The organism is Providencia sp. PROV201 (genome assembly GCF_028479545.1).
GTDB lineage: Bacteria > Pseudomonadota > Gammaproteobacteria > Enterobacterales > Enterobacteriaceae > Providencia > Providencia huaxiensis.
Genome location: NZ_JAMPNW010000008.1, coordinates 57,672 through 115,342, shown reverse-complemented (window position 1 = coordinate 115,342; position 57,671 = coordinate 57,672). Strand labels below are relative to the sequence as shown.

The 57,671-nt window shown below is 41.5% G+C and carries 44 protein-coding genes (2 of these 44 cut by a window edge); 12 read left to right on the top strand and 32 right to left on the bottom strand.

Annotated elements, in window-relative coordinates; all coding sequences use genetic code 11:
* Nucleotides 1-822 carry the 3' portion of a quinone oxidoreductase gene (locus PR809_RS08940; protein ID WP_102139110.1) on the top strand. Its footprint begins 162 nt before the window's first position, so 822 of the gene's 984 nt are visible here — the last part of the coding sequence; its start codon lies off the left edge, out of view; its stop codon occupies nt 820-822.
* Nucleotides 823-876: 54 nt separating this feature from the next.
* Here the strand turns inward: PR809_RS08940 and dusA are convergent, their stop codons facing one another.
* The 3 genes from dusA to PR809_RS08925 form a co-directional block, all read right to left on the bottom strand.
* Nucleotides 877-1,878, bottom strand: a complete 1,002-nt coding sequence (gene dusA / locus PR809_RS08935; protein WP_102139111.1) for a tRNA dihydrouridine(20/20a) synthase DusA — start codon at nt 1,876-1,878, stop codon at nt 877-879.
* A gap of 213 nt (nt 1,879-2,091) precedes the next feature.
* Nucleotides 2,092-2,718: an isochorismate family cysteine hydrolase YcaC gene (gene ycaC / locus PR809_RS08930; RefSeq protein ID WP_004260919.1), complete on the bottom strand. Its 627-nt coding sequence runs from the start codon at nt 2,716-2,718 to the stop codon at nt 2,092-2,094.
* Between the two features lie 137 nt (nt 2,719-2,855).
* Nucleotides 2,856-3,065, bottom strand: a complete 210-nt coding sequence (locus tag PR809_RS08925) for a YdgH/BhsA/McbA-like domain containing protein (protein WP_004260921.1) — start codon at nt 3,063-3,065, stop codon at nt 2,856-2,858.
* Nucleotides 3,066-3,308: 243 nt separating this feature from the next.
* Between PR809_RS08925 and cbrC the strand changes: the two genes are divergently transcribed.
* On the top strand, nt 3,309-3,896 hold the full coding sequence (gene cbrC / locus PR809_RS08920) for a PF03691 family colicin E2 tolerance protein CbrC (RefSeq protein WP_206275888.1): 588 nt from the start codon (nt 3,309-3,311) through the stop codon (nt 3,894-3,896).
* A gap of 201 nt (nt 3,897-4,097) precedes the next feature.
* On the opposite strand, the gene PR809_RS08915 is transcribed toward cbrC, so the two are convergent.
* The 4 genes from PR809_RS08915 to PR809_RS08900 form a co-directional block, all read right to left on the bottom strand.
* Nucleotides 4,098-4,571, bottom strand: a complete 474-nt coding sequence (locus PR809_RS08915) for a DUF6882 domain-containing protein (protein WP_206275887.1) — start codon at nt 4,569-4,571, stop codon at nt 4,098-4,100.
* Between the two features lie 3 nt (nt 4,572-4,574).
* Complete coding sequence (gene uriH / locus PR809_RS08910) at nt 4,575-5,510, bottom strand: uridine-preferring nucleoside hydrolase UriH (RefSeq protein WP_206275886.1); 936 nt, start codon at nt 5,508-5,510, stop codon at nt 4,575-4,577.
* Nucleotides 5,511-5,608: 98 nt separating this feature from the next.
* Nucleotides 5,609-7,768: an ornithine decarboxylase gene (locus PR809_RS08905; RefSeq protein WP_206275885.1), complete on the bottom strand. Its 2,160-nt coding sequence runs from the start codon at nt 7,766-7,768 to the stop codon at nt 5,609-5,611.
* 272 nt (nt 7,769-8,040) lie between these two features.
* The gene (locus PR809_RS08900) at nt 8,041-9,060 is read right to left on the bottom strand and encodes a mechanosensitive ion channel family protein (RefSeq protein ID WP_102139116.1); all 1,020 of its coding nucleotides are present in this window, start codon (nt 9,058-9,060) and stop codon (nt 8,041-8,043) included.
* Nucleotides 9,061-9,203: 143 nt separating this feature from the next.
* Here PR809_RS08900 and PR809_RS08895 point away from each other — a divergent pair, with 143 nt between their 5' ends.
* A complete protein-coding gene (locus tag PR809_RS08895) occupies nt 9,204-9,611 on the top strand; it encodes a DUF2750 domain-containing protein (RefSeq protein WP_166267295.1) in 408 nt (135 codons plus the stop codon).
* Nucleotides 9,612-9,643: 32 nt separating this feature from the next.
* Here PR809_RS08895 and PR809_RS08890 read toward each other — a convergent pair whose 3' ends face one another.
* From PR809_RS08890 to rbsK, 3 genes are all read right to left on the bottom strand, one after another.
* A complete protein-coding gene (locus tag PR809_RS08890; protein WP_166267293.1) occupies nt 9,644-10,660 on the bottom strand; it encodes an aldose 1-epimerase family protein in 1,017 nt (338 codons plus the stop codon).
* Nucleotides 10,661-10,723: 63 nt separating this feature from the next.
* Entirely contained in the window at nt 10,724-12,031 is a 1,308-nt protein-coding gene (gene fucP / locus PR809_RS08885) for an L-fucose:H+ symporter permease (RefSeq protein WP_102139119.1), read from the bottom strand.
* A gap of 108 nt (nt 12,032-12,139) precedes the next feature.
* Nucleotides 12,140-13,069: a ribokinase gene (gene rbsK / locus PR809_RS08880; protein ID WP_102139120.1), complete on the bottom strand. Its 930-nt coding sequence runs from the start codon at nt 13,067-13,069 to the stop codon at nt 12,140-12,142.
* A 168-nt stretch (nt 13,070-13,237) separates the two neighbouring features.
* Between rbsK and deoC the strand changes: the two genes are divergently transcribed.
* A complete protein-coding gene (deoC, locus tag PR809_RS08875) occupies nt 13,238-13,906 on the top strand; it encodes a deoxyribose-phosphate aldolase (protein ID WP_166267291.1) in 669 nt (222 codons plus the stop codon).
* 55 nt (nt 13,907-13,961) lie between these two features.
* Nucleotides 13,962-14,741, top strand: coding sequence for a DNA-binding transcriptional repressor DeoR (gene deoR / locus PR809_RS08870; protein WP_166267289.1), 780 nt, complete (start codon nt 13,962-13,964; stop codon nt 14,739-14,741).
* Nucleotides 14,742-14,783: 42 nt separating this feature from the next.
* On the opposite strand, the gene rnz is transcribed toward deoR, so the two are convergent.
* Complete coding sequence (rnz, locus tag PR809_RS08865) at nt 14,784-15,698, bottom strand: ribonuclease Z (protein WP_166267287.1); 915 nt, start codon at nt 15,696-15,698, stop codon at nt 14,784-14,786.
* 233 nt (nt 15,699-15,931) lie between these two features.
* Here rnz and PR809_RS08860 point away from each other — a divergent pair, with 233 nt between their 5' ends.
* Together PR809_RS08860 and PR809_RS08855 are read left to right on the top strand one after the other, a co-directional pair.
* Nucleotides 15,932-18,112: an inverse autotransporter beta domain-containing protein gene (locus tag PR809_RS08860; RefSeq protein WP_272524511.1), complete on the top strand. Its 2,181-nt coding sequence runs from the start codon at nt 15,932-15,934 to the stop codon at nt 18,110-18,112.
* 380 nt (nt 18,113-18,492) lie between these two features.
* The gene (locus PR809_RS08855) at nt 18,493-32,424 is read left to right on the top strand and encodes an invasin domain 3-containing protein (RefSeq protein ID WP_272524510.1); all 13,932 of its coding nucleotides are present in this window, start codon (nt 18,493-18,495) and stop codon (nt 32,422-32,424) included.
* Between the two features lie 75 nt (nt 32,425-32,499).
* On the opposite strand, the gene rtcR is transcribed toward PR809_RS08855, so the two are convergent.
* Entirely contained in the window at nt 32,500-34,080 is a 1,581-nt protein-coding gene (gene rtcR / locus PR809_RS08850; RefSeq protein WP_206275882.1) for an RNA repair transcriptional activator RtcR, read from the bottom strand.
* Between the two features lie 959 nt (nt 34,081-35,039).
* On the opposite strand from rtcR, the gene PR809_RS08845 reads away from it, so the two are divergent.
* From PR809_RS08845 to PR809_RS08835, 3 genes are read left to right on the top strand one after another with little or no spacing between them, the layout of a single operon-like run.
* Nucleotides 35,040-36,113, top strand: coding sequence for a slipin family protein (locus PR809_RS08845; protein ID WP_439652752.1), 1,074 nt, complete (start codon nt 35,040-35,042; stop codon nt 36,111-36,113).
* Between the two features lie 3 nt (nt 36,114-36,116).
* On the top strand, nt 36,117-37,343 hold the full coding sequence (locus tag PR809_RS08840) for an RtcB family protein (RefSeq protein ID WP_206275881.1): 1,227 nt from the start codon (nt 36,117-36,119) through the stop codon (nt 37,341-37,343).
* Between the two features lie 24 nt (nt 37,344-37,367).
* The gene (locus PR809_RS08835) at nt 37,368-38,162 is read left to right on the top strand and encodes a nucleotidyltransferase domain-containing protein (RefSeq protein ID WP_206275880.1); all 795 of its coding nucleotides are present in this window, start codon (nt 37,368-37,370) and stop codon (nt 38,160-38,162) included.
* 102 nt (nt 38,163-38,264) lie between these two features.
* On the opposite strand, the gene PR809_RS08830 is transcribed toward PR809_RS08835, so the two are convergent.
* The 7 genes from PR809_RS08830 to PR809_RS08800 all read right to left on the bottom strand — a co-directional run bounded on the left by PR809_RS08830 (nt 38,265) and on the right by PR809_RS08800 (nt 44,189).
* Complete coding sequence (locus tag PR809_RS08830) at nt 38,265-38,558, bottom strand: type II toxin-antitoxin system RelE/ParE family toxin (protein ID WP_206275879.1); 294 nt, start codon at nt 38,556-38,558, stop codon at nt 38,265-38,267.
* A 2-nt stretch (nt 38,559-38,560) separates the two neighbouring features.
* Nucleotides 38,561-38,830: a type II toxin-antitoxin system Phd/YefM family antitoxin gene (locus PR809_RS08825; RefSeq protein ID WP_166267275.1), complete on the bottom strand. Its 270-nt coding sequence runs from the start codon at nt 38,828-38,830 to the stop codon at nt 38,561-38,563.
* Nucleotides 38,831-39,011: 181 nt separating this feature from the next.
* A complete protein-coding gene (locus PR809_RS08820) occupies nt 39,012-39,467 on the bottom strand; it encodes a DoxX family protein (protein WP_241098600.1) in 456 nt (151 codons plus the stop codon).
* 173 nt (nt 39,468-39,640) lie between these two features.
* Nucleotides 39,641-40,207: a molecular chaperone TorD family protein gene (locus tag PR809_RS08815; RefSeq protein WP_166267273.1), complete on the bottom strand. Its 567-nt coding sequence runs from the start codon at nt 40,205-40,207 to the stop codon at nt 39,641-39,643.
* Nucleotides 40,208-40,244: 37 nt separating this feature from the next.
* The gene (locus PR809_RS08810; protein WP_241098599.1) at nt 40,245-41,132 is read right to left on the bottom strand and encodes a dimethyl sulfoxide reductase anchor subunit family protein; all 888 of its coding nucleotides are present in this window, start codon (nt 41,130-41,132) and stop codon (nt 40,245-40,247) included.
* A 4-nt stretch (nt 41,133-41,136) separates the two neighbouring features.
* Entirely contained in the window at nt 41,137-41,775 is a 639-nt protein-coding gene (locus PR809_RS08805; protein ID WP_102139131.1) for a DMSO/selenate family reductase complex B subunit, read from the bottom strand.
* Nucleotides 41,772-44,189 carry a DMSO/selenate family reductase complex A subunit gene (locus PR809_RS08800; RefSeq protein WP_206275877.1) on the bottom strand — a complete coding sequence of 806 codons (2,418 nt, stop codon included), beginning with the start codon at nt 44,187-44,189 and terminating at the stop codon, nt 41,772-41,774. Before PR809_RS08800 ends, PR809_RS08805 begins: the two co-directional genes overlap by 4 nt.
* A gap of 191 nt (nt 44,190-44,380) precedes the next feature.
* Here PR809_RS08800 and PR809_RS08795 point away from each other — a divergent pair, with 191 nt between their 5' ends.
* Entirely contained in the window at nt 44,381-45,154 is a 774-nt protein-coding gene (locus tag PR809_RS08795) for an AraC family transcriptional regulator (protein ID WP_136134398.1), read from the top strand.
* Nucleotides 45,155-45,178: 24 nt separating this feature from the next.
* Here the strand turns inward: PR809_RS08795 and PR809_RS08790 are convergent, their stop codons facing one another.
* From PR809_RS08790 to PR809_RS08750, 9 genes are all read right to left on the bottom strand, one after another.
* Nucleotides 45,179-46,333, bottom strand: a complete 1,155-nt coding sequence (locus PR809_RS08790; protein WP_206275876.1) for an adhesin — start codon at nt 46,331-46,333, stop codon at nt 45,179-45,181.
* Nucleotides 46,334-46,349: 16 nt separating this feature from the next.
* Complete coding sequence (locus tag PR809_RS08785; RefSeq protein ID WP_102139135.1) at nt 46,350-46,883, bottom strand: fimbrial protein; 534 nt, start codon at nt 46,881-46,883, stop codon at nt 46,350-46,352.
* Nucleotides 46,883-47,398: a fimbrial protein gene (locus tag PR809_RS08780; protein WP_166267265.1), complete on the bottom strand. Its 516-nt coding sequence runs from the start codon at nt 47,396-47,398 to the stop codon at nt 46,883-46,885. Before PR809_RS08780 ends, PR809_RS08785 begins: the two co-directional genes overlap by 1 nt.
* Entirely contained in the window at nt 47,391-47,801 is a 411-nt protein-coding gene (locus tag PR809_RS08775; RefSeq protein WP_148241609.1) for a hypothetical protein, read from the bottom strand. Before PR809_RS08775 ends, PR809_RS08780 begins: the two co-directional genes overlap by 8 nt.
* A gap of 47 nt (nt 47,802-47,848) precedes the next feature.
* Nucleotides 47,849-48,586 (bottom strand): fimbrial biogenesis chaperone, encoded by a 738-nt coding sequence (locus PR809_RS08770; RefSeq protein WP_229597524.1) that lies wholly within the window; start codon nt 48,584-48,586, stop codon nt 47,849-47,851.
* A 14-nt stretch (nt 48,587-48,600) separates the two neighbouring features.
* On the bottom strand, nt 48,601-51,153 hold the full coding sequence (locus PR809_RS08765) for a fimbria/pilus outer membrane usher protein (protein ID WP_206275875.1): 2,553 nt from the start codon (nt 51,151-51,153) through the stop codon (nt 48,601-48,603).
* 88 nt (nt 51,154-51,241) lie between these two features.
* The gene (locus tag PR809_RS08760) at nt 51,242-51,820 is read right to left on the bottom strand and encodes a fimbrial protein (RefSeq protein ID WP_102139191.1); all 579 of its coding nucleotides are present in this window, start codon (nt 51,818-51,820) and stop codon (nt 51,242-51,244) included.
* Nucleotides 51,821-51,881: 61 nt separating this feature from the next.
* Nucleotides 51,882-52,397 carry a fimbrial protein gene (locus PR809_RS08755; protein WP_102139192.1) on the bottom strand — a complete coding sequence of 172 codons (516 nt, stop codon included), beginning with the start codon at nt 52,395-52,397 and terminating at the stop codon, nt 51,882-51,884.
* 233 nt (nt 52,398-52,630) lie between these two features.
* On the bottom strand, nt 52,631-52,960 hold the full coding sequence (locus PR809_RS08750; protein WP_166267257.1) for a helix-turn-helix domain-containing protein: 330 nt from the start codon (nt 52,958-52,960) through the stop codon (nt 52,631-52,633).
* Nucleotides 52,961-53,596: 636 nt separating this feature from the next.
* Between PR809_RS08750 and PR809_RS08745 the strand changes: the two genes are divergently transcribed.
* Complete coding sequence (locus PR809_RS08745; protein ID WP_195698138.1) at nt 53,597-54,217, top strand: flavin reductase family protein; 621 nt, start codon at nt 53,597-53,599, stop codon at nt 54,215-54,217.
* 56 nt (nt 54,218-54,273) lie between these two features.
* Here PR809_RS08745 and PR809_RS08740 read toward each other — a convergent pair whose 3' ends face one another.
* The 4 genes from PR809_RS08740 to PR809_RS08725 form a co-directional block, all read right to left on the bottom strand.
* Entirely contained in the window at nt 54,274-54,786 is a 513-nt protein-coding gene (locus PR809_RS08740) for an AAA family ATPase (protein WP_206275874.1), read from the bottom strand.
* Nucleotides 54,787-55,039: 253 nt separating this feature from the next.
* Nucleotides 55,040-56,686: a Na+/H+ antiporter gene (locus PR809_RS08735; RefSeq protein WP_195698137.1), complete on the bottom strand. Its 1,647-nt coding sequence runs from the start codon at nt 56,684-56,686 to the stop codon at nt 55,040-55,042.
* A gap of 267 nt (nt 56,687-56,953) precedes the next feature.
* Nucleotides 56,954-57,502 carry a MarR family winged helix-turn-helix transcriptional regulator gene (locus PR809_RS08730; RefSeq protein WP_206275873.1) on the bottom strand — a complete coding sequence of 183 codons (549 nt, stop codon included), beginning with the start codon at nt 57,500-57,502 and terminating at the stop codon, nt 56,954-56,956.
* A 79-nt stretch (nt 57,503-57,581) separates the two neighbouring features.
* Nucleotides 57,582-57,671, bottom strand: the 3' portion of a protein-coding gene (locus PR809_RS08725) for a maleate cis-trans isomerase family protein (protein WP_272524509.1). The gene runs 666 nt beyond the window's last position; only the last 90 of its 756 coding nucleotides appear in the window; its start codon lies beyond the right edge, outside the window; its stop codon occupies nt 57,582-57,584.

Genomic DNA, 57,671 nt, shown 5'->3' with positions numbered 1-57,671 from the left:
GCTAATCTGCCTTGTGGTCTTGGTACAGAAGCAGCGGGTGTTGTTGTAAAAACCGGTGCTCATGTCACAGGTTTCAAGCCCGGTGACCGTGTCGTTTATGCGCAAGGCCCACTAGGTGCTTATAGCGAAGTCCACAATGTTCCTGAAAATGCGGTCGCTCACCTCCCAGATGGTATTACGTTTGAACAAGCCGCAGCCAGCTCATTAAAAGGTATGACGGTTTATTATTTATTCCATCAGACATATCAACTGAAACGTGACGAAGTCTTTCTGTTCCATGCCGCTGCAGGCGGTGTTGGGCTGATAGCTTGCCAGTGGGCAAATGCACTAGGCGCTAAGATGATAGGCACAGTGGGTTCTGCAGATAAAGCGTTAAGAGCCAAAGATGCCGGAGCATGGGAAGTCATCAATTACCAAACAGAAGACATTGCAGCTCGCGTGAAAGAAATCACGAATGGCGAAAAAGTGAATGTAGCGTATGACTCTGTTGGTCAATCCACATGGCTTGCCTCATTAGACTCACTCAAACGCCGTGGCTTGATGGTTAGCTTTGGTAACGCCTCAGGCCCTGTCACTGGCGTGAATTTGGGGATCTTAAACCAAAAAGGCGGGTTATACGTTACTCGCCCATCGTTAGGCGTTTATGTGACTAACCGTGCTGAGCTAGACCAAGCTAGTAATGCCTTATTTGATATGATTTTAAGCGGTAAAGTGAACGTGGATGTACCGCAATCACAAATTTTTGCTTTAAAAGATGCACAAAAAGCGCATGTCACTATCGAATCGAGAAAAACCCAAGGTTCGAGTTTGTTAATTCCATAATTAGCCATATGACAGCCAAAAAGCGCCAATTGGCGCTTTTTTTCCCATATGTAGCTATTCACCGCGAGTGACAAACTCCAGAGCTTGCTCAACAACGGCTAGATCCGCCCCTTTTTTATGCGCATTTTCACTTAAATGCCGACGCCATTGGCGCGCACCAGGAATACCTTGGAAAATCCCTAACATATGCCTCGTCATATGACCTAAATAGGCGCCCTTTGTTAATTCATTTTCTATATAAGGGTACATCGCCCTAACTGCATCAACACCATTGGTGATAGGAAAGTGCTCACCAAACAATTGGTTATCAACCGCTGTTAAAATAGACGGGTTTTGATAAGCTTCACGCCCCACCATCACACCATCTAAATGTTGAAGATGCTGTTTGGCTTCTTCTAATGTTTTAATACCGCCATTAATGGCCATCGTCAGATGTGGGAAATCACGTTTTAATTGATAAACTCGCGGGTAATCTAATGGTGGGATTTCGCGATTTTCTTTTGGGCTAAGGCCGGATAGCCATGCTTTACGCGCATGGATAATAAACATCTCACAACCGCCTTTATCAGAAACGGTTTCAATAAAATCACATAAAAACGCGTAGCTGTCTTGCTCATCAATACCAATACGGGTTTTTACGGTCACCGGGATAGAAACCACGTCTTGCATGGCTTTCACGCAATCAGCAACCAATTGGGCATCCCCCATTAAACAGGCACCAAAACGCCCATTTTGTACGCGATCTGATGGGCATCCGACATTTAAATTAATTTCATCATAACCACGTTCTTGGGCCAGCTTGGCACATTGTGCCAATGCGGCTGGGTCGCTACCACCGAGCTGTAGTGCTACCGGATGTTCTTCCTCACTAAAGGCAAGATAGTCCCCTTTCCCGAAAATAATCGCCCCTGTTGTGACCATTTCAGTATACAGCAAGGTGTTTTTGCTTAATAAACGATGAAAATAACGGCAATGGCGATCTGTCCAATCGAGCATCGGCGCAACGGAAAATCGGTTTAGGTTGGTGTAGCCTTGTTTTGAGGTATTTTGATGCATGGTGGTCTTGTGTATTGAAATCAAATGGATAGCCCCAAAAAGTAAGGAGCCAAGCAAAAACAGCAGGCTATTATAGCATAGAGCGAACTAAGTGCGATGATGACGAAAACGAGCGGCTGAACTCAGCTAATTTAACGAAATAACCCCCGATATGAGCAATGTCATATCGAGGATTTCCAAACCAATTATGTCATTTTAATATTCAGTCACACACTATTTTTTCGCAGAAAGCAGTGCATAGCTGGTCATTAAGTTACGATAATCAGGGATATGGTTTGAGAACAACGTACCTAACCCTTCCACATCATTGCGCCAATCACGGTGTAATTCACAAGCGGCACCAAACCAGCTCATCAATTGGGCCCCTGCTTTTGACATTCTATCCCACGCGGCATCACGTGTGATTGGGTTAAATGTACCTGAAGCATCAGTAATAACAAAAACTTCATAGCCTTCTTCTAAGGCTGATAATGCAGGGAATGCCACACACACTTCTGTCACAACACCGGCAATAATCAACTGTTTTTTACCTGTCGCTTTGACAGCTTTGACGAACTCTTCGTTATCCCATGCATTGATTTGGCCTGGGCGGGCAATGAAAGGGGCATCAGGAAAAGTTTCTTTTAACTCAGGTACTAACGGGCCATTAGGACCATCTTCAAAAGATGTCGTCAAAATAGTCGGCAAGTTAAAATACTTGGCAAGATCCGCTAACGCTAACACGCTATTCTTGAATTTATCGGGGTCTTGGTCGCGAACCAGTGATAATAAACCCGTTTGATGGTCAACAAGTAATACAGCGGCATTATCTTTATCTAGGCGGTTATATTTGAAACTCATATCAACGACTCCTCAATAGTTAGAAAAGTACTCTATGTGGGTTCAGATAAAACAAAAGTGGTATTTAGTCTGCTTATCGCACCTAAAAAACCACTTTTCATCAAAAATATTTCAACAAGATGAATTCACACAATTCGTTATTTAGTTTCTGCGCTCATTGTGACAAAATTTCCCATACGAGCACTGGTAATTGTATAGCTATCCGCACCGGCGGCTTTAGCTTTAGCTGCAATTTTTGCTTCTGTTGAAGCCAGCGTATCACCTGTTGCAGTGATTGTTGCTGCTGATGCACCAAATGCGACGAAAGATAATACAGAAGCTGCCATCAAAGTTTTTAACATGTTCATAATCCAATTCCTTCACTTTTTATTCGATGAGACAACCCTTGTTGTCTGCGATGAAGGTATCATATCGACAATGTTATTTAGGTTAAAGCTAATAATATCGCTCAATTCATTCAAATTAACTGAACAACTTACTTTATCTGAAACTCACCATGGAATAAAACCGAAAGATATAATCAAGCAGCCTTGTGGTATGCTTTCCCAAAGTTGGTTTACTTCTCGCGCAACCTTTAATAGGAACTGTATATGCCACTCAATAACCGAACACTCCCTACATTTAGGTACCACCCGGATCCTATTGAAACTGAAGCTTTTCTGACGGATAAAACAGTAACCTGTGATTGTTGTAAGCAACCTACTGATATTTATTATGAAAGCCCGTTTTATTCTATTGAGGACATTGATGCTTTGTGTCCTTGGTGTATTGCCGATGGTTCTGCCAGTGCAAAATTTGATGGTGAGTTTCAAGACCCTGCCAGTGTTGAAGGTATTGATTGCGAATATGACGAGGACGGCGAGTTTTCACATACCCTAACCCCCTATCCTACTGAAATGTTTGATGAACTAATTAAACGAACACCGGGCTATCAAGGGTGGCAACAAGAAATTTGGCTCGCACACTGCCAAGAGCCTTGTGAATTCATAGGCTATGTTTACTGGGATGACATCAAAGATAAACTCGATGAATTTGTTTCCCTTGAAAATGATATCGCTGATTATGGTTTTTCAATTTCAGAGCTCGCGAATATTCTCCATCAAGATAGCGCTGCTCAAGGTTATTTATTTCGTTGTTTACATTGCAAAAAACTACGTTTGCATTTTGATTTTAGCTAATTTATACCAACTAAATCGCGTGAAGAGGCTTATCTTCACGCTCTCATCTTCAACTATTCATCAGTTCAATAATTTGCTCAGCTAATTCTGGCGTCGCGGCTGATAGCAAACTCCTCATTGAAAAAACTGAGTATAACGGACAGGTTATAGAATAAAGGCACTAAAATGCCTTATCGACCAGAGATAAAGCACCAATACAACCTAAATTTGTTGGAGAGACACCTCACCAAATGTCATAAATATCAAAGTATGCCCCGCAATCCCACGATATACCCCTTGCTGGCTATTGAGTTCGCAAGCCAATGCCGTTAATTGCCATGCGTCATATTCTTCAATGTGACTAATTCGGGCGGTTAATAATGCGTTGTCTTTCCGCTCGCCATAAGCTTTCACCACAATTGCATCTTGGGTTAAAGCGCTGTCGATAGAACTGTTTGCCCAGCTCCACATCCAACTGCCTTGGCTTTGGTCATAAGTACCAACAATTTGAACTGGCGCTGTTGCCATTATATTGTCAGGCGCATGAAAAATAATGGTTCCTTCGTCTTGGTTCACGGACCAATCGGCTTCATCTAATTTCCATGTATCACAATGAAATTGGTTTTTGGCCTGTAACGCATTCATACTGCGTTCAATTAATGCCTCATAAGGCATCTGTTCTATTTCATTATCCATTTATTACCCAATATTTTTTAATGCATTGATAATCAACTGCCAAAATTTATGATGGTCTAACTTAACCGCGACTTGAGTATGGCAATTTTCAGGCGCTGGATGACGGAAATCAGCCACTGTCATGCCTAGCGTGTGCGTTCCTGTCAGCTCAATATTCACAGGCACTTTTTGCGTAGTCATTACTGTCGGATCAATGACATAGGCAACCGCACAAGGGTCGTGCACTGGCGGAGCATCAAAGCCTTGAGCTTGCTTGTACATTTTCCCAAAGAAATCCAATAATTCGATGACAAATTGCGAACAATCACTGCCAATCGCAGCAATTTCTTTCACAACATCAGGGGTTGCTAGCGCTTGATGGGTAAGATCTAACCCCACCATGGTTAGTGGCCACTTTTCATTGAAAACAATATGAGCCGCTTCTGGGTCAATTTTAATATTAAACTCAGCTACCGCACTCCAATTCCCAACATGGTAGCCCCCGCCCATCAGCACCACCTCTTTAACTCGCTCGACAATGCGCGGTTCAAGACGAGCCGCAAGCGCAATATTGGTTAATGCACCAGTAGGAACTAAAGTCACTGTTTTAGGAGGATGAGACATAATCGTTTCGATAATCAGCGAAACCGCATGCCGTTCATCAAGCGTCAATGTGGGCGTTGGTAATACAGGCCCATCGAGACCTGATTCCCCATGAATATCAGGTGCGACTTCAATTTCCCGAACTAAGGGGCGAACCGAACCCGCGGCAAATGGAACACCGGTGATCTTCGCCATTTCAGCGATAGCCAATGCATTATGAGTGACTTTTTCAAGGGTTTGATTGCCGGCAACGGTTGTTACCGCCAATAATTCAATTTCAGGGTTACCATAGGCCAGTAATAACGCGATAGCATCGTCATGGCCGGGATCACAATCGAGGATTATTTTTTTGCTCATACCTTACCTTCTTAAAATTGGAGTCAGAAATGGCACTGACCCCAATTTAACGAGCTAGCAAGGCAAAATCTATGCTTAATATCTGAATACTTGGAAATTTATTTCAAAACATGCGCATAGACACGTTTTTTCTCACCTTCATTTTTCGAAATATAAACACCTTGTAGCTCAGGTGCAAAGCCCGGTAATGCATTAATCCCTGTTTCTAGTGCTTTGAAATAGCGCAATACTGGGCCAGACCACACTTCCCCTGGCACCACACACAGCACACCCGGTGGGTACGGTAGCGCACCTTCAACCGCAATACGCCCTTCTAATTCATCTAACGGCAATAATTCACAATTACCACGAATAAATTCTAAGTGTGCTTGCTGAGGCGCCATTTTTACTTCAGGGAAGTGATTTTTACGGAACATCTCTTTTTGCAGCTGTTTAATGTTGTCATTAACGCTGAGCTGATGCATTTCTTGGCACAGGCGACGCAATGTGTAGCCTTGGTAATGTGCTTGATAACGCTGATAAACCGATGGCAAAACCTCTTCCAATAGTGCGTCTTCATCCAGTAACTGTTCGAAACGGACTAAATGAGAGACTAACAGCTCCAGTTTTTCACGGGTTTCTGCGGGAGTTAACAAAAACAAAATTGAATTTAAGTCACACTTTTCAGGGATCACTCCGTGTTCACGTAAAAAATGCGCCAAAATCGTCGCAGGAACGCCAAAAGTTTCATATTCGCCACTTTCGACATCAATACCCGGGGTCGTTAGCATCAATTTGCAGGGGTCAACGAAGTATTGGTCCTGTGCATAGCCATCAAACGCATGCCAACGTTCTTGCGGTATGAAATTAAAGAAGCGCTGCTGCGCAGCGATTTGTTCCGTTGGGTATTCATGCCATGCCTTGCCATCCACCACTTCAGGAACAAAGGGTTTAAAATAACGGCAGTGCTGAAATATCGATTTTCTTACCTCAATCCCCACTTTCACGCAGTCCATCCACATCATTTTACCTGCATCACCTTGGTGAATACGTGCATTCACATCCAAAGAGGCAAACAAGGGATAAAATGGGCTAGTAGAGGCGTGCATCATAAAAGCATTGTTGAGTTTTTTGTGTGATACAAAACGCTCTTGTCCCTTGATATGATTATCTTTTTTATGAATTTGTGACGCTTGAGAAAACCCGGCCAGCTGTTTATGAACTGACTGAGTGACCATAATACCTGGGTCGTTTTCATTTAATTCAAGTAGCAATGGCGAGCACTGGCGCATCATTGGAATAAATTGTTCATACCCCACCCACGCAGAATCAAATAGAATGTAGTCACATAAATGACCTATTTTATCAACGACTTGCCTTGCGTTATACACCGTACCGTCATAAGTTCCAAGTTGGATCACGGCTAAGCGAAATGGTCGTTTAGCTTGAGCTTTTTCAGGCATCACTTCTTGAATAAGTTCACGTAGATAACTTTCGCCAAAGCAGTGCGCATCAATACCACCAATAAAACCAAAAGGATTACGTGCCGTCTCTAGGTAGACAGGTGTTGCCCCCGCCTGTATTAACGCCCCATGGTGGTTTGATTTATGATTATTGCGATCGAATAAAACTAAATCGCCCGGTGTTAATAGCGCATTTAGCACCACTTTATTAGATGATGAGGTACCATTTAACACAAAATAAGTTTTGTCCGCATTGAACACTTTCGCGGCGAATTTTTGTGCCTCTTTCGCGGCACCTTCGTGGATCAATAAATCGCCCATTGCCACATCGGCATTGCATAAATCGGTACGAAACAGGTTTTCACCATAAAACTGATAAAATTGTTCCCCTGTAGGGTGGCGACGGAAAAATTGGCCGCCCTGGTGCCCCGGACAGGCGAAAGTCACATTATGGCCCGCAGCATAATCCATCATTCGAGCAAAAAATGGCGGTAATAACTGCTCAAGGTACTGATCCGCAGCATCGAGCAATTGACGGCTATTTTCTTCACGGGCAGCTGGAGCTGGCGGTAATAACGCCGTTAAATAAGGTGGTAAATTTCCATCGGTTGGCAGCTGTTTATCACTGATGATAAACAGCGGAATACTCAGCTGGCTCTCAACGACTCTTTCCCACAGCCCTTGGTTGGCATCTTGTTCAGATAGCACGACAGCGGCAATATTGTTTAACTGTGCATCGCGAATATCTACCCACTGAAATTGATTAGTGAAATAGATTGCGACCCCCTGGCTACATGCCACATTGATTTTGTTCATAGCAGTCTGGCTCTTAGTTAGCTGAGGAAAAGAGGCGGACAATATACTTGATAGATCAGGGAATTGAAATGATTAGCATGGTAAGAAAAGAGGGCAAGATTTGGAAAGTCGAATATATTTTATAAGCCACTGGTTAATAGCATAAAAATTCTATCTCATCACAACCTACTTCCCCACACTTCAGGCCATCATAAAGATAATAAAAAGATAAATTAACCAATTAACCCGGTGATCACCACCAATTAATCGGCCAATTTATCTGTAATGGGACGTTAGTTGTTTTTTTCCACATACAACGTTTGTGATGGGAATGCGAAGTCCGCATCGTGGCGTTTAACTATCTCAATGATCTTCAAATACACCGCTTGCTGCGCGGCTAACCATTCAGCCCAAACTGTTGTTTTGGTAAAGCAATACACCATAATATTTAACGAAGAGTCAGCAAAAGCATCGAAATACACTAATAGAGTTTGGCTGGTATCGATATTGGCATCTTGCTGTAACATCGTACGGATATCGTCGACAATCGCTCCAATTTTATCTGAATCTTCGTAACGTAAACCAATTTCAGTTTTGATGCGTCGGTTAGTCATGCGCCCTGGGTTTTCTACACTAATAGAAGAAAAAACCGAGTTAGGAATGTATAGCGGGCGGTGGTCAAACGTAATAATTTTGGTGATCCGCCAACCAATTTCAACCACCGTGCCTTCGATATTTCTATCCGGTGAACTGACCCAATCGCCAATATTAAAGGGGCGGTCAAAATAGAGCATTATCCCTGAGAAAAAGTTACTTAGGATGTCTTTACCTGCCATACCGATAGCAATACCGCCAATTCCACCAAACGCCATCAAACCAGACAGGCTCATCCCAAAATGCTCACCAAACAGCAGTACCATAATGACAAATATTGCGGTTTTAAATACACGGGCGATAATACGAGCCGAAGTGGGGTCACTGCCTTTTTTAATCTGAGCTTTTTCTAGTCGGTTCGCTAATTGAAACAGTTTTCGCATTAAAATCAATGCAATCAATGTAATAGTGATAAAATTAACTAAAGAGGTTGAAATAAAAGTTAAATCAAAATCAGAGGCAGCCATATCGACATACTGAGCAATAACGATAACTACGCCACACAGCACTAGGGTTTGAACCACATGGATCAAAATACTTTTGCGCTTATGTTTATGCTTACGCCGTTTATGTACAATCTCAAAAACTAAATAGATTGCGAGAAAAGTCGCAATTAAGGTCATGCCAATGGCATATTTCTCAAGTAATGCTTCTATCATTTCTAACCGCCCTAAAATTTACCTGATAGATCTTATTTTTATTTGTTTTACTGTGTATTGTTTTTCGTTACTTTGCCATTAAGATAACAATTATAAAGATAATTTTCCTAATAATTATCAGTTACTTTTTAAAATATCCAATAATGAATAACAACCAGTTTTCCCCAAATGACAAAGAAATAAAAAATGTCCATGCGCTTAGGCCATATCAGCAGTATACCTATTTTGTCGGTAAAATCGCTGATTGGGAGCAGGTATGGGGTCTTGGAGATGGGCAAAATATTGTTACCGCATGGAATGATGAAAAATGTCTTTTTCTACCCCTATGGCCTGCCAAAGCGTATGTTGAGTTGTGTTTAACGGATAAATGGGCAAATTTTACGCCAATGCTATTTACCCTTGAACACCTGATGACAGAAATTTTGCCTGATATGCATGAAGCAAATATTAAGGTTGCTTTGATGATGCAATCTGATGGGAAAAAAACACTGATTTATGATGCTGCGGCGCTTCTTGCTGATTTGGAAGAAGAATGTCAGCAATATGAGTAAAAGGCAGCAACGCTGCCTTTTTGAGATAAAAACTACTTTTCAACACCGGTAGTGACAGTAAATTCACGGGTTTGCCCCGCCTCCAACCAAATCAGTGTTTGGCTATTTTTTGCCGCAAGGAAACCTTCTGGACGACACGTTGCGGGGAGAACAAATGCGCCAACTTTTTGGTCACCATTATACAAAATCCAACGGGTCGCATAATTTAGCTCATTAGATTTGAAACGAGTGACAAACGTATCTCCTGTAGACGAAGTCATCCTAAACTCAGGCGTTGCGGTATATTGGCTAAGGTCATCCATAAAAAATACAATTTCAGGGTCACACATTTGTGGCTGATTAAGCTGATTTAATGTGACTTTACCGGATTTCAGCGCTTCATTAAATTCGAGCCATTTTTCAGTTGGCTGAACATGTCCCGGTATTGATTCACGCAATTTAATCGCATTTTCAGGGATATTTTGCGTCAGTGTTGCATTCTCCACGTAAGCATAATTCATATGGCACATATATTGGAGAGGCATAGGAACCGATGCTAAATTGGTGACTGACATATGAATATCAAATAATGCACTGTCTGAGTTTAATTGCACTGACGGTGTCGCACGATAATGATGACCAAAACCCATCACATACTCATATTCGCCAACAACTCTTAAACTTTCGCCAGTCAGTTCAAGCCAAGCGCTATCCATTGCTGCGCAAGGCATTTCCCCATGTAATGGATGTGAATCTTCTGGTGAAGGGCAACCATTGCTGATTAAACCTGAATGGAATGCAAAGCAACCGTAGGTTTCAACGACCGTTGGAACACGTTTTGGCGCTGAAAACATATTTTCCATTTTCAGATTTTGGCCACAAAATTGTGCATCCCAAATCATTTGTCCTAAAAAAGGTAAAATCGTTAAATACCCTTGCTGATTTTCAATTCGTAGCCCTTCCACGCCAGTTTGGTAACGAAATGCAGTGGCCGTAAACTGGTTATTTTTTAGAATAAGCGTCGGGTTTTCCGTAAATAAGCTTTTGTGAAGAGGTATCAATGTATTCATTTTCATACTCACGGTTTAATGAGATAAATGGAAATGGGTAGCTCACACTACCCAATTTGAGCACTATTTTGCAGCTTGTTTGGCTTTAAAGCGGCGTTCACCAACGAAGTAAAAACCGACATACACGAAGCACAGCATAGAAACGAGGAATGAAAGCTGTAATGAGTGCAGCATATCTGCGACATAGCCTTGAACTGCAGGAACAACCGCAGCACCGACAATCGCCATTACAATGACCGCTCCGGCCATTTCGGTATGCTCATTATCAACAGTATCCAAAGTACCTGCGTAGATTGTTGCCCAGCAAGGTCCAAATAGAATACTCACCATGACCGCTGCATACACTGCAGTGAAACTCGGAATAAATGCAACATAAATCAGGAACAGCGCACCAATCACCGAGTAGATAATTAGGACTTTCTCTGCATTAAAGCGAGTCATTAAAATATTGGCGATAAACTTACCAATAAAGAAACAAGCAAAGCTATACACCATAAAGTTTGAGGCATCACGTTCGTTAATATCCCCCATTTCTAGCGCTAGGCGAATAGTAAATGACCACACTGCCACTTGCATTCCGACATATAAGAACTGGGCAATAATTCCTTTTCTAAAGCGGCTATTTTTCGCTAAATATCTTAAGGTTTCTAATGCAGTAGGACGCTTATGATCTTGCGTTTCTGCCACTTTACATTTAGGAAACTTGGTAATAAGGAATAAAATCATTACCACAACCAATACCATAATCATGTAACGGTAAGGTTCGAGGGTATTCTCCAACATGGCTAACCGGAATTCATGGATTTGTTCCGCATTCATTCCCGCCATTTGGTTTTGTAAACTCTCTCCTTCGGAAAATACCAGATATTTACCCAGTAAGATCCCACCAGCTGCGCCAATTGGGTAGAAAGTTTGGCTAATATTTAAACGCAATGTAGCGTATTGTTTAGGTCCTATCATTGAGCTGTATGTATTCGCTGCGGTTTCAAGGAAGCTTAAACCAATCGCAATGGCGAAAATCGCGGCCAAGAACATGGTGTAAGTCGCCATATGAGACGCAGGGAAGAACATGCTGCAGCCCGCGATGTATAGGATCAGCCCTACCATAATGGCATATTTATAACTGGTTTTTTTGATCACTAACGACGCTGGAATAGCGATTAAGAAATAACCACCATAGAATGCGCTTTGTACTAAAGCAGAGGCGAAGTTACTGAGTTCAAAGACACTTTTAAACTGTGTGATTAAAATATCATTTAATGCTGCTGCGCATCCCCACAATGGGAACAGGCACGATAGTAGGATAAATTGGAATAGAGGTGTCTTACTCAGGTAGCCATCCGGTAACTGAGTGATGTTCTTAATGTTCATAGTAACCCTTATATTTTTATAATTTATACCCGATGAGTGGCTATGTGGCTCTGATGACCACTTAATTATTCAAAGGGTATATAGCTACGTTGGACTATTATTATTTAGCTATTCATTAGCTGTGTTGATTTGTACAAATTCATTAAATTGCTCAACACTTGGATAAGAAGATTGAGTTCCTTTCCCTGTCACACTGAAAGCCGAAAACATCACTGCTTTTTTCAGTGCTTCTTCAATATTCCCCGTATGGACATAGTAATGAGAGAAACAGCCGATAAAGGCATCCCCTGCACCACTGGTGTCAATCGCATTCACTTTAATTGCGGGTATATGTAACTCGCTGTCGCGGGTCATCCATAACGCCCCTTTTTCCCCTAATGTCACGATGACGTTTTTTAACCCTTTATCCAGTAGGGACTGCGCAGCACGACGAATGTTATCCATCGTGTCGACTGGCATATTGGTTAAAATTTCGAGTTCAGTTTCATTAGGGACAAAGAAATCACATCGGCAGGCAAAATCCAGATCGAGCGTACGTTGTGCAGGCGCTGGGTTAAGCAACACAGGGATCCCATGTTTATTACCGAATGAAATCGCGTGATAAACTGTTTCAAGTTGGACTTCTAATTGCAGAACGATCAATTTACATTTTTTCAGATCTTCCGCTGCGCGATCGATATCTTCTGGGGATAAAAACTTATTCGCCCCTTTGACGATCAAAATACTATTCGATGAATTTTGATTAACAAAAATTGGCGCAACACCACTGGAGGTACAAGGTACTTTTTCCACATAACGGGTGTTAATGCCATAAGACTCTAGATTGCGGATCGTATTATCTGCAAAAATATCATCACCGACTTTGGTTAGCATGATCACTTTTGAATTTAACTTAGCAGCAGCAACCGCTTGGTTCGCACCTTTACCACCGCAACCAATTTTGAAAGCTGGCGCTTCTAACGTTTCGCCTTCTTTTGGCATTTGATCGATGTAAGTGATCAAATCAACCATGTTTGAACCAATAACTGCTATATCCATAATGTCCCTCGTGTTAAATAAATCACATAATGATATGATAGTAACATTATCATGTTGCAAAAATATCATTTGTGATTAGGATCTCGAATAACGAATGATCAAGTGTTATATCTACCACATTTCCTCATTCTTTGTTGTCTATCCCACATTTATATAGGAAAGTTGAAAATGCAAGACTTAGCAAAATATATTGATCACACTTTACTTGCTGCGAATGCGACTGTCAGCGATATTACTAAACTGTGTACAGAAGCTGCAGAGCACCATTTTGCATCTGTCTGTGTGAACACAGGTTATGTTCCTTTAGCCAGCGAACTTTTAAAAAACAGCGACGTTAAGGTTTGCTGTGTGGTAGGCTTTCCACTCGGTGCAGGCTTAACGGAAGCCAAAGCATTTGAAGCCGCAGAAGCTGTGCGCCGTGGTGCTGATGAAGTCGATATGGTTATCAACATTGGCATGCTCAAAAGTGGCGACTTAGACTTTGTTCGTCGTGATATCGAAGCCGTATTTGCCGCCTGCGGTAAAGCAACATTAAAAGTTATTTTAGAAAATTGCCTGTTAACTGATGAAGAAATTACCCAAGTTTGTGAAATTTGCCGCACAATTAAAGTCGGTTTTGTGAAAACTTCAACAGGTTTCAGTACAATGGGTGCAACAGAACACCATGTCGCTCTGATGCGTAAAGTCGTTGGCGATGAAGTCGGTGTCAAAGCCTCCGGTGGTGTGCGTGACCGTGAAACTGCAATTAAAATGATTGAAGCCGGCGCAAACCGTGTAGGTGCAAGTGCGAGTGTTGCAATTGTCACAGGAACGGCAACCAAGCCGAGTGACTACTAAGTGATGGGGCGCGGTTTAACCGCGCCAATTTTGTATATCATAAAAGGATTGTAGGGTGATAGAAACTAAACAAAAAGAACGCCTTCGCCGTTTAAGTGAATGTTTAAAACGCTCAGGGCGCATTCATTTAAAAGAAGCCGCTAGAATACTCGAAGTCTCAGAAATGACTATTCGACGAGACCTCAGCGCTGATACCGAAGGCCCTATCCCTATGTCGCTCCTCGGCGGCTATATTGTTTCTGTTACCCAACCTGCCAATTTAGTGTCAAATGAGCCACAAGCGGATGTTTTTACCCCAGATCAAACTGAAGAATTATATATTCCTAACCTTGCAGCGAGCATGGTGACTGAAGATGACGTGATCTTCTTTGATAATGGCATTGAAATGGCAACCTTAATTTCACTCATCCCCGAAGAGATTAATTTCACTGGTATTTGTTACTCACATAACGTTTTTCTCGCCCTTAGTCAGAAAAAAAATGCCACCGCGCTACTGTGTGGTGGGGAATATCGTCCTAAAAGTGACTCTTTTTACAACCCATCTCTCCCTTCATTACTGGATTCAATCAACCCCAAAAAAGCCTTTATTTCAGCGGCCGGTGTACATGGGAATTTTGGTGTAACTTGCTATAATCTCGATGATTTACCCATGAAGAAAAAAGCTATGGAGAAATCCATCCGTAAGATTTTATTAGCGCCCTATAACCTGTTTGATGAAGTCGCTACCGCCAATATGGGGGAATTATCACAATTTGATGTGATTGTCACAAACCGGCAACTTTCTGATGAATATGAAACATATTGCCGTAATGGCTTTGTGAAAGTGATTTATTAAAACCATCAATAGATTTAGCGGGCAACCTATTGCCCGCCAACATTAGATCTTCACCGTCAAATAATCTTCTGCGATTTCCGTTTGAGGGAATACTGACTGGCACTGTGCCAATAACCTTGGAATATCCTCACTCGTATAGCGGCCACTCAAATGAGTGGCAATAAAACGTTTTACTCCCGCTTCACGTGCTAGCTCCGCCGCTTGTACTGTCGTCGAGTGCCCACGCTCATTGGCTTTTTCGGCGAATTCAGCCTCTAGTGTCGTTTCATGGATCATTACATCGGCATTTTTCGCGAGCGCCAGCGCTTGCTCTGTCGGTTGAGTGTCTCCAAAAATCGCAACGACTTTACCGGGTACGGGCTCACCGAGGTAATCAGCGCCATTAACGACTCGCCCGTCATCAAGAATTATCGTTTCTCCCGCTTTAAGCGCTTGCATCCAAGGGCCTCGAGGAATATTGTCATTGGCTAATTTGACTGCATCTAATGCACCACTCTTCGGGTACTCCTCAATACGATAGCCATAGCACTCAACACGGTGGTCAAGGGCATAAGCCGTTACAATTAACTCCCCATCATCAAATAACTGCCCAGCTTCAATTTCAACGATTTCCAACGGGTATGTCATATAAGACATACTCACCGCTAATACCGTTTCAATATATTGCTTTAACCCTTTTGGACCATAAACCGTCAGCGGGTCTGTCGCTCCCCCCATTGAACGGCTACATAACAAGCCGGGTAGACCAAAAATATGATCGCCATGTAAATGGGTAATAAATATTTTCTCAATTTTTGGCGTTTTAAATGGGCTATTTAAAATGCGATGCTGTGTCCCTTCGCCACAATCAAATAACCAATAGCTTTTACGAATACCGACCAAATTTAATATCATACTGGTGACATTGCGCTCTTTTGTCGGCACCCCAGCACTGGTTCCTAAAAATGTTAACTCCATAACGTCCTCATCTAATTTGTTGTTTTTATTATGGTAAGATTTTTTCCAATAAAAAATCATTTATTTTAATCTGTATAATATTCTGTATTTTTTGATTATCAACCAAAGCCAGTTATTCCAAATATTTCCAATATACAAATCGTGTTTCCGTATTCATCCAATCAATTCACAAGCACTGAGCACTGTCTACCCTGAAAATAGCCATGTTAATATTGATATCAGGAATATGCTCGATGAATCCCCCTTCGTCAAAATTGAAACCTAAATTACCGAACTGCTTGCTATTCTCAACGGCAATTTGGTCTACGGCTATTGTGCCAATGGTGCCAAGCTATGCCCAAATCGCCCATTTAGACGATTTACCTACACTCGGTAGTAATGCTATTCAATTTGAAGGACCCCAACCCGAAGCCCAACTTGAAGATAGTACTGAACGTTTTTTAGCGGAATATGGGCAAAATGCCGCAAACTTTGCTTCTGAAGAAAAAAACACCCAAAATCTTGCCGATATGGCACAAGATTACGCTCGCCATAAAGCGGCTAATATCGCTACAGATGAAATAACACATTGGTTATCCAAAGCCGGTAATGCCAGGCTCAATATTAATCTCGATAAAAAATTGTCAATTAAGGCTTCTCAATTAGATTGGCTAGTACCTTGGTATGATCAACACGATTTGTTGTTATTTTCTCAGCACAGTATTCACCGTACTGATGGCCGGTTACAGACCAATAACGGTATTGGTTTACGTCATTTCCAACAAAATAGCATGATCGGGGTGAATGCTTTCTTTGATCATGATTTATCCCATTACCATTCGCGCTTAGGGCTTGGAGTCGAGTATGCTCAAGATTACGTTCGAATGAGTGCGAATAGCTATTTAGGGCTATCGGCTTGGCGTAGTGCGTCCGAATTAGCCTATGATTATAACGCACGACCTGCTAACGGTTGGGATATTCAAGTTGAAGGTTGGCTCCCTACGTATGCCAATTTAGGTGCGAACCTAAAACTGGAACAATATTATGGTGATGACGTGGCTTTATTTGGTAAAGATGAGCGTCAGAAAAACCCAATAGCGGCTACTGTAGGCATCAATTGGTCCCCATTCCCTCTCCTTGCGCTAAATACAGAACATAAAATAGGTAATAGAGGAACAAATGAAACAAGTGCAAAAATTGCCTTCAATTGGTTGTTAGGAAGAAGCTTAGCACAACATCTTGATGCTTCCGCGATAGAAGCTACTCGTCATATTTCCAGTAACCGCTATGATTTTGTTAACCGTAATAACAATATTGTGTTGGAGTACCGAAAGAAAACGTTAATTTCACTCTCATTACCGAAAGTTATTCAGGGTATGACAGGAGAAGAACTCTCTATTATCCGCAATTTAACCACGAAATACCCGCTAGAAAAAATAGTGATAGAAGCCCCTGAATTGATAGCCGCTGGGGGAGAAATTCACCTTAATGGCATAGAAAGCTCAGTAAAACTGCCATCTTATAAAATTGCCAGCAATGCTTTTAAAAACCAACAACTCAACCTTTATCGTTTAACCGTAACGGCTTATGACACCAATGGAAATGTTTCTCCACAAGCGGAAACGTTAATTGAAGTTACCAATACCGGTGCTCTCACCATCACCCATAAAAATACCGTAAAAAGAAATAATGCCGTCGCTAACGGTAAAGACGCAAATACATTCGCCGTAGTAATTAAAGATGCTCTTGGTCACCCAGTCCCCAATGCAAAAGTCAGCTTCACACTGCCTGCAAGCCTTAAATCTATTGATCAAAAAAATATGGGGTATTATTCATTACTTAATCATTTTATGTGGAAAGCCCAAGCGACAAAATCAGTTTCTGAACAACCCTATAGCATCGTTGCCAATAGTAAAGGTGAAGCCTCTATTCAATTCACCTCTTTTATATCAGGAAGTTATGCCATAAAAGCAAATACGGAACATGGCATAGAAATAAATGAAATGTTTAACTTTAAACCCGATATTAGCCAGTCATTCATTGGTAGCATTGATATCATCCAAGACAATGCAGTCGCTGATGGGATCAGTAAAAACAAAATTAAACTGCATATTGTGAATAATAGCCGACAAAGCATCGCTGGGGCACAGGTTCATTTTGAAGCACCAAATGGCGTTATCTCACCAATTAAATTGACTGATGAATATGGAAATACAGAATTAGAAATCAGCAGTTTAGCCGAAGGCTCCATGGATATCATTGCTACCTTAAATGGCGATAGCCGAACAATACAAGTTAATTTTCTAAGGAATGCATCTGCGATAAATATTCAGCCAAGCACAGGAACTCTTTTCAAATCGCCAGTAAATGAACAAAACAGCCATCCACGCACACCGTTAGGTTTGCTAAAGCAGCTATTTCAAAAAATGGGATAATGCTGTTCGCTGTAAAATAGACTTAATTTAGTTGTTTTTTCAGTATCAAAATTGCCCCTGATGGGGCTTTTTAAATTCAACTAACCTAGCTTATGACTTTATTGAATCGCGACTAAATTTACTCTCCTTACCAATCCAATATCGCATGTTTTATAAGCTAGTGGCTTGTTTTCATTCAAGTAAGGTTTATTCCCAATCGATAAAAATACTTTAATATAGGCGAAGAGACTATTTTTTAGCATTATTAATAAAAGCTGGCCATTCCGTGTTATTCCACCTTGTAAATTCCGCTTCTGTTTAAGTCAAACTAATTCACAAGCTCTTACCTATATAAGCATTCAACAATAACCCAGTTAATATTGACACTAGGAATAAATTGAATGAACCCCGCTACGTCAACCACAAAGCCAACCATGAGACATAAAATCTCAAATGGTTTTGTGCTCTTTACTGCAATATGGTCTTCGGCCATCATGCCGGTTATACCAAGCTATGCAAAAATGCTCACACCTGATGACCTACCTACTCTGGGAAGTGACCCCGTTCTAACCGATGATGATAAAACAGAGAAGCTGGTTGCTGAATATAGCCAAAGTGCTGCACGTTTTATCTCTGGTAAGAAAAAAGCGGCAGATCTTGCTGATATGGCACAAGACTTCGCTCGCAGTAAAGCCACAAATGCGGCAACAGATGAGATAAATCGTTGGTTATCCAAAACCGGTAATGCCAAATTCAGTGTTGACGTAGATAAAAAATTAACCATTAAAAATACCCAATTAGATTGGTTAATTCCTTGGTATGACAGTACAGATTTATTATTGTTTACCCAACATAACATTCACCGTACTGATGGCCGATTACAAACCAATAATGGTATTGGGGTTCGTCGCTTTACCCCAGAGAGTATGATGGGCGTCAATGCCTTTTTTGATCATGACTTATCTCGCTACCACTCTCGCCTAGGTTTCGGGGCAGAGTACGCTCAAGATTTCTTAAAACTGAGTGCCAATACCTATTTACGTACATCAGCATGGCGTAGCGCTCCTGAATTAAAGAATGACTACAATGCCCGCCCGGCTAATGGATGGGATTTACACGCTGAGGGCTGGTTGCCTTCTTACCCAAATATTGGCGGAAGCCTTAAATTTGAGCAGTATTTTGGCGACGATGTCGCCCTATTTGGCAAAGATAAGCGCCAGAAAGACCCTCTTGCCACAACGGTTGGTATAAACTGGACTCCATTCTCACTGGTAACTTTAAGCGCAGAACAAAAAATCAGTGGTGGATTAAGTGAAACTAATGCCAAAGTCCAGTTCACTTGGGCACTGGGTAAGAGCCTCGCAGAACAGCTTGACCCAAGTAAAGTGGGTGATGCTCGTCGTTTAATGGGCAGTCGCTATGATTTTGTGAATCGTAATAACAATATCGTACTAGAATACCAAAAGAACACCCTGATAACCCTATCATTACCCTCAATAATCCAAGGGAAGACAGGGGAATTATTACCTTTAATTAATACCCTCAATACCAAATATCCGTTAGATCAATTAGCCGTACAAGCACCTGAATTTTTAGCCGCTGGGGGCGAAATAATCCTCGACGGAGCGTCTACAAGAGTCAAATTGCCGTCTTATAAAGTGGCAATGACCGAACAAGAAAGGAAGAAAATCAACCTTTACCGATTCACGGTAACAGCCTCTGACAGCAAAGGAAATATTTCACCACAGGCCACAACTTTGGTTGAAGTTACAAACTCCGGCGTATTATCAATTAACCCAAATGAGGTTATCAAACAAGGAAATGCGGTTGCTAACGGCCAAGATATTAATAAATTAACGATTACGGCCAGAGATAGTTTAAATAATATCGCGCCAGACTCAACAGTGACATTTATTCTCCCGGCAGGACTTAAATTCGTCACACAAAAAGCCACCTCTTCAAGAATGGCGTTTAGCAATTTATTCAAAAAAATGCAGGCGGCAAAATCAACTGATAAACAAAAATATAAAATTGCCACCAATATCAAAGGGGAAGCTTCGATTCAATTCACCACTTTGACTACGGGTGAACACCGAATTCAGGTAGTGCCAAATGGCGGCGTTCCCATTGAAACCACCTTTTTCTTTATTGCCGATACGCATCAAGCGCATATTAAGCATTTTAATATCCTCAATGATAATGCGATAGCCGATGGGACATCCAATAACAAAATTCAATTCCATGTTACTGATGATAATGCACACCCCATTAAAGACGCTGTACTGCAACTTGAGGCAAGAAATGCCACAGCCAAGCAGCTAAGCCCAACCGATGAACAGGGTAACACTGAAGTCGAGGTAAAAAGCCAAGTCGCAGGGCCTGCCAAAATAACGGCAACACTGAATGAACAAAGCGTCACGGTAGAAACCCATTTTGTATTTGGCCAATTAGCCCATGTCACGATTGTCGACCTTGCGCAAGCCGCTGCTGGCACAGACAGCACGATTACCATTTCACTGACTGATACAAACAACAACCCTATTTCTGGCGCTGATGGTTCTGTCATCGTGAACATCGATGGCAAACCAACACCAATTACTATCACGGAAAACCGTCCTGGTAGTGGTATCTACACCGGAAAATTACCGGGACAACATACTGGTACGCCAAGTATCACCGTCACCATTGATGGGCAAACCTCCTCTCCAGAAACGTTAATTGTTGAGCAGCCAAAACCAATCTCCCCAAACAACTCAAGCGGCACAGGCCAAAAAGGGGAAAAAGGCGTTATTGAAAATATCGCCGTCACTCCAAACCGAACCCACGGTTTACAATCGGGAGATACTCTTGACGTCACTGTAACCATTACTGATGGATTTAATAATGGACTTACGGGTTTAAACACCAATGACATCGATATAGGTCAACATAAAGGCGATACGCTGATATGGACGGATAATGGCGACGGGTCTTACACCACCACTTTGCCATTAACGGAGATCGGAACCAATGATTTAACCGCTTCTATTAATGGCACCACTAGCTTGAAAACTGATATTCAGGTCGCTAATGCCACTGGGACTATTCATGTTGATAAAGTCAAAATCATTAAAGTAGAAAAACCAGCAGCAGGTGTAGATAGCACTATAACCCTCGAGTTAACCGATAAACATAGCAACCCCGTTGTTGGTGAAACAGAAGTGACTGTCAATATTGATGGCCAAGCACATACTTTGCCAGTGACAGAAACATCTCCAGGTATTTATGACGTCATTATTCAGGGTCAACTCGCAGGCAACCACATTGTTTCTGTTATCGTTAATGGGGAAGGATCACCAAAAGAGCCACTTATTGTTGATAAATCACGGCCTGTTAAACCTAAAGACCCAAGCGGTGCAGGGCAAAAAGGCGAACTAGGTGTTATCGATAATATCGTTATCACGACAGGCGATACTAGCCATCTGCAATCTGGCGATAAACTTGAGGTCGTCGTTTCCATTACTGATGCCTTTAACAACGGCTTGTCAGGCTTAGACACCAATAATATCAATGTTGGTAAACACAAAGGCGATACATTGGTATGGGTTGACAACGGTGATGGCTCTTACACCACCACCTTGCCACTAACCGACATCGGCAATAATGACCTTACCGTTTCCATCAATGGTACTAAGAGTCCGCAAAAACAAGTCCAAGTTAGCAATGCCAAAGGAAAAGACAAAGTCAGTAAAGTTGAAATTATTCAAACAGAAAAACCCGCCGCAGGTTCAACCAGCACACTAACCGTTCAATTAACCGATAACAACGGTAACTCAGTAGTCGGTGAAACTGAAATGACCGTGAATATTGATGGCAAACCACATACTCTCCCCGCGAAAGAAGGGAAACCCGGTATCTATGAGGTCACGCTGCCAGCACTGCAAGCAGGTAATCATCAAATTACTGCCGTGATAAATGGCCAAAGCTCCCCTAAAGATACTTTAGAAGTACAAAAACCGACCCCAATTAGCCCGAATAATTCGAATGGTACAGGCCAACAAGGTGAGAAAGGCGTTATCGACAAAGTCGCAATCACACTTGATCACACTCACCGTTTTGAATCCGGTAATCCTCTTGAAATCACGGTTGCGGTAACTGATGCCTTTGGTAACGGCTTAGCTGGCTTAAATACTGATAACATCGATATCGGTAAACACAAAGGAAATACCTTAAGCTGGGTAGATAATGGTGATGGCTCTTATACCACTACCTTGACCTTAACCGACGTTGGTAGCAATAATTTAACTGCCTCCGTCAATGGTGCCCATAGCCCACATACAGAAGTTCAGGTCAATCATGCCGTAGGCGCTTCCCATGTCGATAAGGTAAAAATCACCAAAACAGAAAAACCGGCGGCTGGTACAAATAGTATTGTAACTATCGAGTTAACCGATAAATATGGCAACTCGGTTGTCGGTGAAAAAGAAATTACCATTCATATTGATGGACAAGCCTATAAACGTCCCGCAAAAGAAGGTAAACCCGGGATTTATGAGGTTAGCCTACCCGCACTGCAAGCGGGCAATCACAACATTAGCGCGAGTGTGAATGCCCAACACTCAACTGACACAACCTTAGTGGTCGCAAAACCAACTCCAATTAAACCAAATAGCAATGGTAAACCGGGAGAAAAAGGCGTGGTCAATAGTATTGCTATGACGACAGGCAATACCAGTAACTTACAGTCTGGCGATCAACTTGAAATCACCGTGACCATCACCGACGCTTTTAATAACGGTTTAATTGAGCTAAATACAATTACCCTTGACGGATTTAACGGCAAGCCAGTCTGGACGGATAATGGCGATGGCTCTTATACGGCGACTCTCACACTGACTGAAGTTGGCGATAAAAACTTAATTGCTTCTATCAGCAATCATAAAACCGCTGTAACACCGCTCCAAGTTAGTCACGCGTCGGGTCAAAATAACGTCAGTAAAGTTGAAATCACCAAAATAGAAAAAGCAGATGCAGGTTCAAATGGCACTCTAACTGTTCAATTAACCGATAAAAATGGCAATCCAGTGGTCGGTGAACAGGAAATGGTTATTGAGATTGATGGTACCCCACACACCTTGCCAGCAAAGGAAGGGAAACCGGGCATTTATGAGGTCACGCTACCCGCACAGCAAGCAGGTGATCATAACATTATAGCCACGGTAAATGGCCAAAGCTCAGTTAAAGATACTTTAGCAGTGAAAAAACCAACCCCAATTAGCGCGAAAAACTCAAGCGGAACAGGTGCTCATGGTGAACGAGGCGTTATCAATAACCTAACCATGACAACAGGTGATATCTCACGTCTGCAATCAGGTGACAAACTGGATATCACTGTCACCATCTTTGATGCATTTAATAATCCGTTAACGGCTCTCGATACCAGTAATATCATTTTGGATGGATACAAGGCAAGCTCGCTGAAATGGTTAGATAAAGGTAATGGCGCTTACACGACTTCGTTGCTGTTAACACAAACTGGCTCCAATAATATCGCGGCATCTATTAATGGTCATAAATCACAACAATTCCCTATTACAGTGAGTAATACGACGGATATCAATCGAGTTGCTAACGTCGAACTTGAAACAATCATCCCGAGTGATGCAGGTGAAAACCAAATTATCACCGTAAAAGTCACTGATAAATATCAGCACCCCGTCACCATGATTAGCAGCATGATAACGGCAAATATCGACGGCCAGTCAACATCGATTGTTTTAACAGAGTCACTCACTCAAGCAGGTATTTATACAGGAACGTTACCTGTACAAAATACGGGTAAATATACCGTTAAAGTGACGGCGAATAATAAAACTGCATCAAAAATTTGGACAGTTAAAACCCCTGCAACCATAGCCGTGAAAGACAAAAATGGAAGTGGTATAGAAAATCAGCGTGGCGTCATTAAAACCGTTACATTGGCTTCATCAGCGGTTAACGACCTAAAATCAGGGCAGTCATTACAATTAACCGTGACACTTAAAGATGCATTTGGTAACCCCCTTGAAGGGCTCAGTGGCGCGAGTATTCAGTTAAATCATCGACAACCTAGCAATCGCTCTGTGACTTGGATAGACCTCCGCAACGGCGACTACACGGCTCTTTTGCCTCTCACCAAAATTGGCCAAGATACTTTAACCGTGAAAGTGAACAAAATAACCACTTCCCCACTGAATATTAACGTGGGAAGTGCTATTGGAACCTCGCAAATCAAGCAAGTTAAAATCAAAGATATCGCTAAACCCGCTGCAGGTGAAACGAGTTCCATCACACTATCAATCACTGATACCAATGACCAACCCATTACAGGGATAGATAGTAACGCAGTTATCTCTATTGATGGCACTGAAGAATTGTTTAAAATCACGGAAACAACCAATAGCAAAGGAACCTATACTGGCACGCTTTCTGGCCAAAAATCAGGCGTTCATAAAATTATTGCCACTGTTGGTGGTGTTAAATCCACAGAATCAACCTTAACCGTTAGCGCTCCTTCCCCCATTGCTATCAATCATGGTGGTAAACCACATTATCGCGGTGTCGTTAACCGTGCAACACTCGCCATTTCCCCAAATAATAACCTAAAATCTGGCGGTGCGTTAAAGCTAACCGCGATATTAGAAGATGCCTTTGGTAACCCATTAACTGGCGTTGATTTAGCGCAATCACTCACCCATAAACAAGCGGGTAAAGCCACTTGGATAGCACAAAAAGATGGAAGCTATACGGCTAACTTAGTTTTAACGCAATTAGGGCAAGATCACTTATTTATCACCGTAAATAACATACAAAGCCCAACCATTGTTATTGATGTCAAACCACAGTTAGGTAATAACGCGATTCATAAAATCGATATTAATGATATTACCAACGCAGCCGCTGGTGCAGAAAGCACCTTCACGGTGGTATTGGCCGATGCTCAAGGTAACTTAATCGACGGTGTCCAAAGTGTTGAGGTCACCATCGGTAAGCAAAAACCAGAAAGCATTAATGTCACTCAACAAGCAGATGGCCGCTACATAGGGAAATTATCTGGGCAACAAAGTGGCTCTTATGACGTGGTTATTAGCGCCAATCAACAAAATTCGGCTAAAAAAACATTCGCCGTGACAAAACCTGATACAGTCACTGCGACCTCAAATGGAAGTGGCAAAAAAGACCAGCGTGGCGTCGTTAGCCATGTTGAACTGAAAAGCGCATCAGTAAGTTCGGTATCTGGCCATCATTTACAGTTAACTGTCGAGCTAAAAGATAGCTTTAATAACCCATTAAAAGGCGTCTCCAGCAACCACATTGCACTAACGCACAAGCAAGCAAGTCATGTGGTTTGGACCGACCATAACAACGGCCAATACACCGCGACCTTGCCATTAAAGGTACTGGGAAGCGATGTATTAACCGCCACCGTTAACGGTATCAATAGTTCGGTAGCAAATATTACCGTGGAAAATACTGCTGATATTAAACAGGTGAGTAAGCTAATCGTCGCGACGATTGCACCATCTGCAGCGGGAACAGAACAGCAAATCACCGTACAAGCCGTTGATGCCAATAACCATGGTGTGACTCAAATTGAGAATAACATCAACGTTGCCCTCAATGACAAGCCACTTAATTTAACATTTGTTGAATCGAAAACCATTAAGGGCACTTACACTGCAACCCTACCAGCCCAAAAAACCGGTAACTATACCGTCAAGGCCAGTGCCAATAAGAAGGAAACGCAACAAACTTGGCAGGTTACTGCCGCCAAAACGATTCAAGCAACAAAAACTGATGGCTCAGGTGTTCAAGGCCAAGCCGGTGTGGTGAATACCGTTGCGCTCGCTGCGACAAACGCACCAAACTTTAAATCCGGTGATACCGTAAAACTCACGCTAACCTTAAAAGATGCGTTTGATAATGCGCTTAGCGACATTGATGTTAAAAACATCACATTAGCACATAACCAAACCGGTAAAGTGACTTGGGTTGATCACCATAATGGCACCTACACCGCTGATTTACCGTTAAAGACACTGGGTAAAGAGCGCTTAGTGGCGATGGTTAACCAGATAAAAAGTACGCCAGTTGACATCAACGTTGAAAATGTAATTGGAAGCAACCGCACCCATCAGGTTGATATTGTTAATATCGCCAGTCCGCAAGCCGGTGCCGAAAGCCACTTTGCAGTATCCTTGACCGATATAAACAGCCTCACAGTCATGGGGATCACTGAGGTCACTGTGAATATTGCGAAACAGCAACCACTAAATATTGCCGTTACTCAACAAACGGATGGCATCTACACAGGGAAATTACCGGGACAACAAAGTGGGGTTTATAGTGTCGTTATCACTGCCAATAATAAACCATCCACGGCAAAAACACTCACAGTGACAGAACCTGATACAGTCACTGCGACCTCAAATGGAAGTGGCAAAAAAGACCAGCGCGGCGTCGTTAGTCATGTTGAACTGAAAACCGCATCAACAAGTTCAGTATCTGGTGATCATTTACAGCTCACTGTCGAGCTAAAAGATGGCTTTAATAACCCATTAAAAGGCGTCTCCAGCAACCACATTGCGCTGAAGCACAAGCAGGCAGGTCATGTCGTTTGGACTGACCATAACAATGGCCAATACACCGCGACCCTGCCATTAAAGGTATTGGGAAATGATGCATTAGTCGCCACCGTTAACGGCATCGATAGTTCACCAGCAAACATCACCGTGACAAATTCCACCGATATCAAGCAAGTTAATCAACTGGCTATTGCCGCTATCGCCCCATCGGCAACCGGCTCAGAGCAAACCATTAGCGTACAAGCGGTTGATGGCAGTCGTCATGGTGTGACACACATTGCGGATGACATTAAAATTACGCTCAATGATAAGCCACTTAACTTAACATTTGTTGAATCGAAAACGGATAAAGGCACTTATATCGCCACATTACCTGCACAAAAAACAGGAAATTATCTGGTTAAAGTGACCGCCAATAAACAGGAAACTCAACAAACTTGGCAAGTTACTGCTGCCAAAACGATTCAAACAACAAAAACCGATGGTTCAGGTGTTCAAGGCCAAGCCGGTGTAGTGAGTAACGTTGCGCTCGCTGCGACAAACGCACCAAACTTTAAATCCGGTGAGACAGTAAAACTCACACTAACCTTAAAAGATGCGTTTGATAATGCGCTTAGCGGTATTGATGTTAAAAACATCATATTAGCACATAACCAAATCGGTAAAGTGACTTGGGTTGATCACCATAATGGCACCTATACCACTGATTTAACCTTAAAAACACTGGGCAAAGACGCATTACGTTCCACCGTTAATGGAATTAGCAGCCAAGCTGTCGATATTGAAGTAATAAAGAGTGACGAGGTCAATACAGTCAAGAATGTTGATATCTTATCTCTTCCTACACAAATCGCAGGAATGGACAGCACATTAATTGTTGCACTGACAGATATAAATAATCACTCCGTCACAGGTATCAAAGAGGTCACCGTTAAAGTCGATAATAAACACTCATCGACGATTGCTGTAGCACCACTCGATAATGGTAACTATATCCTCACGCTACCGGCGAAACAAAGCGGCTCCTATGACATTATTGTTACAGCTAATAATATCAATTCAGCTGCTAAAACACTGACAGTGTCTAATCCAAGCACCATCGTTGCCACAAACCATCAAGGAAATGGAATTAAAGGCCAACGCGGGGTCGTTGCTAAAGTACAATTTAATACCGCACCGTCAGGCAGCCAACAAGCCGGTACCCTGCTCGCATTAACTGTAATGTTAGAAGATAGCTTTGGTAATTCGCTGACGGGTATCAACAGTCTCGCCATTGCTCAGCAGCAATCAGGCTCTGTCATATGGAAAGACAATGCGAATGGTACTTATACCGCTGACTTATTATTAAGCAAGCTAGGCACTGACACCTTAAAAGTCACAGCTAATGGTATTAGCCAATCACAGGTTATCGATGTTGAAGCGCCACAGGGTAAACCTGCCGTGAGCAATGTGGCATTAAAGGCGACCAACCGGACGTTTAAGGTAGGTGATACCGCCGAATTACAACTAACATTGGCTGATAACTATGGCAATGGTGTTGAAAAGGTACAAACCAACGACATTCAATTAGAGCATAATCATACGCTTGTTCCTAAGTTGACCTGGTTAGAGAAAGGCGCAGGTATTTACACAACGACACTCCCTCTGCATAAACAAGGGAAAAACACCTTTGTAAGCCGAGTTAATCACCAAACCAACGCCCCACTGACGATTGATGTCAGCGCACTAACAGACCCAACACAGGTAAAAACGGTTGAGCTCAAGGCCAATACAAACCAACTGACTGTAGGCAGTAAAACAGAGTTGACACTAATATTAGCAGACCAATGGAATAATGGCGTTGAAGGGATCACCGCTAAAGATATCACCATCAATGATGCGCATACGAAGAAAGATCTTATAGGCTTAGTTTGGGCGTCAAAAGGCAATGGTGTTTATACCACCCCCGTTACTCTATCAATGGCAGGAATTCATTCACTGAGAGCCAGAGTTAATCTACAACACAGTAAAAATATATTAATTGAAGCGAAGCCTTCCACTGACTCAAACCGAGTTCGCAATATAACGCTATCAGCGACATCAAATATGATCACTGCGGGTGATGAAGTCTCTTTGTCCTTGAAAGTGACTGATATGGATAACAATCCGGTTATTCATATCAACAATAATACAATCACACTGACTGATAACAAGAAGCCAGTTAACATGATCTGGAATGAAGATAACCATGGATTAGGGATCTACACAACTCGCATCATGCTCAGTGACGTTAAAACGCATACTCTGATAGCTGGTATTGATCAATTTACAGATACAGCAACTATCACGGTCAATTCACCAACAGGTAAAGATGCAGTGAAGACCATCGCCATTTCACCAATAGCCAACAGTGATGCAGGACAATCATCACCGCTATCTATTGATTTAACTGATGCATATGGCAACCCGGTTAAAAATGTCTCCAGTAGCGATATTACTGTGACCATTAATGGGCAAAAACAAGACATCCTCTTTATGGAAAAAAATGTGTTAAATAAATATATCGCCCAACTTCCCGCCGCTAAAGCTAGCCGCTATAAAATAGCAGTGGAAGTCAACGGCCAGTCAGAAACTGCCGAATGGCTCGTCAATCCGCCGATAGAAATCCCAATCACTTCTTATGATAAAGACCGTTTACGAGGCTCGCTAGAGACTATTTCTATCACCAGTAATACCCCCACTAACAGTGCCAACTCAGGCGATAAAGTGACCTTAACTGTCGGACTAAAAGATAAGTTCGATAACAAACTGACTGGTGCGGCAAACTCATTAAAATTATTAACTAACTTACATTCAGCCTCAACATGGAGAGAACTCCGCGGCGGGCTATATACTCAAGAACTCACCATGAATAAGCTACATAAGCAGTCTATTCAAGTCGTAGTAGATAAACTACTCAGCGATAAGCTTGAGCTAACCGTTGCTCCTGCCAAAGGGGTAAATAAGGTGCATAAAACCACTCTTGAAACCGATGAAGGTGCTATTGAGGCAGGTAAAGAAGTGCAATTAACATTAGCCTTAACGGATAGTGTTGATAACGGTGTTATTGATATCGATACAGGGGCTATTCAGCTCACCAATAATGGAAAACTAGCCAACGTTACATGGGCTAATCCACAAGATGGCGTGTATACCACCAAGCAGCAGTTAAGCACTGTTGGTAATTATCAGTTTAAAGCCACCGTAAATAACCGCTCAAGCCGTATCCAAACCGTGGAAGCAACCTATCCAAGTGGAAAAGATGTGGTGAAATCCGCAAAAATGACCACAAACGCAAATACGTTTGATGCAGGTAAAAAGGTTGACTTAACGTTAGAACTAAAAGACCAATATGGCAATTTGGTTACTGGCGTCAATGGCGCTGATATTGCTTTAACCGATAGTCATACAGGAGAAACTATTGATAGCAGCAATATTGCTTGGAAAATGGAATCGGTGGGCGTGTATAAAGCCACTTTACCATTAACCAAAGTGGGTAAACACACATTAACCGCGATGGTGAATAAACAAGATGCCGATACCAAGGAAGTCACGGTGAAAGCGTTGAAAGGGGCTAGCAATGTTAAGGAGATCAAATTAACCACGGTGGCAACTTCAATCAATGCAGGGGAAAGCACCTCATTAACCCTCACCATGCTCGATAACTATGGTAATGAAGTGGCAGATATCACATCGAAAGATATTATGTTCAAAAATACTGATAGCACGATTAACACTAAAGCAGCGTGGGTGAAAGCATCTTCACACGGTAGTGTCTATACGGCTCAGGTCACGCTAGAGAAAGTTAAAAAGCACACATTATCGGTTGAGGTAAATAAACAGGTAAAAAATATCGAAATTGATGTAAAACCGCAAGAAGGTGCCAAAAATGTCGCGAAAATTGAGTTAAATGCACCAAAAACAGTGGCAATTAATGCTGGTGCCGAGCTTCAACTCAGCCTAAAAGATAAATTCGGTAATGGTGTTGTCGCGGTTAATATTTCTGATATCACACTGGAACATTTAAATACATTAATACCAATAACTTGGGTTGAAGGCAATGAAGGTAAGTACACATCCAGCTTAGCGCTAACTAAGGCCAAAGCACATCCACTGACAGCCAAGGTTAATGGACATTCTTCAAATGCCACTATCACGGTTGACAGCCCGGAAGGGGTTAAACATGTGGCCAAGATCAGTATGAAGTCTTCAATAACCGCTGATAGTTCAGGGAAATTAACTACCTTCCCAGGGCAAGAGTTCAAGTTAACATTCACATTAACTGACCAGTATTACAATGGCGTCACTGGGTTAAAAGAAACAGATATCAACTTAACTGATACTCAAAAACCAAGTTCAGTGCTAATAACGGCATGGCAAGAAAATACACTGAAGAAAGGTGAATACAATGCCACTGTATCACTGACTCAAACAGCCCAACACAAGCTGACAGCAAAAGTGAATACTGTTTCGGATACTGCACAGATAATGGTGACCCCATTCAGAGACACCAATTACATTGCAACCGTTGAATTAAAACTTGATAAAACTAATACCAATATGGGTAAAACATATAATGTTGAGTTAAAAATCAAGGATAGATACGGTAATGACGTATTTGTTAATAACAACGATATTGCAATACATAATAAAAATCAAAAATCATCAGCTATTCAAGAGAAGTGGGATATAACAAGTGACACTTTCACTCGCCAATATAAAGGAACGCTCAGTTTTACAAAACCTGGAGAGTATATAATCTCAGTCGGTGTAGGTAGGGTAAATAGTAAACCTGAAGTGGTAACTATTGAAGCTGGCGCACCTGTATTTGCCCCAGGAAAAAGCTCACTCACTGCGAGTGCCTATGAAACAAGCACAACTGATATCAAAACGACCACGATACAGCTAATGCTTAAAGATGATAATGGTCATTTGATTACAGGGAAAAAACCAAAAATAGAAACCATATCAAACGTAACCTCTAAGCGGGTATCGAAGGATATGATAGAAAAATCGGCAGGAATATACACTGCAGAGTACCAAAACAGTCTTGATCCAGAAATTATTCACATCAAATTACTCAATAGCTCCATTGGTTATACGGGTAATTACCAATCTATTCAAATTGTCAATTACGACAAAATATCAATTACACCGTTAGGTACTAAGGAAACCTATGCGGTTGATAAGCAATTCCCTTCTACCGGATTTACTGGAGCACAATTTGCCATCAAACCTTCACTAGGTACCGCATCTAACTATAACTGGGAGGTTGACCAAAAGTGGTTATCTATTGATAGCAAAGGAGTTGTGACACTGAATAAACACCCGGAAGGCCGCAACACTGCAAAAGTCACCATCACAGGAAGACCTAAAACGACTAATAGCAAGAATATGGTATATACCTTTAACATGAATAAGTGGTTTAGCACAGGGGCACAATTGGATTTTCATAATGTAATGAAATATTGTACTAATTCTCAAAGAATAGCCACACCAGAAGATATAAAATACAGTAATATCTCGCTATTCACCCAGTGGACAGAGAAAACCATTAACGACAACATAAAACTAGACCAAATAGCAACACAAGGCTGGATTTGGGTAATGAACCAGAATCATATAACCTTATACAATCTACGAACACATAAGTACCTAACCAATCCTTTTAATGCCGGTGAGCGTGGTCTGGTGTGTGTTAAAGAGTATTAATTGTAATTAGTTTTAAATTATTGATACTTATATCTCATCAGCCCCCTATTGGGGGCTTTTTATTATCAATTCCCTTTACCTACCCTTCATCCCTTCCCAATCCAACCCAAATTTAGCGAGATACTTTCGCAACCTGTCTGCATCATTGGGCTGTTTTTTATGTTGCCGCGAAACGGCAAACAGCTCACGCCCCGCTTCGGAAAGGGTAGATGAACGGCGGCAAACTTCAAGCATCATTGCCAACTGTGGTTGGTCGAATAAATCAATCTCACCAATTTGCTTGGGTAATGTATTGGTTGATTTTGTTTGCCATTGGGCTTGCAAGCGGCCAATTTCCTCTTCGGCCACCGCTTTGGTAATGCGCCCGCGTTCGGCAAAAGTGGCCATCCGGCTAATGGATGCCCCCAACTCACGGAAATTGCCACGCCACAGGGCCTGAGGGGAACAGGCAAACTTCACATACACATTACGAGCTTCACTATCAAAACGAATGTGGCTTTGCTGGTCTTGGCAAAACTTAGCTAATTCATAATCAATATTCGGTTCGATATCTTCACGACGTTCTTTTAACCCCGGTAGCGCAAACGTCCACATATTGATACGGGCAAATAGGTCTTCACGAAATTTGCCCTCCTCCACTTGCTGCGCCAAATTACGGTGAGTCCCCGCAATTAATTGAAAATCACTGTGAATTTCTTCATCTGAACCATAAGGGAAAAAACTTTTCTCTTCGATGGCTTTCAGTAGCATTGCTTGCTCATCAAGGCCTAGCTCCGCAATTTCATCGAGAAATAAAATGCCGCCATCCGCTTCTTTCAGTAACCCACGCCTTGGGTTGATTGCCCCTGTGAATGCCCCTTTCACATGACCAAACAGCGTCGACATGGCGTTATCACCGCGTAAGGTGGCACAGTTTACTTCCACAAAACGCCCTTTAACTTGGTGGCGGCTTTCACGCAGTTGATAAATTCGCCGAGCTAAGAAAGACTTCCCCGCCCCCGTTGGTCCATTGAGTAAAATCGGGGCTTTAGAACGCAGCGCGACACGTTCGATTTGCTCAATCATGGTATTAAATGCCGCGTTGCGGGTGGCAATACCCGATTTTAAAAACGAAACCTGCTGTTGCTGCTCTGTTTGGAAACGGCTGGTGATATGGGTATAACGGCTTAAGTCAAGGTCAATCACGGTATGAATACCGATAGGGTCTTTTTCTCGCCCTTTTTGGCTCGGTGACGTTTGAATTAATTTGGCAGGTAAATAGTGAGCTTCCGTTAATAAAAACCAACAAATTTGTACCACATGGGTACCCGTCGTGATGTGTACCAGATATTCTTCATTATCAGTATCAAATTGATAATGCGAAGAAAAATCCAGTAATGAGGTATACACCTCTTCGAAATCCCACGGGTCAGCAATATCCACCTCATGCAGCACCACTTCTGTATTGGGAGAGGCTTGCTCAATGTCCTCTTTCACCCGGTGTGCCATGCCATAGTCATTCACCTGATGCAGTAATTCAAAACGACCAATATCCAAATCAGGCTGTTGGCAAAGGCCAACCGTTGGCCGCCATTTTGTCCAGCGGTTGGCTTTTTTGCCTCGCCTGTCTAGTACGGTACCCAATACCCCAATAACAACCTTACGTTTTTCACTCATAGTATTTATATAAATTTATAAATTACGATATAAAAAGATAATAAATAGCATAATCCATTTACCACGCCAATGTTACCCACTTTTATCTTAAAATTATTTTTTACTTATATTTCAATTTGATAAAAATTTTTATCCCATTTTTTAAAAAGTTGGCATGCTTCTGGCAATACTCTATTCATCCACTGCCGGAAATTGTCTGAACTTCGCGTTCAACCGGTGCAGACATGGTGACTTAGTCACTGCATGGTCTGTATGCCGCCGTCGGTAAGATACCTTTTGGTAATAGCAAAGCTATCAGGTTCGACTCCTGAAACTAACGTCTCCAAAACGTAAAACAACGAGCTGAAGTTAAGCTTAAAGCCGCTACTCGGGAGCCACGCTGAGTGATGAGCAAAAATTTAGACAGCCAGTTTTGGCGCTCTACTTTTTCCCTCACTACTTCGCTTTTTTCTTCAGTAGCGGATAAATATAAAAAAGGAAAAATAATGAAAAAAATAAATGTAGCTCAAGGACTTATCGCATTAACTGAAAAAAATGGCGATTTTCAGCACCTATTATTAGCTGGTGAGCACAAAGTGAATGATTGGTTTAACAAATTAACAGTCACCATGTATCCATTAAATGACGAACCAATTGAACATAAACTGGCAGAGCATTTGCGCCAATATCATCAGCAGTGGGTTGTCGACTATTGCATTGATATCAATTTATCCGATGATGAAGTCGCATTTTTATATTTGCATGATCGTTTAATTGAGGTCATTGCGCCACAAACGCGCCGTTTATATTGGAAAATGACCAATACATTACGGGTTGAGAAGCAAAGTATCGCTGACTTTAAAATGTCCAACGAATTAACCGCCGCGTTAGTACACAAGAAAGACATTAAAGGCCGTGAACTGTGCCTGATCACGCAAATTCCCGCAGGGAAACTTGGCTTATTTAAAGTTGATGGTGAGATAAAAAGTTTATTAGAAACTGGAACTTATGGATATTGGAATATCAAGCAAAAACCAGAAATACAGGTCATTGATGTTTGCTCGCAATCTATTGATAAACCAGTCGATTACGTATTAGCGGAACAAATTCGCCAATATCACCCAGATTGGATAGCATCCCACGGGGTCGATATTGATTTATCGGATGATGAAGTTGGCTTTTTATATTCACACCATAATTTGGTTGAGATTTTATCCCCAGCGACTCGACGTTTGTACTGGAAAGTCGGTGATAGCTTGAAGGTCGAGAAACAGAAGATCGGTGAAATCGTGTTATCAGAAACCTTGATACAACGTTTAAGTGGCAAAAAGCGTATTAAAGGTCATGAGCTATGTTTAGTCGCTCAAGTACCTGCATGGCATATGGGCGTGCTGAAAATTGACGGTGAAGTCGAAAACTTGCTTGAGCCGGGCACTTATGGCTACTGGCGTATCGAACGCACACCCGAAGTTGAGGTGATTGATACCCGTTTACAGTCATTAGAAGTCAGCGGGCAAGAGATTTTAACCAAAGACAAAGTCACACTGCGGATCAATCTGTGTGCTAACTGGCGTTATCACGATATTTTATTGGCATTCTCAAAATTGAGTCAGCCTGTAGAGCATTTATACCGTGAATTACAGTTTTCATTAAGGGAAATCGTTGGTACTCGAACCTTAGATGAATTGTTAGAAAACAAGCAGTTAGTTGATGAATTGATGCTAACTCAAGTCGTGCAGTGTGTGGCTGAGTTTGGCCTAGAAATCGATAGCATCGGTGTAAAAGACATCATTTTACCAGGGGATATGAGAACAATTTTATCCCAAGTGGTAGAAGCCGAAAAATCGGCACAAGCGAACGTGATCCGCCGCCGCGAAGAAACCGCCGCAACGCGCTCACTGTTAAATACTGCAAAAGTGATGGAAAACAACCCCGTTGCACTGCGTTTAAAAGAGCTTGAGACCTTAGAAAGTATCGCACATCGGATCGACCAAATTTCTGTTTACGGCGGTCTAGACCAAGTATTAAACGGATTAGTAAAAATTAAGGAATAAATAATGATAAATAATAAATTCAACGAATTAATTCAAGAAAATGGCGTGCCTGTAAAAATGTGGACCAACGGTGTACCCGTTGACCCTAAAGCGGTAACACAACTACAAAACACCGCAAAAATGCCGTTTATTTTTAAGCACCTAGCCGTAATGCCTGATGTGCATGTAGGGAAAGGTTCAACTATTGGGAGCGTGATCCCAACCAAAGGAGCGATTATCCCTGCGGCAGTGGGGGTGGATATTGGTTGTGGAATGATTGCCGTGCGAACGTCTTTAACGGCATCTAATTTACCAGATAGCTTGCAAAATATCCGTTTTGCTATCGAAGCTGCAGTACCGCACGGTCGAACCACGCATCGACATGGACGTGATAAGGGGGCTTGGCATCGTACACCAGATATTGTTGATAGCCACTGGGCGCACTTGGATGAAGAGTTCAAACGTATCTGTGATAAATACCCAAAACTGCGTCAGACGAACCATTACAACCACTTAGGAACATTGGGAACGGGAAATCACTTTATTGAGCTGTGTTTGGATGAACAAGACCGTGTATGGGTAATGTTACATAGCGGGTCGCGAGGTGTGGGAAACGCGATTGGTAACTTGTTTATCACGTTGGCGCAAAAAGATATGCAACAGCATATCGCTAATTTGCCTGATAGAGACCTTGCTTACTTTGAAGAAGGAAGCGTGCACTTTAATGACTATATGGAAGCGGTCGGATGGGCGCAAGATTTTGCGCGCCATAACCGTGAAGTGATGATGCACCGCGTATTGGAAGCGCTATCGCGTGAAATTCCAAAACCATTTACGACCCAACAAGAGGCCGTAAATTGTCACCATAATTATGTGCAAAAAGAGCAGCACTTTGGTGAAGAAGTACTGGTAACCCGAAAAGGCGCGGTGTCAGCGCGAAAAGGCCAAATGGGGATCATACCAGGATCTATGGGAGCAAAAAGTTTTATCGTGCGCGGTTTAGGTGATGAAGAAAGCTTTTGTTCCTGTAGCCACGGTGCAGGACGCGTAATGAGCCGAACAGAGGCGAAAAAACGTTTCTCAGTCAGCGACCAAAAAATGGCTACCGCCCATGTGGAATGCCGAAAAGACAGTGACGTGATTGACGAAATACCGATGGCGTACAAAGACATCGACGCAGTTATGGCAGCTCAATCATCATTAGTAGAAATTGTTCATACCCTACGCCAAGTGGTGTGTGTGAAGGGGTAAATATAAGAAGTAACAGGAGAAAGCATGGAAACTGACCATGAAAGTGTATCCGTGCTAATGAGAGAACGGATAGGAAAAACACTCAAAAAAATAGAAGAAACTCATCACGTTAAAATACTGTTTGCGTGTGAATCAGGCAGTCGCGGTTGGGGCTTTGCCTCCCGCGACAGCGACTATGATGTTCGATTTATCTATGTTCACAAACTCGATTGGTACCTAACATTAGATAAAAAACGCGATGTGATAGAAAAGCCAATTGATGATGAGCTGGATGTGTCGGGTTGGGAGCTATCTAAAGCATTGAAATTAATGCGTAACTCTAACCCTGCATTAATCGAGTGGCTACACTCACCTATTGTATATTCTAAAGATGAGGTATTTTTTGCTCAACTGGAGCAACTGGCGGCACAATTTTATTCGCCATTAAAATCACGTTATCACTATTTATCAATAAGTAAGCGTAATTTACATACTGATTTTAAAGGTGAGCGCGTTAAATTAAAAAAATATCTTTATTTATTACGGGCGGTATTAGCTTTACGTTGGATAGAAGCAAGCAAGAGTATGCCACCAATGGCATTTTCTGAATTAGTCGCGGCCACAGTCACGGATACCAAGGTACTCGCAGAGATAGATGAACTACTCGTTATTAAGCACCAAGCGGTTGAAAGCGATTATGGCACGAGGCGAACTGCTATTGATAAGCTCGTTCTGGAAGTTATCGCCAATGCAGAGCGTATGCAATTTCCAGATCCTGCTTGTCGTGACAGCCGATTATTAGATGACTTTTTTCGTAAAACTGCGTTAGAAAATAATTAACTAATATTTTTTCAAAAAAATAGACCATCAGAAAAATTTTGATGGTCTATTTATTTAATAATATTAAATAAATAACAATAAAACTTATTGCCACCCGGCTTTTTATAAATGAGAGTTTGGGTCCTGTGTATGATGCAATACCGCTAGCACTTCAATGCCTTCAAGCGCTTTTCGATAATAAATAATGTGGCTTTCAACAGGGAAGCTAAAAACGCCTAAATATAAATCTTCACTACGATCACGGCCAAAAGATGGCTGGTTCGCGAGTATATCCGTCATTGTCACACGTAATGAATTCGCATAAGCCTCAGCAACATTAACTTCCCATCTACGCAGAGAATACAGCTGAATTGAGCGGATATGTCCTTTCGCTTTATGAGTAAACTTAACGCTCATCCTTAAGCCTTATTTTCAAGTTCGTCCATAGTTAGCGGAGCAAATACATCATCAATGCTATGAAGTTCACCGCGTTCTGCTTGCGCAATAGATTCAGCCAAAACCGCTTTTAAACTCTGTAATTTTAACTGCATTAGCTGGTCATATTCATCTGGAGAGATAACAACAGCAACGCGCTTCCCATGCTTACTTATTTCAACAGGTGCACGCTGAACTTTCATCAACAAATCACCAAATTGATTTTTAGCGACTTGTGCGGGGATCGTTTCCATACATCACCTACAATATAAAATGGCTTGATTAGCTATTATAGCTAAAATAGCTTAAATAACCAGCAATCCAAAAAAATCACGTGTCTTGAACTTCCCGTAGTTTGGGCAAAAAAATAGACCATCAGAAAAATTTTGATGGTCTTTTTTCAAAGGCAATGTCAAACACGAAAGAAAAACTAATTTATCGCCAGTTCGGGTTTTTGATAATGGAATATTTACCCGCACCTAAAAATGCCAACGCAATACCACTCAAGAAGAAATACACAATACTTTCAATCGCCCATGCACCTGTTTTATCGAGCAAGAATGTTTTATCTAGCCCAATCATCAGCCATGCAACCACCATAGTGAAGGCGACTAATAATGCAGATGGCCGAGTTAAAACCCCTAAAATAATGAAAATAGGGGCAACAACTTCACCTAAAATGGTTCCATAAGCGATAAATTCAGGTAACCCATAAGAAGCCAGCAGCGCTTTAATACCACTCGCTCCTGTCATTAATTTGCTCATGCCATGAAACAACATGAGCCCACCCACAGCAAGGCGTAATAACAACCTGCCAGCATCTTCATGGGACAACAAACGATTTAATAAATTGACCACTTTATACCCCCTATGGATATCCAAAAACATCATTAAGTAGTATGGCTTAAAAATGTATTATGGCTTAGAAAGCTAAAGTAAGAATCATTTTAATTTGCATTTCTTATAACTAAATCAATTTTCATTTGATTAAATTTTGTTAACTTTTCACCCATTCAAATATTACGTTTAATTAACCATTAAACAGTCAAATATACTGAATAATATTATAAACATGACCTTACAGTAACCAGTGTTAATTCCGTTAATGCGTTATAAAATGGGCTACATGTTGTTCGATTTAATTGCTGGTAAAATTGTGGTAACCAATTAGCCAAATGGTCATTTAGCAATTCTTTTAATGCGGCTTCCCTGACTTGTGAAGCCAACACTGCCGCTTGAAATAACATTAAACCAACATGATCCGAAGGTTCTGGATAATGAGTTTGTATTTTCAAGCGTTCGCGTTTTAAAAATTCACTTAATGCCACCGTGGAGGATCCTTGCAATACCCCTTCAGGGTCGAGATATACCGAGCCCCATGGTGGGGCCGGTAATGCTTCGGGACCAATAAATAAATCTGTCCATTGAGTGTGGAGTACCGCAGCTTCGATGTTTAGTGATGCCGAGATACGTTCACTAAGCTGAGCACTGATCTTACAAGGCCATTGAGATGCAAAGTCATTTAACTTGAAAAAGCTTATCGCATAACGGCTTGCATCGTCATTTGGTGAAAATAAATAGCACGTGCCTAAGATATTAAACGCGGCTGCGTAGTGTGAAAAATGGATCATGAAAAAGATAATTTCCTAAGCAATATGCCGTTATTTATCAATGAATAGTGTAAAAACAGTAGCGCAGCATAAATTCAGCAATCATGGCAGCCGCACAACCCACCACTAAATACCCTTTGCTGCTCGAAGACATAACCCCACTCGCAGTCTGTCGCATATGGCGAAATAACCCATACCCCAATACAATCACCGACAATATTCCAACAACCCAGCTTGTAATACGCAGCGACCAAATCCCTTGGTAGGCGTGAATAGAGTCGATAGGAAATGTAATAGATTCATTATTATAGCTCGTGCTAACTAAGTAACTTTCATAGGTAGGTTGATAAGCTAAACGGACTAACAAGCTAATGCCAATCACTGCCCACAGTATCCATAACCCGCGAGTTGAAACTTGCGCCGCTGGCGATCCTGCATGAAAACGCAATAACAAATTGATTAATAAATAATACCCAGCAGCTCCCGCAGTTAACATCGTGCCGTAGAACATCAAATAGGTATTATCATTCATCCACGTTAACATTGATGTATAACGATAAATTGAAGCCATGGCATATACATCACACAGCCCAGCGATAATCGCTAAACCAAGTAACAGATACGACAGCTCCTTTTTGAACCAGAGCCATAGAAAGGTCATCCCAAGAAAAGCAAAATAGGTGGCAGTAAACACCACTTCACGGCTTAACCATGATGAAAAAATATTCAACAATGAATTAGGCGCATTCAAAGGAACCCCTAAGTGGGTAATTGAAGACAACAAACCAATACCCGCGAAGACACAGGCGACAAACATATACCACAACAAAAATTGTGCATTAACTTTACGGCCCAACGCCGCTGATAATTTTTTGCGAAAAGCGCTAACATCACACTCAACCCAATGGATGTTTGCATCAAAAATGTGAATAACAATAGTGGCCATTCATTCATTTGGCTTCTCCTTGAGAGTTTTGAGTACGGCCAGCCCCTTGGTGCGGGTGGATCACTAAATTCGGATGCGTAATCGATGAGTCCGGTAGCCCACGAACATCCGCCAGCTCGCCATAACGCTGTCTTAATTCATCTATCGGGCCAAACTGAATTGCCCCTAATGGACACGTGGCGACGCAGACGGGTTGCTCCCCTTTTAGTTGTAAGTCGATACAAAAATCACATTTCGACATTTGCTTGGTTTCCGGGTTCATTTGCGGTGCGCCATAGGGGCAAGACCACGCGCAAGTTCCACAACCCACACATTTATCTGTGTTGACCATCACGATACCGTCCCCTTCACGTTTGTGCATTGCCGTTGTCGGGCAGTTTTTCACACACATTGGGTCGGCGCAGTGGTTGCATGAAATGGATAACGTATAAGCAAAGACGTTATTCACCAATCCCCCAGAGCCATTTTCAATAAACTCACCGCCAGCGATTTCATATACGCGACGATATTTGCGCCCGACATCAAGGTTATTTTTATCTTTGCACGCGACTTGGCAGGCTTTACAACCTGAGCAGCGTGCAGAGTCGATATAAAAACCAAGCTGTTTGCTGCTTATCGCGGGATAAACGTGAAATTTACTCATGCTTTGCTTACCTCCACCAATAAGGTTTGATGGGCATTTCCATGTGCCATTGCTGTGCTACGGGCTGATGTTAAAACGTTAGCGCAACCGCCTTGGTCAACCCCATTTTCGTCAGGCTGCCACCATGCCCCTGCTTGTAAAGCTACCACTCCGGGCATAATCCGCTGGGTGATTTTGACGGGCACCATAGTGATACCGCGGTCGTTATTCACTTTGACGCGCTCTCCATCCGTAATATTTCGTTTTTTGGCATCAATGGGGTTGATCCACAACTCTTGGCGCTGCACTTCTTGTAGCCACGGGTTCGCAAATTGCGTTGAATTGGCACGATTACGGCCTTTCCAAGTAATTAATTGCAATGGATAACGTGAAATTAGCTCGTCTTCTGGCCCTTCAATGGCGGGTACATAATGAGATAATGCAGGGATCTCCACATCATGACGTTCATAAAGACGCTGAGAAAAAATTTCAATTTTTCCAGATGGCGTTTCAAACGGGTTATTATCGATATCGTTAATATTTTTCTCAAAGGCGACATGGCCAACATGGGGTCTATGTTTTAACAAATGGCGACGTTTAACCAGCAACTCATCAAACGTTGGAATGCCGTCTTCTGGGCGCTTCTGATGAGCGTCATTGACTAAATGTTCGATCCACTCCTTTTCTGTGCGCCCTTCACTGAATTTCTCACCAACCCCAAGTTTTTCAGCTACGTCACGTAACCATTCATAATCACTACGGCGTTCGAACTCAGGCTCAATCACTTTTTCAGATAAAATAATGTAGTTACCCGTTCCCCATGTCCCCCCCACATTCCAACGTTCTAAGAAGCTGGTTTCAGGCAATAAAATATCGGCATACTTGGCGCTAGGCGTCATGTATAAGTCGCTGTAAACAATAAACTCAACTTTACTTTCATCTTCCAGAACGTTGGCAGCATGCAAAATATCGGGGTTCTGGTTAGTCATATAGTTACCCGCCAACGAAAAAATCATTTTGATTTCCGTATCGAGTTTTTCTGCGTTTTTTAAACCATTATTTGGCGTCACAAGGTCTTTGTTCTCACAAGCTTGTACCCAATTAGTAATATTGATTTTCGCTTTAACTGGGTTTTCAAATAAGCTCGGTCCCGCTAAGGTTTTACGTAAATCAGGCGTTACCGCCATACCATAACCCGCAGCCCATCCCCCTTTCACCCCCACATTTCCGGTGATGGTGGCTAATAGCGTGGCACCTCTTGCAGAGCGTTCACCACAGATATGGCGCTGGGGGCCCCAACCTTGCATTAAGGCCGCTGGTTTTGTATTGGCATATTCGCGAGCCAGTTGACGAATGGTATCGGCGGGGACTTTCGTGATGGGTTCCGCCCACTCTGGGGTTTTCACCACACCATCTTTTTTTCCCATTAAATAAGCAATTAATGACTCATTTTCAGGGATGCCTTCAGGCATTTGGTGCTCATCAAACCCCAAGGTGTATTTATCAATAAAGGCCTGATCATGAAGACCTTCGCTGATGATCACATACATCATGGCATCCATCATCGCGTTGTCTGTGGTCGGCAAAATGGGGATCCACTGGTCGGCTAATGACGATGCGGTATCCGAATAGCGTGGGTCAACCACAATGAATTTGGTGCCATTTTTTTTCATTTTTTGGAAATAATGATTAGTATGGCCAAAAATGGTTTCGTTCGGGTTATGTCCCCACAAGATCACCAATGGCGTATCTTCGAGTGTGTCTAGCGTGCTACCACTGGCTGACGTGCCATAGGTATAAGGCGTAACCGCCATGGTATTGCCATTGCTCACTGAGTGGTAATTTTCTAAAAAACCACCCGTGATATTAAACAACCGACGCAACATATTCGCACCGGAGAAAATCCCCCCAGTCACCCCGGTACTGAGGCTCACAAAGCGCGATGCAGGGCCATATTGGGCGTTGATACGCTGCATATTGTCAGCAATCAATGTTGTCGCCTCTTCCCAACTAATGCGCTCAAAGCGCCCTTCGCCACGTTTACCCACGCGCTTCATCGGGTATTTCAGGCGATTTGGGTGATAAACAAATTTTCGATAGCTGCGGCCGCGCACGCAAGCACGCATGATTGGCATCTCTTCGTCTAAATCGGCATCTGGACGGGTACTAATTCGTGTCACCACACCTTCTTTAACATGTGCTCGAATATCACACTTGCCACCGCAGTCAAAACTACTGCAGGTCGAGACCACTCGCTCACCGTTATTTTCCAGCGTTGTGGTTGGGATGATATTCGGGTTTTCTGGTGTCGATGCGACCGTGTTTGTGGCAATAAATGGGACAGCCATGAGTGCAGAGCTGCCTTGAATAAACCGACGACGGGTTATGGGGTCAATCAAACTCTTGCTATCCGCCTGATCGTGATAATTTTCCATGATAACTCTACCTCTGGCATACATTAGGTTGCCGCGCTAGAGTAATCATTTCCCTGCCTGCCAACTTTCGAAAAACCGCCAAACACATTGGAATTTCAGCCAACCATGAAAAACATGTGGTTATATCAATAAAAATTGCCTATATTCAGAAAATAGATGATAACTTTTGAATATCAGCCAAGAAAATTACTATGCGAAATATTCCTCTAAAAACGGTCGATGCAACTCCGCGTGATGTTTTAGCTATCGGCACTGATTACCTACCAAACGTGCTGCTTGATTCTCACGTTCACCGCCGCGCCCAGTTTCTATATGGTGCGACAGGCTTGATTGAAGTGAGTACAGCAGATGGCGAATGGGTCATACCACCTGATAGTGGTGTTTGGATCCCCTGTAATACGCCTCATGAAACACGCATGTTGAATGTCAGTACGCGTAGCTTATACATTGAGCCCAAAGCCGCTCCACGTAGGGGAAACAAATGTGAAGTGCTCAGGGTTTCACCCTTACTTCGTCAGCTATTGCTTGAAGCGGTTGATACCCCAATTGAATATGATTTAAATGGCCGTGATGGTGTGATGTACCAATTGATCTTGCATGAAATTGCGCAGGCAGAGCCCCTGCCTTTCTATGCCCCAATTCCACGGGATGAACATTTGGCCCAGTTGTGCCGAGAATTCCTAAAAGCCCCACAAATCACCTCATTACCACAGGAGTGGGCGGCAAAATTACATAAAAGTGAGCGCTCATTTAGCCGTTTTTTTGGTGCTCAAACAGGGTTATCTTTCTCTGACTGGCGGCAGCAAGCTTGTTTATTAAGTGCGATTACCCACATTTCTGCGGGTAAATCCATTACCGAGGTCGCATTCGATTTAGGCTACAGCAGCGTTGGGTCTTTTTCGACCATGTTTAAAAAATGGTTAGGGCAAAGTCCATCCAGTTTTATTCAGAGAATTAGTGGATAACACCTAACCATTCAAAAATTCAATTTAGTCAAATGTGGCAATTAACCATGCAGACCCTTGATAACTTCCTGCGTCTGCATTATTTCCTTGAATACGACTACGTATATGGATCGTGCGATTTGAATGAATTCCTACACGAATATCTGTCCCCGTCGCCCCTGTTTGTTCATCCACAATGTCTAACTTACTGTAAATCGTTCTATTTGAAGCATCTTTCATCGGTAAACGCTTTTGCGGGTCACCATCTGTCACATAGTCTAACCGTAACCTTACCTTCGTTAAGGCCGCAAATTTACACGTGTATCTGATGCTTTCCGTCACCAAACTATCGTAATGAATACTACTTAATTGGCCGTGTCGCAAATTGACTGTGCTAGCCTGCCCAGAGCTCGTTTGCGTGGAGCACATTGCTTTCACATTTAACTGAGAAGCTGCAAGACGCATTGGCACTGTTGATTCAGATAAAGGCCAGCTGTCAAAGGGAGGCGCTGTTTTAGGTTCAGTAAAAGCGCGAACATAGCCCGCTAAATCCATTGCAGGAATAACCAGTTTTCCATCAATAATTTGCTCATTAATAAAAAATGTAATAGTAACCGGAAATTGACTGGTAAACTCTTGAGCAGACCTAACAAGCCCCACATAAGCATATGAGCACATTCCTGCATCAATATTTATCCAATTTATTATCGGAGTTTCCACCGTCATCACTAAATTGTTATTGATCCGGTAGGCCGTTTTTCCATCAATCGTGACTCCCGCAGAAGCCACATACATAAACAAACGATGAAATGCCTGTGATGAATGAATTCTTGTATTGCTACTTCCCCATCGTCTACCAACACAATCAACCAAGCCAGACACGCTCACTTGAGCACTATTACCGTCAATAACAATAGGGTTTCCTACACGATAATAATTTTTGCCATCAGAGCCAACCCGTGAAACGGGTTCAATAACACTATTACTATCGATCCGAATTGAATAACCTGAATTGGAATTTTGTATTCGAGGTGCATAGTCTGCATGAGCATTTATTCCATACAAACTAAGAATAGCCACCAGAAAATACATTGATAAGCCAGATGGTTGTTTAAAGAATTCTCGCCTCAAAAATAAGGGAAATGGTATTTTCACCATAGAGCAAGAAACCGCCTGAAATAGGATTTGAAAATTAGACATAACCGATATTACCGCCTTAATAGTAAGTGACCGAAATCATGGCAATAGCACTAAATTTTCCAGCACGGAGTTGGCTCGCTGGTAGGGTACTAACGAGATCAGCTTGTAAAATAATTCGCTGCAAAGTGGCATCTATTTGTTCTGGGAATATTTGCTGAATTTGATTAACTTCAAGTGGATGAGCCACACCTCCAGTTATATTATTGATATTAATGCCAAGGCCATCAGTACTGGTGGATAAAATACTTTTTCCTTGATAAACCATAGTGTTACTATTTTTGGGGTTAATCATAATACCGAGTGATTTATTCCAATTACAGCCAGTTAAATACAAAGGAAATGTATGGGATTGGGAAATATCATCAGAATTATGCGGTATATTAATCACCCCAAAATTGATTTTTAACGGGGTACTGTTATCTTCACTACGCAGGTGGCAGGCTGGGTCGACTAGCGTCGCACTCACATCGATTAAGACATCCGACTTAGATATAAATGGGAGAAATAAAAAACACAAAACAAATTTAGATAACCAATTGATTGTATTCATTACTCATACTCCAATGAAAAAGTCGCTGAGCTTGAAAAAAAACCTTTTTTTGCTTCATTCAGCGGATTTTTACGAACAAATACACCAAATTCCAATTGTTGAGTCCCATCCGTAACCGTAACCGGTGTTACCTCAATCGATTTATCCCAAGTAACAAGTACTCTTTGCTTATCAACTACACCGAGCAGTACACCACTATTTCCATCCGTTCCAAGGTAATTATCACCCTCTACAGCGACCTGTTTTGGGCTTTTCCAGGTAATCTTAATCATCTTATTTAGGTCGGCTTGGCTACATTTTTCAATCGTGATAAAAAAGGGGGTGATATCACTAGGAATATTGTCATTAATCGACTTCAAACGTATATTTTCAATTGTTACCCGCTTATTGATAGAATCAGCCGCTAACTGACAGGTTTTATTGACTAAAATGCCACTAAACTCCACATCTAAGCTGTCCATACTCCAAGCAAAAATAGGGAATCCAAGGCTTAAAAGTAAAATAGCCTTACTCATAAACCACCTCCAGCCGTAATAAATTCGATTTGTGCATTGAAACAGGGGGATAAATGAGATTATTGCCATTTAATAGATTCATTTTCTCTATAGCCGTAACATTCCCATTTTGCACATCATAAAAACGTATTTGTGCGGGCGTTGTTTGCATTTTGTTGGCAGAAAAGGCATCGCCTGCGCCACATTGAGTCAGCATCACCGCTGAGGTTGATATTTTTAAGTGACAAGGTGAATTGAATAATTGAGCGCTGACTTCTAACCATCCACTATTTGAATCTTCATAATGCGATTCATTCACTGCAGTATGATTTAAAAACTCGCTAGCCGAAGCCATCCCGCCTATCACGCCACTGATGACCATGCTACTGATGAAAAATAAGCCGATAAGCATATATTTTATCAATGCATTACTCCTTCTATTATTAATGCTAGGCATATTTCCTAACTTAACTAACGTTCATCAACCACAGTGCAAACCTCTTGCTGGCAACGAAAAGCTAAAGTCGGTTTTCCGCCATAGTCGTTGATATAGGTTAAATGTGGCTTTGTCAGCGGCTGGGAAACAAATTCTTGGGTAGATTTCGGTGGTACCATCACCACCTCGAATTGACTTTGTTCAGACTGTTTTTGGTTATTACCCAAGCCAATAACCGTCAAATTAAAAGGTGTTGAATTATTGAGTTGATACCCTTTATTGGTCTTCATTAGTGTGACCTTATGTGCCCAGTTTGTTTCTGACTCAGCTAAAATGGACGAGGGCCGATAAAAAAGCTTCACCCGCGATTGCAAAGCAATTTGTAAGGTATTCGCATCATGAGATTTAGGCGGGACTTCTCGTAAATTAAAATAAAATACGGATTCCCTATCTTGCGGTAACTGACTAAATAAAGGCGTCAGACTCAAACGAACTAAGCTTTGGCTATTCGGCTCGACACGCTGTAGAGGAGGCGTGGCTAATAACGCTCCTTTTATTAACTTGTTACCTTGCGGGTCTTCAATCCAACTTTGCGCGAGATACGCCTCTTCTGGGTTATCATTGGCTATCTTGATATTGATCGATTTCGCATCCCCAGGGAAAATGATCCGAGTTCGATCCAAGGTCACTGCTGCATGAGTATTAAATGATAATATTGATATAACAAACAGCACCCTCACAACCCATTGATAACAGATATCTAATTTCCACATAATTAGCCTCACAATCATTTACTTGATGATGAATCAACTGAACGGACCGCTTTGACTGAAGAGCATGGCAGCAATAACAAATCAGTAAGCTCATTTAATTTTTCAGGTAGGGATAACTCGCACTGCAGCTGGTTATTCCAATACAACGACAACTTTTCTTGAGGTGATACCCCCACTAGCCACGTCACACCGCCTTCACCCACGAGCCCCAATTCTTGGTTATTTTTATTACGTACACTGGCACCAAAAGGTGGGTGTTTTCCATCTAACAAAGCAAAAACAGCAAATAACTTTTCGCCTTTCATCACCGATAAGCTGCGATAACCGATGGCACCTTTGGTTAACGTAATATCCGTTGAGGGATCGAGGCTTTCTATATCATCGGGTAACTGGCTGGTATTGATTGAAGCAGTAGATTTTCGATAACTATTCACATTGGGAATAACGGCCAATCCAAATGCATTAGTTTTAGTTACACCATTTTCGAGAGGAACACCGCTTACCTCCGGTGTTTCAATCATAAGTCGTGTATCACCGTGCGCTGAGCGGTGCAGTGCTGCCCCTTTAGAGGTTAATGTGAGCCCACCATTGATTGACCCACCAATACTGTGGTACTGATCTGGTACATAGCTTGCATTTATAGATGTACTTGCTTGAGAGATATCTCGTGAATAGAAGCCACTCAAACTGACTTGATTATCAATATTTTGCCCATGGTTATAACCAACATTGATATTGAAATTATCCTGCTCTCCATAGCCACTATATCCAACCTGATGATTAAATTGGTTATTTCCCGCTGAGCGTGAGTAGAGCTCAGAGAATGTGACACTATGTCCACGAAATAACGGTACAGTGAGATACAGATTAATGGCATCATCTTCATTACCATTGTCTCGCTCTGTACGGCTCGCTGATAATGATAAATTTGCCGCATTTTGGGACAGAAGAGGGAAATTTAAAGGCGCATTAACGTATAAACCGTATTGTGTTTGTGAGTCATGCTGCCAATAAGTACTATATTGATAATTAAGAGAAATATTAAAATCATCGAAATATTTATTTAAATATAATTGATAATTTTCTTTTGCTGCCTGAGTACCATAACCTATTCTCTCCTCATCCATAAATTGTGTGAGTGTTCGGTATTCTTTGTCAGCAAAACGGTAGCCCGCAAAGGTAATATCTGTACGTAGCTCATCGAAAGATTTTGCGTAATTAACGCGATAAGAGCGTCCTTGGCGTCTTTTATCTGAAAAATCGGCAAAAGATTGTGTGATATCAAAAGAAACCGCACCTATTGAAAAAAGATCTCGCCCTATTCCTAACGCTGCGCTTTGGTAATAGCCATTGAGCTGAGTGCCTCCATATAAGGACCATGCATTTGAAACACCATATGATAATTCACCACTTACAACAGGCTCCCCTGTCAAATGCCGATTGTCATAACGCGTCTTTCCCATAGCAACCTTATAAATGACGCGCCCGGGACGTGTTAAATAAGGCAACGAGGCCGTACTGATACTAAACTTACTCTCTTCCCCATTTTCTTCGCGGACGGTCACATCTAATACACCACGAATGCCGCTATCAAGTGTTTGAATACGAAATGGGCCGGGAGGAACTGCCGTTTCAGAGATAATGCGTTCTTGGCTGCGAACAATCACAATTGCATTCGTATTTGCAACACCAATAATTTCAGGTGCATACCCCACTAATTTAGGCGGCAGCATGCGGTCATCACTTTCTAAAGAAAAACCGGTATATTGCCAAGATTCAAAAATATCCGAATAGAAATAATTTTCTCCCAACGTAAAGATTGAGGCACTATCTTTCAATGAGGTAAATGCATAAAGACGAGTAAAATCAAAGTTGTGTTTTTCCTGCGGATAATCACCCCGTTGTTTTTGGTAAGATGTACTGTAATCGCCACGTAAGCGCCAAGCCCCCCAATTCACCCCGGTGATCCCATTACTCGATAAATAAACTTGCCGATGATTATCCGTTTCTTTGGTTGCTGAAATATTCGCGTTGTAATCAATAAATACACCACCGATCCCCTCTTCCCATAAATTAGCGGGTACCCAGTAAGGGTCGCGGTATTCCATCCATATTTGTGGAACCGTCATTTTCAACGACAATGTACTGAGCTCGATGGCTGTTTGAACCCCTGTTAACGCAGAAAAGTCGAGACATTTCCCATTATGGGTAAGTGTTACTTTCTCCATCGCCGAACGCTTTAAACCAATTAATTCAAGAACATCTGGAGGAATACAGATGGTTTGTGTGACTTGGGTTGATTCTCCGGCGATTGGCTTATTTTCATAAACGGAGATATCACGGGGTGCCCCTAAGCGTTGCCCATTAACAAAGAGAGTAAAAACATAATTTCCTGGTAGCGTATACCCTGCTACTGAAAACTGGCTCATATCAATATTCTGAATATCATCCGCATCTAAAACATCTGTATTAAATTCAGAGGCAAATACTTTGCATCCCATAAGACCCGATAACAGAAAAGCAATGCGCCAAACCAGCTTCAATTTCGCGTTAATTTTGAACACCATGCTCTATACCATCCTCGCTATACCAGATTAAATGCAATAAGAGTGCATCTTCAAAATGAAGCTCATAGAAACGTATTCTTCGTGCGTGTTATTGGTAATCGATGAAAAAGCGGAGCAGTCCGTAATAACGACCTGCTTGGATCGGTTGTCCGGTTAATTCCAGACGTAAGAAATAACGAAGGAAAAGGCTGTAACCTGATTTATCTTGATACAACACATTGTCAGATAATGAATAATCCTTATTAGGCTGTAATCGTCTTTTTGAATTATCTAATACCGAAATACCCACCCCTTCGGAAGCACCTTGTAGTATAAAAGCATCTATATATTGTGTATTTTGGCCAACAAAGCGTATCTTCCATGTTTTTAGATCAACGGTTGAATAGACACTGCCGCAATCTTGTAACTCGATAATAAAAGGCTGATCATGCATTTCTCTTTGCAAGCTATTTGACAACAAAGCGAGAGCCAAAGAAGAAAAATCAATAGTTTGATAGCGATTTTGCAATGTTATTGAGCACGGTGCATCAATGACGCTACCCCTGAGTAACGTTATTGCACTGACGCTGTGGGGTTTAACGCTTTTGATGTCTGCATATGAATGAATACTAAAAATAAGCATTACCAACAGCACTGTTATATCCATAGCCCTTTGATAGCTCACCACGACACCTCTTCTACTGGCTCTCATTTAACCACCAGCCAATGCTGGCGGTTAAATAATTTAGTTATTGATAGGTAATACGAAAGTTTGTTACCGCACTGAACCTACCTTCCGATACACTTTTCGTCGTATCAACAGCCTTTGCTAACGCTTTGAAAGACAGCACGTTATCTCCCTTTTTATTGATAATGCGTGAGAACACATCTTTCGCTTTTCCAAATTCAAATCCATCAATACCAATTCCCACATTGTTGGTATTGCCTGCAGAAGTAGAAAGCAAAGTATTTGTTGCATCCGCATAACTTTGACCTGTAAACACTAATTCCATTGATTTAACAGCAATGGGTTTTCCGGCTGCATCAGTATCAAAATCAGCGAAATCGCATCCCGTAAATTCAATATTAAATTTCACTTCAGCTACGCGACCATTTTCCAATGCTCTGCGAGATAACTGTCCAAAATCAATAAGTTGCTTTAGTGATGATTGAGCTATATTACAAGGCGTGCTCACAACGACACCTTCGAAATCAACTGTACCGGTATTGTCTGCCGCAGAATTTGCTGACAAAAAAACCGTCATCAATGCAGTAAAAATAAATAACCGAGATGATTTTGATAATTTGGGGGCAATATTTAATTTGGTTAATCGCATATATTTTTCCTTTCAATTAAAAAATTAAACTACAACAAATACACCATTAAAAATTTAATAGCGTAAGTCTAATTTCCATATTTAATCCAATTAAAGAGGACACAAAAACTAAGAACTACAATATATGTAAATTACTATCTCAATAAAAAATCCATTGAAAATCATCTGGTTTTTAGTTTTCCATAATAGTAGAAAAATGTTCTTTCGATGAGATAAAAAATTTCATCTTGTGTTCTTATATCTGCAATTTCACTTGAATGGTTCACTAATACTTTAAAAAAGAACTCTAACCAATTTTTTTCTAATACGTTCAAAAAAATATTTAACGTTTCAATATTAATACCAGTTTCTCCTCTTTCATAACGAGAAATCTGCTGTTGACTTATTTTTAATATTTTCGCTAATTGGTATCCTGTTAATGATTTATCAATTCTTGCTTGCCTTAAAAATAACCCAACATCTCGACGTAATAATGCATCCGTTTTTATCATATTAATTCCAACAAAAAACACTCCCATATAAAAAATTCAATTAGCCAACCTTACTTAAAAGACAGATTATTTTCATGTAAAAAAGCGGATATATCCAAACACAGATAGAAACAATTAATTTTAAATATAGGTTTATTAATTAAGCCTGTAAATACGTTTGTATCGATCGAACATATATAATTTGATAGTTATTTCCTATTAAATTATATAACACCTATTATATATTTTATAAAACTACAAAAATAAACAAAAAAATCAACAAATTAAACAACATTGCAGATAAAACAATAGCAAAATAAATAAATTAAATTTAAAATATTAACGTACCGGACAAAATAAAATAAAAAGAATAAAGCAACGCTACCAATTAAAACGAATAAACCCACTAGATTTACACAGAAATAGAGTTAAACAATGAAGTCAATGCTAAAACTCATAAATAAAATAAAGATAATCATCAATTACTATTTAATTTATTATTGTTATATTGAGTTATATCCTCAAGCGTTAATATAAGCAAAATTAAAAATAGAATATCCACTTACTGCATTATTTATGCATTAATCGCATTTTTTATTTAAACACCTAACACCTTGTTCAAATATCCGTTAAAGTAAAGTTAAAAAGGACTCCAAAATGATAGAAAAATTCTATAGCTACCAACCACTGCAGGGTCACGGGCTCCCCCATGATCCTATCCCATCACTCATTGGCCCTAGGCCTATTGGTTGGATATCAACCTGTGATAGTAAAGGTAGAGCCAATCTAGCTCCTTATAGTTTTTTCAATATTTTCAATTATTCACCACCTATATTGGCCTTTTCGAGTGTTGGTAAAAAAGATTCAGTAACTAATGCCATCGAAACAGGGGAGTTTGTGTATAACCTCGCAACTCTTGCACTTGGCGAAAAGGTAAATATGAGTAGTGCTACATTGGCACATGGTGAAAGCGAATTTGCATTAACGGGGCTATCCACTCTCCCTTCAACATTAGTTTCACCCCCTCGCATCGCTCAAACACCCGTTTCAATGGAATGTGTTGTCACGCAATACCAACAACTGAAACGTGCTGATGGCCAGTTATTGGATACTTGGATGGTGATGGGAGAGGTTGTCATGGTGCATATTGATGAGTCCGCATTGAATGATGGATTATATGACTGTGCTGGCCAGAAGCCACTATTGCGTGCAGGAGGACCCGCCGATTATTATTGGATAGAACAACAGCAAAATTTAAAAATGTATCGCCCTAAATGACTATAAATCTGAGTAATAAGTATCCTCCAGAGGTTTATTACTCAGACCTGTTATTTCTATGGGTAAAATTTGCAGATTAACTGCTCGCTACTTTTTGGATAAGAGAAATGTGCCGTAATTAAATCAAACTGCGTTTCAGATGTTTGAAATGGGTTTTCCCCTGCTAAATTCCGCGCTGCAAGTCTTGCTTTACACTCGTCATTACTTACCTGTAATACATGAAATACATAAGGGACATCAGATGCCTGTGCCAATGACGTTAACCATTGCCGCTGCATCGGTGTATTCGCAGGAAAATCCATCACAATATTATTCCCAGCCTGTATCAATTGCTCAATATGGCCTTCTAATACTTGCTTCACTAGGGTACTTTTTTCAACATAGTGAGCCAGTTCAGTGATTTCATTAGGATAAAGGGCGGCAAGCCATTCATCTTCACAGAGCAAAATAGTACGGGGGGCGTTAGCCAGTTGTTTTGCTAATGTCGATTTCCCTGAAGCAATTTTGCCACAAAGAAAATGCAAACGAGGCGGGTTTTTTAATGATGGTGAGGCTTCTGTTAAATTCATAAATAGCTCCTTACTGAAGAATTAACCAGATAAGGACAAAAAAACCCGCCTTATCTGGCGGGTTTAGGATGTAGCTTATCCCCACCACTATGTGATGGTAATAATAATGCTTAAGCTAACAGTGCCTTGTAACATATAAATTTCCTAAATAGAATTATTACTAACTTATCAGCAATCTATACAAACCGTCAAACCTACTTGAATGACATTCATAAAAAAATGACCTGAATAAATTCAGGTCATTTTTCTCTAACTAATGTTTACCATTTTTATGGTGATTAAGCGTTTCTTCTTTTAAATCAAGTTCATCACGTAAACGGTGATATACCCTTTCATTGATATTTTTGCTTTTACGCATTTGATATAACGCGTCCCGTTTCGCTTTTAACGCTGATTTGGACATCTCACGTTCCATATCAATCATTTTGTGTAAATCATAGACATCTGATTCAGTTTCATCTGAATTATCGAGTCGTCTACCATAAATTTCTAATAATTGAGCCCCAACCTCAGTACGCATGGCAATTTCATCCATATCATCCGATGGGTGATTCATCAGGTCACGTAAATGTGCCATTGCAGCTTCATTTAAGGCCAAGCGCGCTCGAATTTCGTCATTATCATAAGGTAAGTCTTGTACCAACCCTTTCGTTAAAATAGGCAGTGCAATACTGGCAATCAGTAGTGAACATAAAATCACCCCCATCGCTAAGAAAATAGCCACGTCACGATTCGGAAATAATGAACCATCAGGCATCAATAAAGGTAACGTGAGAATACCCGCTAATGTAATCGCTCCACGCACACCCGCTGTCGCCATCACCGCCATCATGCGAATATGCATAACATCCGCTTCTTTACCGCGACGGCGCTTATGGAAGACGGTTAAAGTCATCGAGATCCACACCCAGCTAAAGCGTAAAACGGCCAATGCCACGGTAATAATTGCCACATAAACAAATAGCATCCAAGGATGGCTCGCACCCGCGGCCTCTGCTACAGCAGGCATATTTGTCCACATACCCGGTAACTGTTCGCCTAACAAGATGAAAATCATCCCGTTCAACGCGGTTTGTACCGTATCCCACACCGCTTTACTTTGCATACGAGTGGCGGCTTGCATACGCCCTGCGATTTTTTCATAGTGCATGGCAATACCGGCAACCACTGCCGCTAAAATACCAGAAACATGTAAATGTTCAGCTAACAAGTAAGCCGTAAATGGCATCAATAAGCTGATCATTATCTGAATAGCAGGTTCTTCCCCTGTACGCTTAACCAATAATTGGTTTAACCAACCAATTGCCCAAGCCACTAGCAAACCAATTAAAATTCCGCCAAACGCCACGAATACAAATTGCCCAGCCGCTGAAGCAAGAGAAAATGTGCCAGTTAATGCAGCAACTACCGCAAAACTGAAACACACCAAACCCGTTGCATCATTCAGCAATGACTCCCCCTCTAGGATATGCGCCATTCGCGATGGCAATGGGGAATTGACCGTCATGGCAGACACGGAAACTGGGTCTGTAGGCGACAAAATAGCTGCCAACGCAAAAGCGACGGCCAAAGAAATAGCTGGAATTAACCAATGTATAAAAAAGCCCATACCAATAACCGTTACTACCACTAGACCAATAGCTAACGACATGATCGGCTTAATTTCTTGAAATAAGGCTTCTTTAGGAATACGCCAGCCATCAAGAAACAATAAAGGGGGAATAAATAAAAACAGAAATAGATGAGGTTCAAATTCAACTGTAAAACCGTATAAAGACAAGCCAGCCCCTAGTGCTATCTGGATCAAGGGTAATGGAATAATATCTTTGAGCAGTCGTGAAACAAAAACGCTCACAACAACGGCTAATAAAAAAACGAGTACAAGTGTCACTACTGACATTGATTGCTCCATGTTTAGCTAATCATTAATTATCAGTTATGAAGTAAATAGATAAATTGAATCAATGTAAAGTGGCAATTAATCAATCGATACAAAAATAATAAAATTAAGAAATAGCCTATCTATCATCAGGTTGCGAAAAATCATCACTGACTTAAATACCCATAAAAAACTTATTTATCTATTTGATAAATAGATAGTTAAACGCAATATCAATAATAAGCTGTCTATTGCCATCAAAAATAGGACTAAACCATCATTAATCGACTACTTTGTTGTTTCTTTGGATAAATTTTGACTGCCTGATTTTTTCCTTTTTACCATTTTTGCATTATTTTTATCCGAAGTACTTTTATCAGCTGCATTGGTGTTTTCTATACTGTGCCGCTCAACAAGTTCTTGTAGTACTTGCTTAAGGAGCTTACTTTTACGCAACCCCAAAGGGGCTAAAACGGCTTCTTCGTGTTGCTGAGCTGCAACAAGTAAGCCATCGACCAGTGACATTCCACTTGATGTCACACTAACAAGTGTTATGCGCTTATCACTTCCATTATGGTTACTGTGGCGAACCACGTGTCCCTGCTGCTCTAACCGTTGTAGTACGCGAGTAATTGTCGGTTGTTTGCTGACCGTTTTTTGTGACAGCTCAGTGATCCCCATCGAGCCATTGCCTGCTAGTGTGGATAGCACTCGCCACTCTAAGACTGACAACCCTTTTTTTTCAACAATGGCATGAAATTCCGATGAAACTAACATCCAAGCCTGCCCCAACAGGGCAGGCAAGTAATTATCAACAAAAACCTTTGAGTTTGCCATTCGCTCCCCTTGATAAACTCTTGAATTATTGCATTTGATTACAACCGCTCAAGAGTAGCAGAAGTCGGCGATAATTCAGCTAAAACTTTCCACTCAACAAGGAACCAAACCCATCAACACGAGTTTCTAAACCCAGCTTTTTTAGCATCATATAAGTAGTTGCTACCGA

What these genes read in the sequence shown, in the direction of transcription:
- cbrC (WP_206275888.1), top strand. Translation starts at nt 3,309, where the DNA reads ATGCCACTCAATAACCGAACACTCCCTACATTTAGGTACCACCCGGAT.
- PR809_RS08805 (WP_102139131.1), bottom strand. Translation starts at nt 41,775, where the DNA reads ATGAGTAAATTTCACGTTTATCCCGCGATAAGCAGCAAACAGCTTGGT.
- PR809_RS08740 (WP_206275874.1), bottom strand. Translation starts at nt 54,786, where the DNA reads ATGAATTTAACAGAAGCCTCACCATCATTAAAAAACCCGCCTCGTTTG.
- PR809_RS08755 (WP_102139192.1), bottom strand. Translation starts at nt 52,397, where the DNA reads ATGACGGTTTTTTTGTCAGCAAATTCTGCGGCAGACAATACCGGTACA.
- PR809_RS08785 (WP_102139135.1), bottom strand. Translation starts at nt 46,883, where the DNA reads ATGAATACAATCAATTGGTTATCTAAATTTGTTTTGTGTTTTTTATTT.
- PR809_RS08780 (WP_166267265.1), bottom strand. Translation starts at nt 47,398, where the DNA reads ATGAGTAAGGCTATTTTACTTTTAAGCCTTGGATTCCCTATTTTTGCT.
- PR809_RS08750 (WP_166267257.1), bottom strand. Translation starts at nt 52,960, where the DNA reads ATGATAAAAACGGATGCATTATTACGTCGAGATGTTGGGTTATTTTTA.
- PR809_RS08890 (WP_166267293.1), bottom strand. Translation starts at nt 10,660, where the DNA reads ATGAATACATTGATACCTCTTCACAAAAGCTTATTTACGGAAAACCCG.
- PR809_RS08835 (WP_206275880.1), top strand. Translation starts at nt 37,368, where the DNA reads ATGGAAACTGACCATGAAAGTGTATCCGTGCTAATGAGAGAACGGATA.
- deoC (WP_166267291.1), top strand. Translation starts at nt 13,238, where the DNA reads ATGCAAGACTTAGCAAAATATATTGATCACACTTTACTTGCTGCGAAT.
- PR809_RS08790 (WP_206275876.1), bottom strand. Translation starts at nt 46,333, where the DNA reads ATGTCTAATTTTCAAATCCTATTTCAGGCGGTTTCTTGCTCTATGGTG.
- PR809_RS08825 (WP_166267275.1), bottom strand. Translation starts at nt 38,830, where the DNA reads ATGGAAACGATCCCCGCACAAGTCGCTAAAAATCAATTTGGTGATTTG.
- PR809_RS08925 (WP_004260921.1), bottom strand. Translation starts at nt 3,065, where the DNA reads ATGAACATGTTAAAAACTTTGATGGCAGCTTCTGTATTATCTTTCGTC.
- rtcR (WP_206275882.1), bottom strand. Translation starts at nt 34,080, where the DNA reads ATGAGTGAAAAACGTAAGGTTGTTATTGGGGTATTGGGTACCGTACTA.
- PR809_RS08840 (WP_206275881.1), top strand. Translation starts at nt 36,117, where the DNA reads ATGATAAATAATAAATTCAACGAATTAATTCAAGAAAATGGCGTGCCT.
- PR809_RS08735 (WP_195698137.1), bottom strand. Translation starts at nt 56,686, where the DNA reads ATGTCAGTAGTGACACTTGTACTCGTTTTTTTATTAGCCGTTGTTGTG.
- PR809_RS08810 (WP_241098599.1), bottom strand. Translation starts at nt 41,132, where the DNA reads ATGGCCACTATTGTTATTCACATTTTTGATGCAAACATCCATTGGGTT.
- PR809_RS08795 (WP_136134398.1), top strand. Translation starts at nt 44,381, where the DNA reads ATGCGAAATATTCCTCTAAAAACGGTCGATGCAACTCCGCGTGATGTT.
- PR809_RS08800 (WP_206275877.1), bottom strand. Translation starts at nt 44,189, where the DNA reads ATGGAAAATTATCACGATCAGGCGGATAGCAAGAGTTTGATTGACCCC.
- rnz (WP_166267287.1), bottom strand. Translation starts at nt 15,698, where the DNA reads ATGGAGTTAACATTTTTAGGAACCAGTGCTGGGGTGCCGACAAAAGAG.
- PR809_RS08815 (WP_166267273.1), bottom strand. Translation starts at nt 40,207, where the DNA reads ATGATCCATTTTTCACACTACGCAGCCGCGTTTAATATCTTAGGCACG.
- PR809_RS08770 (WP_229597524.1), bottom strand. Translation starts at nt 48,586, where the DNA reads ATGTGGAAATTAGATATCTGTTATCAATGGGTTGTGAGGGTGCTGTTT.
- ycaC (WP_004260919.1), bottom strand. Translation starts at nt 2,718, where the DNA reads ATGAGTTTCAAATATAACCGCCTAGATAAAGATAATGCCGCTGTATTA.
- PR809_RS08900 (WP_102139116.1), bottom strand. Translation starts at nt 9,060, where the DNA reads ATGATAGAAGCATTACTTGAGAAATATGCCATTGGCATGACCTTAATT.
- fucP (WP_102139119.1), bottom strand. Translation starts at nt 12,031, where the DNA reads ATGAACATTAAGAACATCACTCAGTTACCGGATGGCTACCTGAGTAAG.
- PR809_RS08765 (WP_206275875.1), bottom strand. Translation starts at nt 51,153, where the DNA reads ATGGTGTTCAAAATTAACGCGAAATTGAAGCTGGTTTGGCGCATTGCT.
- PR809_RS08905 (WP_206275885.1), bottom strand. Translation starts at nt 7,768, where the DNA reads ATGAACAAAATCAATGTGGCATGTAGCCAGGGGGTCGCAATCTATTTC.
- PR809_RS08820 (WP_241098600.1), bottom strand. Translation starts at nt 39,467, where the DNA reads ATGATGTTTTTGGATATCCATAGGGGGTATAAAGTGGTCAATTTATTA.
- PR809_RS08730 (WP_206275873.1), bottom strand. Translation starts at nt 57,502, where the DNA reads ATGGCAAACTCAAAGGTTTTTGTTGATAATTACTTGCCTGCCCTGTTG.
- rbsK (WP_102139120.1), bottom strand. Translation starts at nt 13,069, where the DNA reads ATGGATATAGCAGTTATTGGTTCAAACATGGTTGATTTGATCACTTAC.
- PR809_RS08830 (WP_206275879.1), bottom strand. Translation starts at nt 38,558, where the DNA reads ATGAGCGTTAAGTTTACTCATAAAGCGAAAGGACATATCCGCTCAATT.
- dusA (WP_102139111.1), bottom strand. Translation starts at nt 1,878, where the DNA reads ATGCATCAAAATACCTCAAAACAAGGCTACACCAACCTAAACCGATTT.
- PR809_RS08895 (WP_166267295.1), top strand. Translation starts at nt 9,204, where the DNA reads ATGAATAACAACCAGTTTTCCCCAAATGACAAAGAAATAAAAAATGTC.
- uriH (WP_206275886.1), bottom strand. Translation starts at nt 5,510, where the DNA reads ATGAGCAAAAAAATAATCCTCGATTGTGATCCCGGCCATGACGATGCT.
- PR809_RS08915 (WP_206275887.1), bottom strand. Translation starts at nt 4,571, where the DNA reads ATGGATAATGAAATAGAACAGATGCCTTATGAGGCATTAATTGAACGC.
- PR809_RS08855 (WP_272524510.1), top strand. Translation starts at nt 18,493, where the DNA reads ATGAACCCCGCTACGTCAACCACAAAGCCAACCATGAGACATAAAATC.
- PR809_RS08745 (WP_195698138.1), top strand. Translation starts at nt 53,597, where the DNA reads ATGATAGAAAAATTCTATAGCTACCAACCACTGCAGGGTCACGGGCTC.
- PR809_RS08860 (WP_272524511.1), top strand. Translation starts at nt 15,932, where the DNA reads ATGAATCCCCCTTCGTCAAAATTGAAACCTAAATTACCGAACTGCTTG.